This is a genomic window from Kribbella sp. NPDC003557 (genome assembly GCF_040610805.1).
GTDB lineage: Bacteria > Actinomycetota > Actinomycetes > Propionibacteriales > Kribbellaceae > Kribbella.
On the sequence record NZ_JBEXMY010000008.1, the window covers coordinates 227059 to 282320 of the forward strand.

58 protein-coding genes (2 of these 58 only partly in view) are annotated in these 55262 nt (G+C 70.4%); 39 read left to right on the forward strand and 19 right to left on the reverse strand.

Features of this window, described 5'->3' with window-relative positions; translation table 11 throughout:
- Together corA and ABZW60_RS32610 are read left to right on the forward strand one after the other, a co-directional pair.
- Positions 1–826, forward strand: partial view of a magnesium/cobalt transporter CorA gene (gene corA, locus ABZW60_RS32605; RefSeq protein ID WP_355483407.1) — the 3' portion only. It extends 338 nt beyond the left edge of the window; the window shows 826 of its 1164 coding nt (coding positions 339–1164); the start codon falls outside the window, past its left edge; it ends in the stop codon at positions 824–826.
- Positions 827–984: 158 nt separating this feature from the next.
- Entirely contained in the window at positions 985–1563 is a 579-nt protein-coding gene (locus tag ABZW60_RS32610; protein WP_355483408.1) for an HU family DNA-binding protein, read from the forward strand.
- An 87-nt stretch (positions 1564–1650) separates the two neighbouring features.
- Here the strand turns inward: ABZW60_RS32610 and ABZW60_RS32615 are convergent, their stop codons facing one another.
- Entirely contained in the window at positions 1651–1857 is a 207-nt protein-coding gene (locus ABZW60_RS32615; protein WP_355483410.1) for a hypothetical protein, read from the reverse strand.
- 1 nt (position 1858) lies between these two features.
- Complete coding sequence (cofC, locus tag ABZW60_RS32620; protein ID WP_355483412.1) at positions 1859–2530, reverse strand: 2-phospho-L-lactate guanylyltransferase; 672 nt, start codon at positions 2528–2530, stop codon at positions 1859–1861.
- Between the two features lie 16 nt (positions 2531–2546).
- On the opposite strand from cofC, the gene ABZW60_RS32625 reads away from it, so the two are divergent.
- Genes ABZW60_RS32625 through ABZW60_RS32635 form a run of 3 tightly spaced genes read left to right on the forward strand, consistent with a single transcriptional unit; the run spans position 2547 to position 5277 of the window.
- Positions 2547–3338, forward strand: coding sequence for a lysophospholipid acyltransferase family protein (locus tag ABZW60_RS32625; RefSeq protein ID WP_355483414.1), 792 nt, complete (start codon positions 2547–2549; stop codon positions 3336–3338).
- Positions 3335–4339 carry an NAD(P)H-dependent glycerol-3-phosphate dehydrogenase gene (locus tag ABZW60_RS32630; protein ID WP_355483416.1) on the forward strand — a complete coding sequence of 335 codons (1005 nt, stop codon included), beginning with the start codon at positions 3335–3337 and terminating at the stop codon, positions 4337–4339. Before ABZW60_RS32625 ends, ABZW60_RS32630 begins: the two co-directional genes overlap by 4 nt.
- Complete coding sequence (locus ABZW60_RS32635) at positions 4336–5277, forward strand: aminoglycoside phosphotransferase family protein (RefSeq protein ID WP_355483417.1); 942 nt, start codon at positions 4336–4338, stop codon at positions 5275–5277. Before ABZW60_RS32630 ends, ABZW60_RS32635 begins: the two co-directional genes overlap by 4 nt.
- Before the next feature lie 19 nt (positions 5278–5296).
- Here ABZW60_RS32635 and ABZW60_RS32640 read toward each other — a convergent pair whose 3' ends face one another.
- Positions 5297–5869 (reverse strand): XRE family transcriptional regulator, encoded by a 573-nt coding sequence (locus tag ABZW60_RS32640; protein WP_355483419.1) that lies wholly within the window; start codon positions 5867–5869, stop codon positions 5297–5299.
- A 70-nt stretch (positions 5870–5939) separates the two neighbouring features.
- Between ABZW60_RS32640 and ABZW60_RS32645 the strand changes: the two genes are divergently transcribed.
- On the forward strand, positions 5940–7478 hold the full coding sequence (locus ABZW60_RS32645) for a DHA2 family efflux MFS transporter permease subunit (protein ID WP_355483421.1): 1539 nt from the start codon (positions 5940–5942) through the stop codon (positions 7476–7478).
- Here ABZW60_RS32645 and ABZW60_RS32650 read toward each other — a convergent pair.
- A complete protein-coding gene (locus ABZW60_RS32650) occupies positions 7471–8586 on the reverse strand; it encodes an ROK family transcriptional regulator (RefSeq protein ID WP_355483423.1) in 1116 nt (371 codons plus the stop codon). The genes ABZW60_RS32645 and ABZW60_RS32650 overlap by 8 nt on opposite strands.
- A gap of 76 nt (positions 8587–8662) precedes the next feature.
- Between ABZW60_RS32650 and ABZW60_RS32655 the strand changes: the two genes are divergently transcribed.
- Together ABZW60_RS32655 and ABZW60_RS32660 are read left to right on the forward strand one after the other, a co-directional pair.
- Positions 8663–9757 carry a Gfo/Idh/MocA family oxidoreductase gene (locus tag ABZW60_RS32655; protein WP_355483425.1) on the forward strand — a complete coding sequence of 365 codons (1095 nt, stop codon included), beginning with the start codon at positions 8663–8665 and terminating at the stop codon, positions 9755–9757.
- Positions 9758–9768: 11 nt separating this feature from the next.
- Positions 9769–10776, forward strand: a complete 1008-nt coding sequence (locus ABZW60_RS32660; protein ID WP_355483427.1) for a sugar phosphate isomerase/epimerase family protein — start codon at positions 9769–9771, stop codon at positions 10774–10776.
- A gap of 104 nt (positions 10777–10880) precedes the next feature.
- Here the strand turns inward: ABZW60_RS32660 and ABZW60_RS32665 are convergent, their stop codons facing one another.
- Positions 10881–12068: an MFS transporter gene (locus ABZW60_RS32665; RefSeq protein WP_355483429.1), complete on the reverse strand. Its 1188-nt coding sequence runs from the start codon at positions 12066–12068 to the stop codon at positions 10881–10883.
- Positions 12069–12123: 55 nt separating this feature from the next.
- Between ABZW60_RS32665 and ABZW60_RS32670 the strand changes: the two genes are divergently transcribed.
- A complete protein-coding gene (locus tag ABZW60_RS32670) occupies positions 12124–12801 on the forward strand; it encodes an FCD domain-containing protein (RefSeq protein WP_355483431.1) in 678 nt (225 codons plus the stop codon).
- On the opposite strand, the gene ABZW60_RS32675 is transcribed toward ABZW60_RS32670, so the two are convergent.
- Both ABZW60_RS32675 and ABZW60_RS32680 read right to left on the reverse strand, forming a co-directional pair.
- Positions 12747–13295, reverse strand: coding sequence for a GNAT family N-acetyltransferase (locus ABZW60_RS32675; protein ID WP_355483433.1), 549 nt, complete (start codon positions 13293–13295; stop codon positions 12747–12749). The two genes, ABZW60_RS32670 and ABZW60_RS32675, sit on opposite strands and share 55 nt — an antisense overlap.
- A 13-nt stretch (positions 13296–13308) precedes the next feature.
- Positions 13309–14487: an MFS transporter gene (locus tag ABZW60_RS32680; RefSeq protein ID WP_355483435.1), complete on the reverse strand. Its 1179-nt coding sequence runs from the start codon at positions 14485–14487 to the stop codon at positions 13309–13311.
- Positions 14488–14563: 76 nt separating this feature from the next.
- Here ABZW60_RS32680 and ABZW60_RS32685 point away from each other — a divergent pair, with 76 nt between their 5' ends.
- Together ABZW60_RS32685 and ABZW60_RS32690 are read left to right on the forward strand one after the other, a co-directional pair.
- Positions 14564–15301, forward strand: coding sequence for a DeoR/GlpR family DNA-binding transcription regulator (locus ABZW60_RS32685; protein ID WP_355483436.1), 738 nt, complete (start codon positions 14564–14566; stop codon positions 15299–15301).
- The gene (locus tag ABZW60_RS32690) at positions 15298–16470 is read left to right on the forward strand and encodes an MFS transporter (RefSeq protein WP_355483438.1); all 1173 of its coding nucleotides are present in this window, start codon (positions 15298–15300) and stop codon (positions 16468–16470) included. Before ABZW60_RS32685 ends, ABZW60_RS32690 begins: the two co-directional genes overlap by 4 nt.
- On the opposite strand, the gene ABZW60_RS32695 is transcribed toward ABZW60_RS32690, so the two are convergent.
- Both ABZW60_RS32695 and ABZW60_RS32700 read right to left on the reverse strand, forming a co-directional pair.
- Positions 16454–17566, reverse strand: a complete 1113-nt coding sequence (locus tag ABZW60_RS32695; RefSeq protein WP_355483440.1) for an aminotransferase class I/II-fold pyridoxal phosphate-dependent enzyme — start codon at positions 17564–17566, stop codon at positions 16454–16456. The genes ABZW60_RS32690 and ABZW60_RS32695 overlap by 17 nt on opposite strands.
- A 74-nt stretch (positions 17567–17640) precedes the next feature.
- Positions 17641–18258 (reverse strand): TetR/AcrR family transcriptional regulator, encoded by a 618-nt coding sequence (locus ABZW60_RS32700; protein ID WP_355483441.1) that lies wholly within the window; start codon positions 18256–18258, stop codon positions 17641–17643.
- 140 nt (positions 18259–18398) lie between these two features.
- Between ABZW60_RS32700 and ABZW60_RS32705 the strand changes: the two genes are divergently transcribed.
- Both ABZW60_RS32705 and ABZW60_RS32710 read left to right on the forward strand, forming a co-directional pair.
- Positions 18399–19604 carry a cytochrome P450 gene (locus ABZW60_RS32705; RefSeq protein ID WP_355483443.1) on the forward strand — a complete coding sequence of 402 codons (1206 nt, stop codon included), beginning with the start codon at positions 18399–18401 and terminating at the stop codon, positions 19602–19604.
- A 58-nt stretch (positions 19605–19662) separates the two neighbouring features.
- Positions 19663–20793 carry a D-alanine--D-alanine ligase family protein gene (locus tag ABZW60_RS32710; protein ID WP_355483445.1) on the forward strand — a complete coding sequence of 377 codons (1131 nt, stop codon included), beginning with the start codon at positions 19663–19665 and terminating at the stop codon, positions 20791–20793.
- A gap of 13 nt (positions 20794–20806) precedes the next feature.
- Here ABZW60_RS32710 and ABZW60_RS32715 read toward each other — a convergent pair whose 3' ends face one another.
- The 4 genes from ABZW60_RS32715 to ABZW60_RS32730 form a co-directional block, all read right to left on the reverse strand.
- Positions 20807–22006 (reverse strand): DUF6596 domain-containing protein, encoded by a 1200-nt coding sequence (locus ABZW60_RS32715; RefSeq protein WP_355483447.1) that lies wholly within the window; start codon positions 22004–22006, stop codon positions 20807–20809.
- Positions 22007–22012: 6 nt separating this feature from the next.
- Complete coding sequence (locus ABZW60_RS32720; RefSeq protein ID WP_355483449.1) at positions 22013–22429, reverse strand: YciI family protein; 417 nt, start codon at positions 22427–22429, stop codon at positions 22013–22015.
- A 123-nt stretch (positions 22430–22552) separates the two neighbouring features.
- A complete protein-coding gene (locus ABZW60_RS32725; protein WP_355483451.1) occupies positions 22553–23116 on the reverse strand; it encodes a DUF3515 domain-containing protein in 564 nt (187 codons plus the stop codon).
- A 36-nt stretch (positions 23117–23152) separates the two neighbouring features.
- Entirely contained in the window at positions 23153–23386 is a 234-nt protein-coding gene (locus ABZW60_RS32730; RefSeq protein WP_198682133.1) for an Lrp/AsnC ligand binding domain-containing protein, read from the reverse strand.
- A 127-nt stretch (positions 23387–23513) separates the two neighbouring features.
- Between ABZW60_RS32730 and ABZW60_RS32735 the strand changes: the two genes are divergently transcribed.
- From ABZW60_RS32735 to ABZW60_RS32745, 3 genes are read left to right on the forward strand one after another with little or no spacing between them, the layout of a single operon-like run.
- Positions 23514–24476 (forward strand): thiamine-phosphate kinase, encoded by a 963-nt coding sequence (locus ABZW60_RS32735; protein ID WP_355483453.1) that lies wholly within the window; start codon positions 23514–23516, stop codon positions 24474–24476.
- A 1-nt stretch (position 24477) separates the two neighbouring features.
- The gene (gene thiD / locus ABZW60_RS32740; protein ID WP_355483455.1) at positions 24478–25284 is read left to right on the forward strand and encodes a bifunctional hydroxymethylpyrimidine kinase/phosphomethylpyrimidine kinase; all 807 of its coding nucleotides are present in this window, start codon (positions 24478–24480) and stop codon (positions 25282–25284) included.
- Positions 25281–25889 carry a DinB family protein gene (locus ABZW60_RS32745; RefSeq protein ID WP_355483457.1) on the forward strand — a complete coding sequence of 203 codons (609 nt, stop codon included), beginning with the start codon at positions 25281–25283 and terminating at the stop codon, positions 25887–25889. Before thiD ends, ABZW60_RS32745 begins: the two co-directional genes overlap by 4 nt.
- Here the strand turns inward: ABZW60_RS32745 and ABZW60_RS32750 are convergent.
- Positions 25886–27043 carry an ROK family transcriptional regulator gene (locus ABZW60_RS32750; protein WP_355483459.1) on the reverse strand — a complete coding sequence of 386 codons (1158 nt, stop codon included), beginning with the start codon at positions 27041–27043 and terminating at the stop codon, positions 25886–25888. The two genes, ABZW60_RS32745 and ABZW60_RS32750, sit on opposite strands and share 4 nt — an antisense overlap.
- Before the next feature lie 48 nt (positions 27044–27091).
- Here ABZW60_RS32750 and ABZW60_RS32755 point away from each other — a divergent pair, with 48 nt between their 5' ends.
- From ABZW60_RS32755 to ABZW60_RS32770, 4 genes are all read left to right on the forward strand, one after another.
- Positions 27092–27712: an HAD-IA family hydrolase gene (locus tag ABZW60_RS32755; RefSeq protein WP_355483461.1), complete on the forward strand. Its 621-nt coding sequence runs from the start codon at positions 27092–27094 to the stop codon at positions 27710–27712.
- Positions 27709–28974 (forward strand): MFS transporter, encoded by a 1266-nt coding sequence (locus tag ABZW60_RS32760; RefSeq protein ID WP_355483463.1) that lies wholly within the window; start codon positions 27709–27711, stop codon positions 28972–28974. The genes ABZW60_RS32755 and ABZW60_RS32760 overlap by 4 nt, the downstream gene beginning before the upstream one ends.
- Before the next feature lie 38 nt (positions 28975–29012).
- Positions 29013–29855 (forward strand): SMP-30/gluconolactonase/LRE family protein, encoded by an 843-nt coding sequence (locus ABZW60_RS32765; protein WP_355483465.1) that lies wholly within the window; start codon positions 29013–29015, stop codon positions 29853–29855.
- 127 nt (positions 29856–29982) lie between these two features.
- Entirely contained in the window at positions 29983–30465 is a 483-nt protein-coding gene (locus tag ABZW60_RS32770; protein WP_355483467.1) for a GNAT family N-acetyltransferase, read from the forward strand.
- A gap of 10 nt (positions 30466–30475) precedes the next feature.
- On the opposite strand, the gene ABZW60_RS32775 is transcribed toward ABZW60_RS32770, so the two are convergent.
- Both ABZW60_RS32775 and ABZW60_RS32780 read right to left on the reverse strand, forming a co-directional pair.
- Entirely contained in the window at positions 30476–32044 is a 1569-nt protein-coding gene (locus ABZW60_RS32775) for a GxGYxYP domain-containing protein (protein WP_355483468.1), read from the reverse strand.
- A gap of 87 nt (positions 32045–32131) precedes the next feature.
- Entirely contained in the window at positions 32132–32752 is a 621-nt protein-coding gene (locus ABZW60_RS32780) for an HAD-IA family hydrolase (RefSeq protein WP_355483470.1), read from the reverse strand.
- Between the two features lie 117 nt (positions 32753–32869).
- On the opposite strand from ABZW60_RS32780, the gene ABZW60_RS32785 reads away from it, so the two are divergent.
- The 5 genes from ABZW60_RS32785 (at position 32870) to rpmB (ending at position 38309) form a co-directional block, all read left to right on the forward strand.
- On the forward strand, positions 32870–34144 hold the full coding sequence (locus tag ABZW60_RS32785; protein WP_355483472.1) for an ABC transporter substrate-binding protein: 1275 nt from the start codon (positions 32870–32872) through the stop codon (positions 34142–34144).
- A 1-nt stretch (position 34145) separates the two neighbouring features.
- A complete protein-coding gene (locus tag ABZW60_RS32790) occupies positions 34146–35177 on the forward strand; it encodes a sugar ABC transporter permease (RefSeq protein ID WP_355483474.1) in 1032 nt (343 codons plus the stop codon).
- Complete coding sequence (locus tag ABZW60_RS32795) at positions 35167–35994, forward strand: carbohydrate ABC transporter permease (protein WP_355483476.1); 828 nt, start codon at positions 35167–35169, stop codon at positions 35992–35994. The genes ABZW60_RS32790 and ABZW60_RS32795 overlap by 11 nt, the downstream gene beginning before the upstream one ends.
- 31 nt (positions 35995–36025) lie before the next feature.
- Entirely contained in the window at positions 36026–38014 is a 1989-nt protein-coding gene (locus tag ABZW60_RS32800; RefSeq protein ID WP_355483477.1) for an aldo/keto reductase, read from the forward strand.
- A 73-nt stretch (positions 38015–38087) separates the two neighbouring features.
- Positions 38088–38309: a 50S ribosomal protein L28 gene (gene rpmB, locus ABZW60_RS32805; RefSeq protein WP_131463921.1), complete on the forward strand. Its 222-nt coding sequence runs from the start codon at positions 38088–38090 to the stop codon at positions 38307–38309.
- 58 nt (positions 38310–38367) lie between these two features.
- On the opposite strand, the gene ABZW60_RS32810 is transcribed toward rpmB, so the two are convergent.
- On the reverse strand, positions 38368–39372 hold the full coding sequence (locus ABZW60_RS32810; RefSeq protein ID WP_355483479.1) for an SAM-dependent methyltransferase: 1005 nt from the start codon (positions 39370–39372) through the stop codon (positions 38368–38370).
- Positions 39373–39402: 30 nt separating this feature from the next.
- Here ABZW60_RS32810 and ABZW60_RS32815 point away from each other — a divergent pair, with 30 nt between their 5' ends.
- The 9 genes from ABZW60_RS32815 to smc all read left to right on the forward strand — a co-directional run bounded on the left by ABZW60_RS32815 (position 39403) and on the right by smc (position 50990).
- Positions 39403–41016 carry a DAK2 domain-containing protein gene (locus tag ABZW60_RS32815; RefSeq protein ID WP_355483481.1) on the forward strand — a complete coding sequence of 538 codons (1614 nt, stop codon included), beginning with the start codon at positions 39403–39405 and terminating at the stop codon, positions 41014–41016.
- 8 nt (positions 41017–41024) lie between these two features.
- Positions 41025–43250 (forward strand): ATP-dependent DNA helicase RecG, encoded by a 2226-nt coding sequence (gene recG, locus ABZW60_RS32820; RefSeq protein ID WP_355483483.1) that lies wholly within the window; start codon positions 41025–41027, stop codon positions 43248–43250.
- On the forward strand, positions 43247–43807 hold the full coding sequence (gene rsmD / locus ABZW60_RS32825; protein ID WP_355483485.1) for a 16S rRNA (guanine(966)-N(2))-methyltransferase RsmD: 561 nt from the start codon (positions 43247–43249) through the stop codon (positions 43805–43807). The genes recG and rsmD overlap by 4 nt, the downstream gene beginning before the upstream one ends.
- Entirely contained in the window at positions 43800–44270 is a 471-nt protein-coding gene (coaD, locus tag ABZW60_RS32830; protein ID WP_355483487.1) for a pantetheine-phosphate adenylyltransferase, read from the forward strand. Before rsmD ends, coaD begins: the two co-directional genes overlap by 8 nt.
- A gap of 81 nt (positions 44271–44351) precedes the next feature.
- Positions 44352–44915 carry a DUF177 domain-containing protein gene (locus ABZW60_RS32835; RefSeq protein WP_355483489.1) on the forward strand — a complete coding sequence of 188 codons (564 nt, stop codon included), beginning with the start codon at positions 44352–44354 and terminating at the stop codon, positions 44913–44915.
- Between the two features lie 101 nt (positions 44916–45016).
- On the forward strand, positions 45017–45208 hold the full coding sequence (rpmF, locus tag ABZW60_RS32840; protein ID WP_130387616.1) for a 50S ribosomal protein L32: 192 nt from the start codon (positions 45017–45019) through the stop codon (positions 45206–45208).
- A gap of 13 nt (positions 45209–45221) precedes the next feature.
- Positions 45222–45950: a ribonuclease III gene (rnc, locus tag ABZW60_RS32845; RefSeq protein WP_355483491.1), complete on the forward strand. Its 729-nt coding sequence runs from the start codon at positions 45222–45224 to the stop codon at positions 45948–45950.
- Between the two features lie 12 nt (positions 45951–45962).
- Complete coding sequence (gene mutM, locus ABZW60_RS32850; protein ID WP_355483493.1) at positions 45963–46817, forward strand: bifunctional DNA-formamidopyrimidine glycosylase/DNA-(apurinic or apyrimidinic site) lyase; 855 nt, start codon at positions 45963–45965, stop codon at positions 46815–46817.
- A gap of 609 nt (positions 46818–47426) precedes the next feature.
- Positions 47427–50990 carry a chromosome segregation protein SMC gene (smc, locus tag ABZW60_RS32855; RefSeq protein WP_355483773.1) on the forward strand — a complete coding sequence of 1188 codons (3564 nt, stop codon included), beginning with the start codon at positions 47427–47429 and terminating at the stop codon, positions 50988–50990.
- Between the two features lie 233 nt (positions 50991–51223).
- Here smc and ABZW60_RS32860 read toward each other — a convergent pair whose 3' ends face one another.
- Positions 51224–51559: a nuclear transport factor 2 family protein gene (locus tag ABZW60_RS32860; protein WP_355483495.1), complete on the reverse strand. Its 336-nt coding sequence runs from the start codon at positions 51557–51559 to the stop codon at positions 51224–51226.
- A gap of 87 nt (positions 51560–51646) precedes the next feature.
- Between ABZW60_RS32860 and ABZW60_RS32865 the strand changes: the two genes are divergently transcribed.
- The 5 genes from ABZW60_RS32865 to ABZW60_RS32885 all read left to right on the forward strand — a co-directional run bounded on the left by ABZW60_RS32865 (position 51647) and on the right by ABZW60_RS32885 (position 55249).
- On the forward strand, positions 51647–52156 hold the full coding sequence (locus ABZW60_RS32865; protein WP_355483496.1) for a hypothetical protein: 510 nt from the start codon (positions 51647–51649) through the stop codon (positions 52154–52156).
- A gap of 55 nt (positions 52157–52211) precedes the next feature.
- Positions 52212–52745 carry a sigma-70 family RNA polymerase sigma factor gene (locus ABZW60_RS32870; protein WP_355483498.1) on the forward strand — a complete coding sequence of 178 codons (534 nt, stop codon included), beginning with the start codon at positions 52212–52214 and terminating at the stop codon, positions 52743–52745.
- Positions 52738–53415 (forward strand): zf-HC2 domain-containing protein, encoded by a 678-nt coding sequence (locus tag ABZW60_RS32875; RefSeq protein ID WP_355483500.1) that lies wholly within the window; start codon positions 52738–52740, stop codon positions 53413–53415. The genes ABZW60_RS32870 and ABZW60_RS32875 overlap by 8 nt, the downstream gene beginning before the upstream one ends.
- A 30-nt stretch (positions 53416–53445) precedes the next feature.
- On the forward strand, positions 53446–54537 hold the full coding sequence (locus tag ABZW60_RS32880; protein ID WP_355483502.1) for a beta-eliminating lyase-related protein: 1092 nt from the start codon (positions 53446–53448) through the stop codon (positions 54535–54537).
- Positions 54538–54685: 148 nt separating this feature from the next.
- Positions 54686–55249: a dihydrofolate reductase family protein gene (locus ABZW60_RS32885; protein ID WP_355483504.1), complete on the forward strand. Its 564-nt coding sequence runs from the start codon at positions 54686–54688 to the stop codon at positions 55247–55249.
- On the opposite strand, the gene ABZW60_RS32890 is transcribed toward ABZW60_RS32885, so the two are convergent.
- On the reverse strand, positions 55242–55262 hold the final stretch of the coding sequence (locus tag ABZW60_RS32890; RefSeq protein ID WP_355483506.1) for a M56 family metallopeptidase. 885 nt of this gene lie beyond the right edge of the window; only the last 21 of its 906 coding nucleotides appear in the window; its start codon lies off the right edge, out of view; the stop codon is at positions 55242–55244. The two genes, ABZW60_RS32885 and ABZW60_RS32890, sit on opposite strands and share 8 nt — an antisense overlap.

Here is a 55262-nt window from a genome sequence, read left to right on the forward strand (position 1 = left end):
CAACGAGGCGCATCAGCGGCCGAAGCTGGAGCGGTACGGCGACACGTTGTTCGTCGTGCTGAAGGCCGCGCGGTACCGGGACGCGACCGAGGAGGTCGAGTTCGGTGAGGTGCACGTTTTCGTCGGCCCGGACTTCGTGGTGACGGTCCGGCACGCCGAAGCGCCCAATCTGGCAGCGGTCCGGCGCCGGGTGGAGCGCGACCCCGAACTGCTCGGCCGCGGGGCCGAAGCGGTGCTGTACGCGATCATGGACAAGGTCGTCGACGGGTACGCGCCGGTGGTCGCCGGTCTGGAGAACGACATCGACGAGATCGAGACCGAGGTGTTCCGCGGCGATCCCAAGGTGTCGCGGCGTATCTACGAACTGTCCCGTGAGGTGATCGAGTTCCAGCGCGCGACCCGGCCGCTGGTCGGCATGCTCGAGCAGCTGCGCGGCGGCTTCCAGAAGTACGGCGTGGACGAGGAACTGCAACGTTCACTGCGGGACGTGGCCGACCACGTCACCGAGGTGGTGGAGAAGGTCGACGGATTCCGCGAACTGCTCCGCGACATCCTGACGGTGAACGCGACGCTGGTCGCCCAGCAGCAGAACGAGGAGATGAAGAGCCTCGCGATCGCCAGCAGCGAGCAGAACGAAGAGGTGAAGCGGATCTCTGCCTGGGCGGCGATCCTGTTCGCCCCGACGCTGATCGGCACCGTCTACGGGATGAACTTCGACAAGATGCCGGAGCTGCACTGGCAGTACGGATACCCCTTCGCGATCGGCCTGATGGCCTTGGTGTGTGGAGGTCTGCACCAGATCTTCAAGCGTCGCGGGTGGCTCTGAAACCCCTCTCCAGGCCCGAATCGGCCGAAATTGTGGCACGAATCGCCCAAAACAAGGCCGAATTGCCGCGTTGGTGTTTGTGAACGGCGTGTTGAGTCCATAACGTTCCTGTGAGATCGAGCGCTGTGCTCGACGCCTAGTGTTCACGGAGGGAAGCAGTGAACAAGAGCCAGTTGGTCGAAGCGCTCGCAGTGCACTTCGACGGAAACCGCCGCCAGGCCCAGCACGCATTGGAGTCGGTGATCGACACCGTCCAGCGCGAGCTGACCAAGAAGGGCGGCAAGGTCGCCATCACCGGTTTCGGTGCCTTCGAGGCCATCGAGCGTGGTGCGCGCATCGTGCGCAACCCGCGGACCGGTGAGACCAAGCGCGCCAAGAAGACCACGGTGCCGAAGTTCCGCGCGGGTGCGGAGCTGAAGGCCGTCGTCTCCGGTGCGAAGAAGCTGCCGAAGCTGGTCGTCCCGAAGCCGGCCGCGACCGCCACCAAGGCGGCTGCCCCGGCGAAGAAGGCCGCCCCGGCCAAGGCCGCTGCGACGAAGACCGCAGCTGCGAAGAAGACGGTCGCCAAGAAGGCTCCGGCCAAGACGGTCGCCAAGAAGGCCCCGGCCAAGACCGTTGCCAAGAAGGCCCCGGCCAAGACGGTCGCCAAGAAGGCCCCGGCCAAGACCGTTGCGAAGAAGGCGCCGGCCAAGAAGGCCCCCGCCAAGAAGACCGCGGCGAAGCGCACCGCTCGCTGATCTTCACGCAGTTCGGCATACCGCACAACCAGCGAAGGCCGGTCACCCCGTCCAGGGGCGACCGGCCTTCGCCGTGTCTGCGGACTTCTACAGGCGGGTGCCGAACTCCACCTTGGTGACAGTCGTTGCCGCGCCCGAGCCGGCGGTCTCGATCCGCACCCGTTGGCCGACGCGCAGATGCAGGACCGGGGTGTCGGCGATCGCGTGCACGGTGAACGGGAGCTCGATCCCGGTGTCGGTCAGCACGGTGCCGGAGAACGTCTCGCCGTCGTACCTGCTCACAGTCGCTTGCATGTCAGCAGGCTAGACCTTCGGTGCCCGTCGCGGCACCGAGAACCAGCGACATCACGTCCGCGGTCGCCGGGCCGACGCCGAGCTGGACGGCGTGTGCCAGATCGGCCGCGGTGTCGACGTCGCGGCGTACCGACTCGATCGCGGTCAGCTCGATCGGGACCGCGCCGGACGCCTGGTGGGCCAGGGCGGATCCGACGCCGAAGCGGGGATCCAGCGGTACGCCGGGCGCGGCGGCGAGCAACGTCGTCCCGGTGCCGGGCAGGTCGACCACGAACGAGCGCGGCGCCGTACAGGCGGCGAGAGTGGCGGTCAGCTCGGCCGGGCGCAACGCGGGCAGGTCGGCCGACAGCGCCGCGACGCCGTTGCCTGCGAACTCGGCAGCGGCCACAGTTGCTCCATGCAGCAAGGCTTCGTTGAGACCGGCGGCGGGCAGGTCCGGGACCACGCGCGCCCCGGCGGCGGTGACGTCCGCGGCGACCAGCGGGTCGTCGGTGACCACCAGGACCGTCTGCACCAGGGGAGAGGCCAGAGCGGCCGCAGTAGTGTCGACAGCGAAGGCGCGGGCCAGTTCGGGACGGTGCTGAGGGTAGGCCGGAGCGAGCCGGCTCTTCGCGATCGCCGTACGCTTCACCGGGATCACCAGGGTCCAGGGAGCGACCTGTAGGTCTGCCATCAGGCAGGATTCTCCCATGACCGACGGCGGGTACGAGCACCAGGAGGCAGCGGTGGACGCGAGGCAGGCGGATCCACGGCCGCCCCGTGGGTTCTGGTTCGGGGTGATCGTCGCGCTCGTGAAGCCCTTCATGATCGCGTTCACCAAGTGCCGGTTCACCGGCCGCGAGAACATGCCCCGGTCCGGCGGCGTGGTGTATGTGCCCAACCACATCTCGCACTTCGACCCGGTGGTGCTCGGGTACTTCATCTGGGAGTGCCGGCGGATCCCGCGGTTCCTCGGGAAGGCGTCGGTGTTCAAGATCCCGGTGCTCGGCAAGATCATCAGCGGCGCCGGGCAGATCCCGGTGTACCGGGACTCCGCGCAGGCCGCCGACGCGTTCCGGGACGCGGTCGCCGCGGTCGAACGCGGTGAGTGTGTGGGCGTTTACCCGGAAGGCACGATCACCCGCGACCCCGAGCTGTGGCCGATGACCGGCAAGACCGGCGCCGCGCGGATCGCGTTGATGACCGGCTGCCCGGTGATCCCGGTCGCGAACTGGGGAGCGCAGGAGATCCTCCGGTCCTACACCGGCAAGATCCGGTTCCGGCTGCTGCCGCGCAAGACCCTGCAGGTGCGGGCCGGGGCGCCGGTCGACCTGAGCGCCTTCGAGGGCAAGCCGCTGACCAACCAGCTGTTGCACGAGGCAACCGAGGTGATCATGGCCCGGGTGGCCGAGACGCTCGGCGAACTGCGCGGCGAGACCCCGCCCAAGGAGCTCTACGACCTGCGCAAGGCCCGCAAGGCCGACGGTGAGGAGAAGGCATGACCAAAGTCGCGGTGTTCGGCGCGGGTTCCTGGGGGACGGCGTTCGCCACGGTCCTGGCGAACGCGGGGAACCAGGTGTCGGTGTGGGCCCGGCGGGAGTCGCTGTGCGAGGTGATCAACACTCAGCACGAGAACGCCGAGTACCTGCCGGGGATCCCGTTGCCGGACGCGATCACCGCGACCCACGACCCGGCCGCGGCGGCCGACGGGGCGGAGGCCGTCGTCCTCGCGGTGCCGTCGCAGTCGTTGCGGGACAACCTCGCGGACTGGGCCGGTGTGCTGCCGAACGCCGTACCGCTGGTCAGCCTGATGAAGGGCGTCGAGCTCGGGACGACGAAGCGGATGAGCGAAGTGATCGCCGAGCTCACCGGCGCCGGGCCGGAGCGGATCGCGGTGGTGTCCGGGCCGAACCTGGCGCGCGAGATCGCCGAAGGGCAGCCGGCCGCGTCCGTGGTGGCCTGCGCGGACGAGGGGACCGCGGCGCGCTTGCAGAAGCTGTGCCATTCCCCGGCGTTCCGCCCGTACACCAACAACGACGTGGTCGGCGTCGAGCTCGGGGGCGCCTGCAAGAACGTGATCGCGCTCGCGGTCGGCATGGCCGTCGGGCTCGGGTTCGGCGACAACGCCCGGGCGTCGGTGATCACCCGCGGCCTGGCCGAGATCGCCCGGCTGGGGACGGCGCTGGGCGCGGACGAGCACACGTTCTCCGGGCTGGCCGGGCTCGGCGACCTGGTGGCGACCTGCTCGTCGCCGCTGTCGCGGAACCGGACCTTCGGCGAGAAACTCGGGCAGGGCATGAGCGTCGCGGAGATCGCCGGCGGCACCCGTCAGGTCGCCGAGGGAGTGAAGTCCTGCGCCTCGATCAGCGAACTGGCGCACCGGCACGACGTGGAGATGCCGATCGCGGAACACGTCACCAAGGTGGTCGCCGGGGAGATGACCCCGAAGGACATGCTGTTCAGCCTGGTCTCCCGCTCGGCGAAGTCGGAGCGCTGGGGATGATCCCGGAGGCGTTCGCCAACGTCACCGTCGAGCGCGAAGGCGCTACCGGCCAGGCGTGGCTCGACGAGCTGCCCGGGATCGTCGAGGACCTGCTGGATCGCTGGGAGCTCCAGCGGGACGGCGACGTACTGCACGGCCAGGTCGGCGTGGTGGTGCCCGTCGAGGGAAACGCGGTGCTCAAGGTGTCCTTCCCGCATCCGGGCAACGTGCACGAGCCGGATGCTTTCGAGGCCTGGGACGGGCGTGGGGCGGTGAAGCTGTACCGGCGCGACGACGCCCGGTACGCGATGCTGCTCGAGCGTGCGAACACCAGCACGCTCGCTGAGCACATGGGTGAGATGCTCGTCCCCGCCGACGCCGTTGACGCTGCGGCGATTGCCGGGGATCTGCTCCGTCAGTTGACGATCCCGGCGCCGGCCGGACTGCCGCGCATGTCCGAGCAGGCCGGCGCGTGGGCCGAGCAGCTGCACAAGGACGCGGCCGAACTCGACCATCGGTTGCCATCCGCGGTCGTCGACCAGGCGCTGTCGGTCGTCGAGGAGCATGGCCGCGAGCAGCCGGAGACTTTGATCCACGGTGACTTCCATGCGCGCAACATCCTGCGGGCGGACCGCGAGCCCTGGCTGGTCGTCGACCCGAAGGGGTACGTCGGCGATCCGGCGTACGACGCGGCGTTCTTCCTGCGCACCCGGGCGTACTACCTGTTCGTCGGCGGCCTCCCCCTCGACGAGCTGATGCCGTATCTGGACCAGGAGCTCGAGCGGTTCGCCGAGGCGTCGGGGATCGACGCCGAGCACATCCGCCGCTGGACGCACCTGGTCATCGTCCAGTCGGCGTTCTGGACCCGCCGGCACGGCTTCGGCCGCGCCCGGAGCGGCGACCATCTCGACGAAGTCATCACGCTCATCGACAAGATCGCCACCACCTGGGTCATCTGACCGCCGCCCATGCTGGGGGTCAGGAGTCGTCGGACTCCTTCTGGTGGCCGCGGCGGGCCTCGCGGTCGAAGATGCCGAGGATCTCGCACGGCCGGCCGCCGGTGCCGATGGCATGCGGCATCATCGTCGGGAACTCCGCGGCCTGGTTGGTCTCGATGCGGAACCGCCGGTCGCCGAGCAGCAACACGGCGGTGCCGGACAGCACCACCAGCCATTCGCGTCCCGGGTGGGCGCGCATCCGGGCCGGGTTGTCCGGCGGCGCTTCGATCAGCCGTCGCCGCATCACACTCAGGCCGGGGTAGCCCTTGAGCGGCCAGCGCATCACGCCGTGCGCCCCGTCGATCATCGGGCTGATGACGACGTCGTCGGCGGCGTTCTCCACGAGCTGATCCAGGCCGGTGTCCAGGGCGCGGGCGATGGTGACCAGTTGGTCGAGGGCCAGGCGGCGCTGACCGTTCTCGATCCGGCTCAGTGAGGACTGGCTGAGGTTGGCGCGCTTGGCGAGCTCCTCCAGCGACCAGCCCTGGGCGACGCGCAGGGCGCGGATCCGCTGGCGCACGAGGCCGTCCAGCCGACCATCTTCTTGCGTCATACGCAACACTCTATGCCTTTCATGCAAATCCGGCCTAGCGTCCAGGGAGTCCCTCTTCGGAAAGGAATCCATGAGTACCCATGAGTCGCTGAAGGTGGCGTCCGGCGGCGGCAGCGCGCCGGACGCACGGCAGCTGCGCGCGATCCTGGTCACCGTTTCCCTCGCGTTGATGGCCGTCATCGCATCGGTGTCCGGGTTGAATGTCGCGCAGACGCAGTTGGCCGTCGAGTTCGGTGCGTCGCAGACCACCGTGCTGTGGATCATCAACGCCTACACCCTCGCGCTGGCCGCGCTGTTGCTGCCGCTCGGTGCGATCGGTGACCGGCTGGGCCGCAAACCCATGCTGGCCGCGGGGCTGATCGTCTTCGCGGCCGCCGGAGTCGTCGCGGGACTCGCCCCGTCGACCGCGGTGATGATCGGCGCCCGCGTGGCGGCCGGCGTCAGCGCCGCGATGATCATGCCGATCACTCTGGCTGTCATCACGTCCACCTTCCCCGACGAGCGGCGTGGCAAGGCCATCGGCGTGTGGACCGGTGTCGCCGGGGGCGGCGGCATCCTGGGCATGTTCCTTTCGGCGCTGCTGGTCGACGTCGCGGACTGGCGCCTGCTGTTCGTGCTGCCGGTGCTCCTGGCCGCTGTCGCGCTGGTGATGACGCTGAAGGCGGTGCCCAACTCCCGTGAACGCTCCGGCCACTCCTTCGACGCCATCGGCGCGGTCATTTCCACCGTCGCGGTCACCGGTCTCATCTTCGTCCTGCAGGAAGGGCCCGAGCGCGGCTGGACCGACTCCGCGACTCTGATCAGCCTGGCCGCCGGTGCGGTCGCCGCGATCGGCTTCGTGACCTGGGAACTGCGCCGCGGGGACGCAGCCCTGCTCGACGTCCGTCTGTTCCGTGAGCGCGGTCTGGCCGGCGGCTCAGTGACCCTGCTCGTCGTCTTCGGGGTCCAAGCCGGAATCGCCGTCGTCCTCTTCCCGTTCTTCCAGGCGGTACTCGGCTGGTCCGGACTGCTCGCCACCGCGGCGATGATGCCGATGGCCGTGATGATGATGCTGAGCTCGGGCGTGGCCTCGCGAATGGCGGTCAGGATCGGCCCCCGGTCCACCATGGCCGCGGGCGTTGCCCTGGCCGCTCTCGGTCTCTCGTCGATGGCCGTCCTGGTGTCCGTCGACGGCGGTTACCTGTCGATCCTGCCCGGCCTCCTGGCCATGGGCGTCGGCATGGGGTTGTCGATGACGCCCTCGACCGAAGCCATCACCAGTTCGCTGCCGCGGGCCAAGCAGGGCGTCGCTTCGGCGCTGAACGATGTCACTCGCGAGTTCGGCACCGCGCTCGGTGTCGCGCTGCTCGGTGCGCTGCTGGCCAACGGCTATCGCAACGCCATCGACGGCAGGCTCGCCGGTCTGCCTGTCGACGCTGCGGCCACCGCACGCGAAGGCATCGCCAACGCTGTCGAGGTCGCGCCCACAACCGGGAACCATGCCCAGGACCTGATCCTCGCGGCACAGCAGTCCTTCGTCGACGGCTGGCAGTACGCCCTTTGGATCGGTGCCGCCGTCATGGCTGTGCTGCTGGTTTACGTTGCGCTGCGCGGTCCGCGGGTCAGCTGAGCGTGTGCGTGACGACGAGGGTGGCGGCGCCGAGGAGGGCTGCGTCGCGGCCGGTGTGGGAGGGGAGCACGCGGAGGTGGGTTGTGGCCAGCGGCAACGATCTGGCGTAGACGGTTTCGCGCAGGCCGGCCAGGAGGCTGTCGCCGGCCTGGGAGAGGGAGCCGCCGACCACGATCACCGACGGGTTGAGCAGGCTGACCGCGGCGGCCAGGACGGTGCCGATCTCGCGGCCTGCCTGGCGGACCGCGGTGGTGGCGGCGGTGTTGCCGGAGCGGACGAGATCGACGATGTCCTGACTCGTCCGGACCCCGAGCCGTCCGGCGAGCGCCGCCGCGGACGCGATCGCTTCCAGGCAACCGGAATTGCCGCAGCGGCAGAGCTCGGTGTGGCCGGGCGCCTGGATGTGGCCGATGTCCCCGGCCGCGCCCTGCGCCCCGCGGTGCAGCCGTCCGCCGCTGATCACGCCCGCTCCGATGCCGGTGGCAACTTTCACGAACAGCAGGTGCTCGACGTCCGGGTACGCCGTCGCGTGCTCGCCGAGCGCCATGATGTTCACGTCGTTGTCGACCAGCACCGGCCCGGGCAGCTCCCGGCTCAACCGGCCGACGACGTCGTACGAATCCCAGCCGGGCATGATCGGCGGATGGTTCGGCCGACCGGTGCTGTGCTCGACCGGTCCCGGTAGCCCGACCCCGGTGCCGGCCAGATCGTCGAGGGACCGCCCGGCCTCACGCACCAACGCCTGACCGGCCTCGGCCACCGCGTCGAGCACGACCTCGGGCCCCTCGGCGATCGCCAGGCGGCTCGTCGAGCGCCGGAGGATCGCGCCGGTCAGGTCGGTGAGCGCGACCGACAGGTGGGTCGCGCCGACGTCCGCCGCGAGTACGAGCCGCGCGGTCGGGTTGAACCGGAATCGCGCGGGCGGCCGACCGCCGGTCGAGGCCGCCTCGCCCGACGGCACCACGAGCCCTTCCGCGAGCAACGCCTCGATCCGTCCGGTCACCGTGGACCGCGCGAGGCCGCTGCGCTCGATCAGCTCGGCCCGGGTCCGCGGCTGCCCGTCGAGGAGCAGTCGCAGCACCGCGTCCGCCGTACCGATTGCGCTCATCACCCCGGACTTCCGTCGTGCTGGCCGTGGACTTTTGCTTGACAGGGTTCAAAAGGGTCCCATAGCGTCCTTCGACGTGTCCACCACTGCGCGCAAGCTCAAGGTCGGGATCGTCGGCGGCGGCTTCATGGGCCAGGTCCACGGCCGGGCCGCCCTGGTGTCGGGAGCGACGGTCGTCGGCGCGGTCGGCTCGTCGCCCGCGCGGGCCGAAGCCGCGGCCGAGGCGACCGGCGCCGAGCGTGGCTACGCGAGCCTGGACGAGCTGCTGGCGGCCGACATCGACGTGGTCCACGTCTGTACGCCGAACAACACCCACCTCGACGTGACGCTGAAGGCACTCGAGGCCGGGAAGCACGTCGTCTGCGAGAAGCCGCTGGCGACGTCGGTCCAGGACGCGGCCGGGCTGCACGCCGCCGCGCTCGAGGCCGGACTGGTCGGCGCTGTGCCGTTCGTCTACCGCTACCACCCGATGGTCCGCGAGTTGCGCACCCGGATCGCCGCGGGCGACGCCGGCGTGATCACCAGCCTGCACGGCTCGTACCTGCAGGACTGGCTGGCCGGCGCGGACGACCAGAACTGGCGCGTGGACGACACGACCGGTGGGCCGTCGCGGACGTTCGCCGACATCGGCTCGCACTGGTGTGACCTGACCGAGTTCGTCACCGGCGACCGGATCGCCGCGATCAGTGCCCAGCTGCGGACCGTCCGGGCCCGGCGCGGCGGTGTCGACGTACGGACCGAGGACCTCGCGACCGCGCAGTTCCGGACCGAGTCCGGCGTGGTCGGGACGATCGTGGTCAGCCAGGTCGCGGCCGGCCGGAAGAACCGGCTGTACCTGGAGGTGTCCGGCACCGAGTCGAGCTTCGGCTTCGACCAGGAGGACCCGGACCGGCTCTGGGTCGGCCGCCGCGCCGCATCGCAGCTGCTGACGCGGGATCCCGAGACGCTCAGCCCGCCGGCCGCGCGGGTGAACCGGCTGCCGGCCGGTCACGCGCAGGGGTACCAGGACGCGTTCGACTCGTTCGTCGCCGACAGCTATGCCGCCGTCCTGGGGGACCGCCCGGACGGCCTGCCCGATTTCGCCGCCGGAGCGCGGTCGGCCCGTGTGGTCGACGCCGTACTGCGGTCCGCCGCGGACGACAGCGCCTGGATCACCGTCGACAACTCCTAGGAGCCCTTGAGATGCCTCGTCCGATCACTCTCTTCACCGGTCAGTGGGCCGACCTGCCGTTCGAGGAGGTCTGCCAGTTCGCGTCCGAGGCCGGGTACGACGGCGTCGAGATCGCCTGCTCCGGCGACCACTTCGACGTCCAGCAGGCCGTCGACGACGACTCGTACGTCCAGGGCCGCAAGGACATCCTGGAGAAGTACAACCTGCAGGTCTTCGCGATCTCCAACCACCTGGTGGGGCAGGCGGTCTGCGACGACCCGATCGACTTCCGGCACCAGGCGATCGTGCCGTCGCGGATCTGGGGCGACGGCGACGCCGAGGGTGTGCGGCAGCGCGCCGCCGAGGACCTGAAGAACACCGCACGGGCGGCCGCCAAGCTCGGCGTGAAGACCGTCGTCGGCTTCACCGGCTCGTCGATCTGGCAGTACGTCGCGATGTTCCCGCCGGTGCCCGCGGAGCGGATCGCCGCCGGGTACCAGGACTTCGCCGACCGCTGGAACCCGATCCTCGACGTGTTCGACGAAGAGGGTGTCCGGTTCGCGCACGAGGTGCACCCGTCGGAGATCGCGTACGACTACTGGACCACCACGTTCGCGCTGGAGGCGATCGGTCACCGCGAGGCGTTCGGCCTGAACTGGGACCCGTCGCACATGGTCTGGCAGGACGTCGACCCGGTCGCGTTCCTGTGGGACTTCAAGGACCGGATCTACCACGTGGACTGCAAGGACACGAAGATGCGGGTCGGCGGCGGCCGCAACGGCCGGCTCGGCTCGCACCTGCCGTGGGCCGACCCGCGCCGTGGCTGGGACTTCTACTCCACCGGTCACGGCGACGTGAACTGGGAGGACTGCTTCCGGGTGCTGAACTCGATCGGCTACGACGGCCCGATCTCGGTCGAGTGGGAGGACGCCGGCATGGAGCGCAAGGTCGGCGCGGCGGAGGCGGTCAACGTCATCCGCGCCCTGGCCTTCGACAAGCCGGAAGCGGCCTTCGACGCGGCGTTCTCGACGGACAAGTGAGCCAGCTCGTGGTGGGCTGAGACCTGCAACGGTGACCTGGGACCTGCTATTTCAGGGCCCAGGTCGCCATTTCAGGTCTCCGGTCGCCACCTGAGGTCTCCGGGTCAGGTGGCGCGGGGGTCTCGGCCTGCCGCGAATCCCAGTAAGACCTGCGTGGCCGCCAGTGTCGCGAAGACGCTCAGCGTCGTACTCCAGCCGCCGGTCACCTGGACCAGGTAACCCGCGACGACCGGACCAGCGGCGGCGAGCGTGTAGCCGACCGCCTGCGCCATCCCGGACAGCTGCGTGGTCTCGTGGTGCCCGCGGCCGCGGAGGCTGATCAGCGAGAGCGCCGCGACGAGACCGGCGCCCTGGCCCAGCCCGCCGACGACCGCCCACACGATCGCCAGGTGCGGCGCGAACATCAGACCGAGCAGGGCGACGAGGATCGGCGTACTCGCGGTCATCAGGCCGGCCCGCTGGTTCGTCGGGTGCTTCAGCAGCAGCGGGATGGTGAGCCCGCCGATCAGGCCGAAGACCTGGAAGACGAACAGGTGCACACCGGTCGAGCGCTCGGAGACGCCGCCGGTGGTGATCTCGATGGTGGGCAGCCAGTTCACGAACAGGTAGAAGCTCGTCGACTGCAGGCCCATGAAGCCGGTCACCAGCCAGGCCATGGGCTGCCGCCACACACTCACCGGCGGAGCCTCGTCGGCCGCTGGGGCCGCCGGCATCGGCTCGGGTGACAGCGTCCGCGGCAGCCAGATCACCGCGACCAGGACGGCGAGCCCGCCCCAGACCGCCAGGGACAGCCGCCAGTCGACGGCGTCCGCGATCGGTACGGCGAAGATCGAGGCGATCGCCGCGCCGCCGGTGATGAAGGCCGTGTAGATGCCGGTCGCCCGGGAGACGTGGCCCGCGTAGTCCCGCTTGATGATGACCGGGACCAAGACGTTGCCGACCGCGATCGCGCCGCCGACCACGGCCGTGCCGATCCACAGCCCGGCGGGACCGGCGTACGGGCGGAGCGCGCTGCCGGCCGCGAGCACCAGCAGCGACACGAACACCGCCCGCTCCATCCCGAACCGCCGGGACGCGAGGTGGACCAGGGGAGAGGCGGCCGCGAACGCGAGCAGCGGCAGCGTGCCCAGCAGCCCCTGGGCGGCCTCGCCGAGGTGCAGGTCGAGTCCGATCCGGGGCAGCACCGGCCCGACCGCGGTCAGCGCCGGCCGCAGGCTCAGCGCGACCACGAAGGCGGTCGCGGTGATCAGTGACGACCGCTCGCGAGTCATCGGTCCGGTCAGCACTGCCACGACACACCTCTCGTCAGCTCTCGTGTAGATGTCCTACATTTATATACTGTACGCCATGGAGCCCTTGGTGCGGCAGGTGCCGCTCGTGCTGCAGGTGTCGGAACAGTTCCGGGCCCGGATCGAGTCCGGCGCCTGGCCGCGGGGCGCGCGGATCCCTGGGGAGCATCAACTCGCGACCGAGCTCGGCGTCAGCCGCGGCACCGTGCGCGAGGCTTTGCGCTCGCTGAGCCTGACCGGTCTGCTGGAACCGCGCGTTGGCGACGGGACCTACGTCCGGGCGACCAACGAGATCAGCGGTGTGCTGGTCCGGGACGAACTGTCGGCGTCGCTGACACACGTGCTCGACGCCCGTGCAGGCATCGAGGCGGCGGCTGCGCGGCTGGCTGCCCGGGAACCGGACCCGGCGAGCCTGGCCGCTCTGGAGGAGGTGCTGGTGGCGCGTGGTGAGGCGCTCGCGGCCGGTGACCTGGACGCGTTCGTGGCCGTCGACACCGACTTCCACCGCCGGGTCGTCGTCGCGAGCGGGAACCCGTTACTGCTGCGGTTGTACGACGCGCTCGCCGAAGTCATGACCGCGTCGATCCACCAGACCGCGACGATCCCCGAGGACCATCGGCTCGGTGACGCGCACGTCGACGTGCTGGACGCGATCCGCGACGGTGATCCCGAGCGGGCGAGTCAGGCGTCGTACGCGTTGATCGAGACCGTCAAGCGGACCGGGTCCGGCCAGTAGTAGCGGAAGCAGGCGGGCTGTCCGTTGAGGCGGCGCGGCTCGCCGCCGGGCGGCGGGACGTCCTTCCGGTCACCGCGGATGCCGCCGCGCGCCTCGTAGAAGGCCTGCGCGGCGGTGTTCTGCTCGAGCACCCAGAGGTAGAGGCCGGTGTCGTGGACGTGCTCCGCCGTGAGCGCGAGCAGCCGAGTACCGATCCCTTGCCGCTTGCGTGGCGCCCGAACATGCAGATTGTCGACCAGCGCTCCGTACTTCGGATCCGCGTCGAACACCACGTGCGCGAGCCCGATCAGCTGCCCGACGTACTCCGCCACGGTCGTCCGCATCCCCTCCCGCGCCGCGAGCCGCCGGGCCCACAGCTCACCGAGGTACTCCGGCGATTCCTCGTCGAGAAACGCATCCGCATACGCGCCCCGGTAATGCCGCCGCCAGCTGTCCCCGTGCAACTCCGCAACCGCCGCCGCGTCCTCAGCCCCAGCCACCCGAAAAGTCGTCACCCCATGATTCGTATCACCGGGGAAGCACGCCGCCCGGCGCTGTCCGCGTGCTGGTTGCCAGCACCCGCGCGAAGACCGCCAGGCAGGCCGCCAGTGCGGTGACGACGATGAACGAGATGGTCAGGTTGCTGGCCTGGGCGATGCCGCCGATGATCGACGGCGCGACCAGACCCGACGCATAGGTGATGGTGGCGACGCCGGCGATCGCCTGGCTCGCGTTGTCCCCGGTGCGGCCGGCGGCCGCGAAGGCGAGCGGTACGACGACGGCGATCCCGATGCCGATCAGGCCGAAGCCGGCCATTGCGACGATCGCGTTCGGCGCGACGACCACCAGCAGCCCGCCGAGCGTCGCGACCACGCCGCTCCAGCGCACCGTACGGACGGCGCCGAACCGGTCGACCACCGCGTCGCCGGTGATCCGCGCGATCGCCATCGTCAGCGCGAACCCGGTCGTCGCCGCGGCCGCGACACCGGCCGAGCTGTCCAGGATGTCGCGCAGGTACACCGCCGACCAGTCCAGGCTCGCCCCCTCGGCGAACACGGCGCAGAACCCGACCGCACCGATCAGCAGCGCCGACTTCGGCGGCAGCGCGAACCTCGCCGGCGGCTCCTCGTCCTCCTCGGGATGGATGTTCAGCACGAACTGGCACACCACCGCACCGACGACGGTGAGGACGACGGCGGCGACCACGTGATGCACCTGGGCGCTGAGGTTCGCATGCGCCGCGACCGTGCCGACCGCGGAGCCGATCAGGGCGCCCGCACTCCACAGGCCGTGCAGCCCGGACATGATCGACTTCTTCAGCCGGTGCTCCACCTCGACGCCGAGCGCGTTCATCGCGACGTCGGCCATCCCCGCCGTACCGCCGTAGATCAGCAGGGCGGCGCAGAGCGTCAGCAGGCCCGGGGCGAACGACGGCAGGATCAGCGACAGCGTCCAGAGCGCGAGCAGCCCGCGGAGCGCGGTCCGGGTCCCGAACCGGTGGCTGACCCGGGCGGCGAGCGGCATCATCAGCGCCGCGCCGAGGGCCGGGAACGCGAGCGCCAGCCCGAGCTGGCCGGCGGACACCCCCGCGTGCTCCTGGATCCAGGGGACCCGGGTCGCGAACGACCCGGTCACCGCTCCGTGCACGCAGAAGACGGCGGCCACGGCGTACCGCGACCGCCGGACGAGTGTGGTGTCATCAGTCACAAGCAAACACGCTATCTGTTTGAACGATCAGGCGGATGGTAGTTTTTTGCGCATGAGAAGTGCGGAACGGCACCAAATGATCGTAGAGCGACTGCAGTCCGTCGACCGAGTATCGGTCCAGGAGCTGGTCGAGGCGACCGAGGCCTCCGACATGACGGTACGCCGCGATCTCGACTTCCTGGCCGCGCAAGGCGTCCTGAAGCGGGTCCACGGCGGCGCCGTGTCCGCGATGCCGTCCGGTCTCGAGCCGCCGCACTCGCTGCGTGCCCAGGCCGCCGTCGCCGCCAAGCAGGCGATCGCCCGGGCCGCCGTCGAGCACCTCCGCGACGGCGAGACCATCGTGCTCGACAGCGGGACGACGGCCCTCGAGACCGCGAAGCTGCTGCACGACCGCGCGCTGACCGTGATGCCGCTCTCGCTGCACGTCGCGCACGAACTCGCCGACGCGCCGCGGATCCGCCTGCTGATGCCGGGCGGCGAGGCGCGCAAGGGTGAGCTGTCGCTGGTCGGTCCGCTGACCGTCGCCTCGCTGCGTGCGCTGCGGTTCGACGCCGCCGTGCTGAGCCCGTGCGCCTTCAGCCTCGACGCCGGGATGACGGCGTTCGACCTGGGCGACGCCGAGGTCAAGCAGGAGGCCCTGAAGGTCGCGAACCGCACCATCGTGCTCGCCGACGGCGCCAAGTGGGACCGCGCCGCGCTCGCCTACGTCTGCGCCGCCGACCGCCCCGACCTGATCATCACCGACGACTCCGCACCCGAGGACCAACGAACCTTGCTGACCCAACGCGGCACCCTCGTAGAGGTGGCCTCTTGACCGCCACCGACGTCCAGCTCCCGGCCGCGCCGCCCAGGGCCGCTCGGATTGCCACCTGGCTGTATTTCGGCCTCAACGGCTTCGCCGTGGGCATGTGGGTCGTGCACATCCCGAGCATCGAGCACGCGACCGGGATCACCCACAGCACCCTCGGGCTGCTCCTGCTCGTCCTCGGCGGCGCCGCGTTCATCGGCATGCAGGTCGCCGGTCCGCTCGTCGACAAGCTCGGCCAGCGCCGGCTCGTCCCGGCCGCGGGCATCCTGCTCGGTATCGCGCTCGCCGGTCCCGGGCTGGCCACCAACTGGTGGACGCTGGGTCTCGCGCTGATCCTCGTCGGCTTCGGCAACGGCTCGATCGACGTCGGCATGAACGCGCAGGCCGTCGTGGTCGAGCGGGGCTACCCGCGCCCGATCATGGCCGCCTTCCACGCGATGTGGTCGATCGGCGGCGCGATCGCGGCCGTCATCGGAGCCGCCACGCTGCGCGCCGGCGTACCGACCGAGGTCACCCTCGGCCTGGCCGGCCTGGTCTGCATCGTGCTCTCGCTGGCCGCCAGCCGCTTCTTGCTGGAGGCAACCGTCTCCGACGAGGACGCGGACGACGCGCAGCCGCGGGAGAAGCCGCCGGCGAAGCTGGTCTGGGCACTCGGCGGGCTCGCGTTCGGCCTGATGCTGTCCGAAGGTGTTGCCAACGACTGGGCCGCACTGCACTTCCGCGACATCCTCGACACCTCGGTCAGTACGGCGGCCTACGCGTACGGCGCGTTCGCGGTCGCGATGACCGTCGGGCGGTTCCTCACCGACCGGGTCGCCGCCGTCGTCGGCCCGGCCGCGATCGTGCGCTGGGGCGCCGCGATGGCCGCGGCCGGCCTGACGCTGGTGATTGTCGTGCCGTGGGTGCCCGTCGCGCTCGTCGGCTGGGCGGTGTTCGGCCTCGGCCTCGCCGGCGGCGTACCGCAGCTGTTCACCGCCGCCGGCAACCTCGACCCGCGCTCGTCCGGCGCCCTGATGGCCCGCGTCGTCGGCCTCGGGTACGTCGGCCTGCTCGCCGGGCCCGCGCTGATCGGCGGCCTGGCGCACTGGATGCCGCTGAACATCGCGTTCATCCTGCCGGTCGTGCTGTGCGTGCTGACGTTCTTCGGCGGCCCGGTGCTCAACTCGAAGCGCTGAGGGCCTGCCGCAGATCGGCCCACAGGTCGTCGGGGTGCTCGATACCGACGGACAGCCGGATCAGGTCCTCGGGGATCGTCGGCACCTCGATCGGCCAGCGGCGGCGGCGCTCGAGCATCGACTCGACGCCGCCGAGGCTGGTCGCGTGCACCCAGAGCTCGGTGCTCTCGCACAGCTTCTGGGCGCCGGCCGCGTCGCCGCCGAGCTCGAAGGCGAGGATCGCGCCGAACCCTGACATCTGCGCGGCGGCGCGGTCGTGCCCGGGGTCGTCCGGCAGGCCGGGGTAGCGGACCCGGCTGACCCGCGGGTGCTCGCGCAGCCGCTCGGCCAGGAACCCGGCGTTCGACTGGGCCCGCTCCAGGCGGAGCGCGAGAGTGCGCAGGCCGCGGAGCGCCAGCCAGGCCTCCATCGGCCCCGGGATCGCGCCGAGGCTGCGGCGGCGCAGCTCGATCGCCGACCACAGGTCCTCGTCGGCGGTGACGACGGCGCCGAGCACGACGTCGGAGTGACCGGCGATGAACTTCGTCGCCGAGTGCATCACGACGTCCGCGCCGAGCCGCAGCGGCTGCTGGAGCAGGGGGGTGGCGAACGTGTTGTCGACGACCACGGTCGCGCCGGCGGCACGACCGGCGGCGGCGAGCGCCGGGATGTCGGCGACCTCCATCGCGGGATTGGTCGGCGACTCGATCCACAGCAGGTCCGCGCCGTCGACCGCCTGGAGGGCGGCGTCGGTGTCGGCGATACCGACCCTGTCGACCTTCAGGCGGCCGGTGGCTGCCTGCTGATCGAGCAGCGCGAGGACGCCGGAGTACGCGTGCTGCGGCGCGACCACCCGGCCGCCGACCGGGACGAGGTCGATGACGGCCGCCACGGCCGCCATGCCGGACGCGAACGTCAGCCCGCGGCCGCCTTCGAGCTTGCCGAGGGTCTCCTCGAGCGCGGTCCAGGCGTCGTTCCCGAACCGGCCGTACCCGCGGTCCCCGCCCGCGACGTACGTCGAGCTGAACACCGGGGACACGCCGAGCGGCGCGTTCGGCACCCGCTCGGGCCGGCCCGCGTGGACGACGACGGTGGACGGATCGAGGTCAGGAGTCATGCCCGAATTGTCCCTGGCCACCCGGCTGCGCCGGAGCGCGGGGGAGCCCGGGGCGGCTCACGGCACGGCGGAGCTCAGAGGACGGCGGAGTTCGGTACGCCGGGCAGCGGAACGCCGCCGGTGCGCAGCAGGCGCATCGCCTGCCGGGCCATCGTCTTCGCGTCGACCGCACCCGGGTTGTCGACCCAGACCCGGACGACGCTCTCGATGATGTTCATCGCGATCCCCGCCGACAGCGCGGCGACGAACTCGGCGCGGCGCGGGTCGTCGCCGGGTAACCGGCGGTAGAGGACGTCGGCGAGGTCGTTGCGGAAGCGCCAGATCAGCTCGTTGAGATGAGCGCTCACCGAACCGTTCTGCTCGGCGAGGTCGAAGACTGCGCGCACCCGGTCCGGGTTCGTCTCGAGCTGCTCGAGAACCCGCTCGATGACCGCCCGCAGCCCGTCCGTCAGCTCCATCGAGGGCTGCTCGTGGAACCAGCTGACCGCCTCGGCGAGGCAGTCGTCGACGAACTCGAGGACCAGCCCCTCCTTGGTCGGGAAGTACCGGTACAGGGTGCTCGGACCGACCTCGGCCGCCGCCGCGATCTGCTCGACCGTCGTCCGGCCGAACCCGTGGTCGCTGAACAGCTCGAACGCCTTGTCCGCGATCAGCCGGCGGGTCCGCTCCCGCTTCACCTCGCGCAGTCCCATCCAGCACCTCCGCGGGCTGTGTTCGATTCGTACCCGCCCCACCGGCCCGGTCAGGCTACCGCCTCCGACCCGCCGAAGGGGCATTCCAATCCGGAAGCGTCAGCCATATGGTAGTCACTACCAAATTCGAGGGAGAAGCCATGACCGAGAACTTCCCCGTCGGCAGACCGTCCGGCTGCCCGTTCGACCCGGCGCGCGAGTACGCCGGGTACCGCCGTGCCGAGGAGCTCGCGAAAGTGGCCACGCCCGCCGGTGTCGACGCCTACGTCATCAGCCGGTACGACGACGTCCGCAGGCTGCTCCGGGACAGCCGGCTGAGCTCGCGGCCGGCGCCGTCGGATCACGTCGTCCCGGACGCGGACCTGGACCGGGAAGTGGAATCGGGCTCGATCCTGCAGGTGGACGGCGCGGCGCACAAACGCCTGCGCCGGCTGCTGGCGACCGAGTTCGCGGTGCGGCGGATGGAGGCGATGCGGCCGCGGATCGCCGCGATGATCGACGAGCGGATCGACGCGATGCTGGCCGCCGGCGGGCCGGTCGACCTGGTGCGCGAGTTCGCGCTGCCGATCCCGTCCCTGGTGATCTGCGAACTGCTCGGCGTCCCGTACGAGGACCGCGACGAGTTCCAGGAGCGCAGCGCGTTGCTCGTTCGCGTCGACGGCTGGACCGACGAGATCGGGCGGGCCAGTGACGAGCTGAACCAGTACATCGTCGGGCTGGTGCTGGCGAAGCAGGCCAAGCGCGAGGACGATCTGCTGTCGCGGCTGATCACCCGCGGCGAGGAGTCCGGCAGCCCGCTGAGCCTGGAGGAGCTGGTCACCGTCGGGGTCACGCTGCTGATCGCCGGGCACGAGACCACCGCGAACATGATCGCGCTCAGCACGCTCGCGCTGCTGCGGAACCCTGATCAGCTCGCCAAGCTGCGGTCCGATCCGGCGCTGGCGCCCGCTGCCGTCGAGGAGCTGCTGCGCTACCTGTCCGTCGTGCATTTCGGGCTGTTCCGGCAGGTGACCGACGAGCTGCCGGTCGGATCGTCGACGATCGAGGCCGGCGGGTTCCTGATCGCGGCGCTGTCGTCGGCGAACCGCGACGAGACGGTGTTCCCGGACCCCGACCGGCTGGACGTGGAGCGGGAGGCCGCGGCGCATGTCGCCTTCGGATTCGGGCCGCACCAGTGCCTCGGCCAGCAGCTGGCGCGGGTCGAGTTGCAGGAGGTCTTCACCCGGCTGTTCGCGCGCATCCCGACACTGCGACTCGCTGTGCCGTTCGAGGAGATCGACTACAGAAACAACACGCTCGTGTACGGAGTGACAGCGTTGCCAGTCACCTGGGACGCGCCGATCTGAACATCTCTTAACCGAACCCCGGTCGGAACCTGATCGCCGGGCCGCTACAGTCGAGCCGGTGAGTGAGTACTCAGAAGGTCAGCGCAAGCCCCGGGTCGCCGTCGTCTTCGGCGGCCGGTCGAGCGAGCACGCCATCTCGTGCGTGACCGCGGCGAACGTCCTGCAGGTCATCGACCGGGACAAGTACGACGTGGTCCCGGTCGGGATCAGTTCCAGCGGGCACTGGGTGCTGGAGAGCGGAGATCCCGAGCGGCTGTCGATCACCGACGGCAAGCTCCCGGAGGTCGACGTGACCGCGCTGCCGGTGCTGTTCGGCGCCAACCGTGAACTCGTGGTGAGCGAACCCGGCCAGGTGCCGAGCACGCTCGGCGCGGTCGACGTGGTCTTCCCGCTGCTGCACGGACCGTGGGGTGAGGACGGCACCATCCAGGGCCTGCTCGAGATGTCGGACATCCGGTACGTCGGCTCCGGCGTCCTGGCCAGCGCGGTCGGGATGGACAAGCACTACATGAAGGTGGTCTTCCAGGGCGCCGGGCTCGAGGTCACGCCGTACGTCGTGATCCGTGACCGGGACTGGATCCGGGACCCGGCCGCGTGCCGCGAGGCGGTCGACGCGCTCGGCTACCCGGTGTTCGTGAAGCCGTGCCGGGGCGGGTCGAGCCTCGGGATCAGCAAGGTGAACGGCCCGGACGAGCTCGACGAGGCGATCGCGGTGGCCCGGGCGCACGACCCGAAGGTGATCGTCGAGGCGTCGGCGAAGAGCCCGCGGGAGATCGAGGTCGGGGTGCTGGGCGGTCTCGCCGGCCGCGACCCGGAGGCCAGTGTCTGCGGCGAGATCGCGGTCTCGGGCGGCGGGCACGACTTCTACGACTTCGAGACCAAGTACCTGCCGGAGGGCGAGGAGTACACGGCGCTCTCGGTGCCGGCCGACCTGCCGGTCGAGATCGCGAACGAGATCCGCGCGAAGGCGCTGATCGCGTTCGACGCGATCGAGGGTGAGGGGCTGGCCCGGGTGGACTTCTTCCTGGACGCCGACAACCGGGTGATCATCAACGAGATCAACACCATGCCCGGCTTCACGCCGACCAGCATGTTCCCGCGGCTGTGGGCAGCCTCCGGCAAGGACTACGCGACCCTCGTCGAACACCTCCTCACCCTGGCCATGACCCGCCCGACCGGCCTGCGCTGACCCAGCAGCGCTTCTAGAGCTTGGCGGCGCGGGCGCGGAGGTAGCGCTGCTGGGGGACGCTCGTCGTCCGGCTCGCCGCCTCCTCGTACGCCGTGCGTGCGCCGGGCGCGTCACCTGACATCTCCAGCAGATGTGCCCGGACCGCCGACAGCCGGTGGTCGCCCGCGATCCGCTGGTCGTGCTCGATCGAGCCGAGCAACGCGAGCCCCGCGTCCGGCCCGCGCGCCATCGCGACCGCGACCACGTGGTTGAGCGCCACCATCGGATTGTCGGTGAGCCCCAGCAACACCTCGTACAACGCGACGATCTGCGGCCAGTCCGTCTCCTCGGCGGTCGGCGACTCGTCGTGCACCGCCGCGATCGCCGCCTGCAACTGGTACGGCCCGACAGGCCCCCGCGGCAGCGTGGCCGTGATCAGCGCGACGCCCTCGCGTATCAGCTCCGGGATCCACAGCGACCGGTCCTGCTCCGCCATCGGCACCAGCTCGCCGAGCGGGCCGGTCCGCGCCGGCCGACGGGCATCGGTGAGCAACAGCAACGCCAGCAACCCGGCGACCTCGGCGTCGTCCGGCAGCAACCGGTGCAGCATCCGCGCCAGCCGGATCCCTTCGGCCGCCAACTCGACCCGCTGCAGGCTGGGCCCCGTCGTGCTCGTGTAGCCCTCGTTGAAGATCAGGTACACGACCTTGAGGACCGCGCCCAGCCGCTCGTCCCGGTCGGCCGGCATCGTGAACCGCGCGCCGCTGTCCTGCACCGTCGTCTTCGCCCGGGTGATCCGCCGTGTCATGGTTGCCTCCGGCACCAGGAACGCCCGGGCGATCTCCGCCGTCGTCAGACCGCCGACCGCCCGCAACGTCAACGCGATCTGCGACGCCGGCGACAACGACGGATGACAGCACAGGAACAACAGCACCAAAGTGTCGTCCGTGTCCCCGACGGGGTCACCCTGCGGCGCCCAGGCGGCGACCCGGTCCTCCCGCCGCTGACGGGCCTGCTCCCGCCGGAGCAGATCCGTCAGCCGGCGCGAGGCGACCGTGATCAACCATCCGCGCGGACTGTCGGGCACCCCGTCCACCGGCCACTGCTGCGCCGCCGCGAGCACTGCCTCCTGCACCGCATCCTCAGCCGTGTCGAAATGCCCGAACCGCCGGACCAGCGCCCCGAGAACCTGCGGCGCCAGCCCCCGCAACAGCTCGTCGGGAGCGCCACTCATGTCCGGTCACTCCACCAGCTCGTCGCGGCCCTCGACGATCGGCCGGATGTCCGCATACGCCGTGGCGCGGACGAACTCGGGCGCCGGGGTGTCCCCGAGCCGGGAGGCGATCTCGGTCGCCCGGTCGAACGACTCGCACTCGACGATCCAGTAGCCCGCGAGGACCTCCTGGGTCTCGGCATACGGCCCGTCGGTCACCACCGACTGCCCGTCCTTCGACCCGATCCGCCGGGTCAGCACGGGCGCCGCCAGCCCGCGCGTCTCGACCAGCTCGCCCGACTCGACGAGGTCGTTGGTGAACTTCTCCATGAACGCCCCCATCGCCGCGAAGTCCTCCGGCCGCCAGGCCGGCTTCCCGGTGTCCTTCCCCGCCATACCGTCGTAGTCCTGCTGTGACGCATACGTCAGGATCATGTACTTCATCAGCTTCTCCCGTCGTCCGAGCACCCACCACCGGGCACTTCCACCCGAGACGTCGCCCCCGCGCGCCGCAACCGGACACGAACCAGCAGACGAATTTCGATCTCGCCAGGGAGTATGCCGCTGTCAGGTGCAGGGCGTGACGAGTTTGTCGAACTTGTGGACGGCGTCGGAGACGTCGGTGAGTGCGTTCGCCTCGGGGGAGTACTTGGACGGGACGGCGACCTCGAAGTAGATGGTGCGGCCGATCGTGGTGAAGATGAAGCCGTTCTCGACCTGTTTGGCGAACCAGCCGACGCCGTTGACCTCGAAGCACTGGGACTGGGCCTCGGCCATGCCGGCGGGTGGGCTGACGCCGCAGGTCATTTCGATCGGCGGGTCGCCGTACGCCGCGGTCAGCGGGCTTTTCGGGGAGGTCTCGCGACGCTCGGCGTCCAGGACCTTCGCCGGGAGGGCCTTGACCAGGTCAGCGCAGGCCGCGGCGACCTCCGGCGCGGGGGAGGGGACGGGTACCGGCGTCGCCCCCGGACTGCACGCGGCGATCAGCAACAGACCGAGACCCGCACACACGACCCGTGCGGCGTGAGCGGGGGAGACACCCGAGCGGGCGAGCCGGGCCGCTCCAGCCCGTGCCGCACCCGGTCGGGGTGCGTGGGGCCGGCGCGGGTCGGTGGGCTGGTGGTTCGGCATGTCGAGACGGTGGCGGGTCCCCGAGGTGATGGTGGGTCAGATGTGGACGACGGGGCAGGTCAGCGTGCGGGTGATGCCGGGAACGTTCTGGACCCGGGCAACCACCAGTTTGCCCAGTTCGTCGACGTTGCGGGCTTCCGCGCGGACGATCACGTCGTACGGACCGGTGACGTCCTCGGCCAGGGTGACGCCCTGGACCTCGGCGATCTGTGCGGCGACGTCGGCCGCCCGGCCGACCTCGGTCTGGATCAGGATGTAGGCCTGGACCACCACGTCGTTCTCCACTCAGTCGTCCTCAGCTGGCTCCAGCCACAGTACTGCCAGGTGGCTGGGCGTACTCGTTGCCCGGTCACGGTACCGCCTAGACTCCGGTCAGCGATATGGGAGGTCTGCTGACGTGACAGAGACGTTGGGGAGCACGGGTGAGTTCGGCCTGATCGCGGCCGTCACCAAGGGGCTGTCCAAGAGTGAGGACGTCCTGGTCGGTCCTGGCGACGACGCGGCCGTGATGGCGGTGCCGGACGGCCGCATGGTGATCACGACGGACCTGCTGGTCGAGGGCCGGCACTTCCGCCAGGACTGGTCGTCGGCCTACGACGTGGGCCGCAAGGCCGCCGCGCAGAACCTGGCCGACGTGGTGGCGATGGGTGCCCGCCCGACCGCGCTGGTGGTCGGTTTCGGCGGCCCCGCCGACCTGCCGACCGCCTGGGCCCTGGAGTTGAACCAGGGCCTGGTCGACGAGTGCGAGCTGGTCGGGGCGAGCATCATCGGCGGCGACACGGTCCAGTCCGACAAGATCGTGGTCTCGGTGACCGCTTTCGGCTCGCTGGACGGCCGTGCGCCGGTGCTGCGGTCCGGTGCGCGTCCGGGCGACGAGGTCGCGTACGCCGGCCGGCTGGGCTGGGCCGAGGCGGGCTGGGCGGTGCTCGCGCGCGGGTTCCGCTCGCCGCGGGCCGTCGTCGAGGCACACCGGCGCCCGCAACCGCCGTACGCCGAGGGGCCGCGGGCCGCGCTCGCCGGCGCCTCCTCGCTGTGCGACGTGAGCGACGGGCTGCTGTCGGACCTCGGTCACATCGCGACGGCGAGCCAGGTGATCATCGACGTGCACACCAAGGCGCTCTCGGTGCCCGAGCCGCTGCAGGCGGTGGCCGCGGCGACCGGTGTGGACGCGCTGCGGTTCGTGCTGACCGGCGGCGAGGACCACGCCCTGGTCGGCACCTTCGAACCGGCCGACGTGCCCGAGGGCTGGACCGTGATCGGCTCGGTTGCTGAGGGCAACGAGGAGCGCCCGCCCGGGACCGTGACCGTCGACGGCGCGCCGTATGCTGCGGAGACAGGACACGCCCATTTCAGGAGTTGAGATGCCGCCCCCCAGAGTGCTGACGATCGCCGGTTCCGACTCCGGTGGCGGTGCCGGCATCCAGGCGGACCTGAAGGCGATGCTCGCCAACGGCGTGCACGGCATGAGTGTGCTGACCGCGATCACCGCGCAGAACAGCCTCGGCGTCCAGGGCGCCTGGGAGCTGCCGGAGGAGCAGGTGCGCGCGCAGTTCCGCAGCGTGGTGGACGACATCGGCGTCGACGCGGTGAAGACCGGCATGCTGGCGTCGGAGTCGATGGTCCGCGTCGTCGCGTCGCTGCTGCGGACGCTGCCGCCGGAGGTGCCGGTCGTCGTCGATCCGGTGTCGGTGTCCAAGCACGGTGACGCGCTGCTCGCGGCCGACGCGATGGAGGCCGTGCGCACGGAGATCGTCCCGCTCGCCACGGTCCTCACGCCGAACCTGACCGAGCTCGGACCGGTCTCCGGCATCGACCTGGAGACCGTCGAGGACCGGGAGCTCGCCGCGAAGGCGCTGCTCGAGGCGGGAGCGTCCTGGGTGCTGGTGAAGGGCGGCCACGACGTCGGTACGGCGTCCGTCGACGTCCTGCACGGTCCGGGTGTGCGGCGCGCGTACAGCGCTGTCCGGGCCGACAACAGGCACACGCACGGCACGGGCTGCACGCTGGCCAGCACCATCGCGTCGTACCTTGCTCGTGGGTACGACGTGCCGAGTGCCGTGGGCGCGGCGAAGGAGTATGTGACCGGTGCGATCGCGGCCGGGTTCGCGCTCGGCGGCGGCATCGGCCCGGTCGATCACGCGTGGAGATTCCGAGGGAGTGCCAGTTGAGCAAGCAGCAGCCCCCTGTCGACGGGTACTGCGAGCAGTGCGGTTTCAACTACGACACGGGTGACCTGCAGGGCACGGTGACCCTGCTCATCCGGCAGTCGGCGGACTGCAGCATGGCACTGACCAAGGCCGCGGCCGGGCCGGACCCGGATGTGGTGCGGCTGCGCCCCGAGCCCGAGGTGTGGTCCGCGATCGAGTACGCGTGCCACGTGCGCGACGTCCTCGAGGTGCAGCGGCACCGGATCGCGCAGTGCCTGGCCGAGGACCGCCCGGTGTACGCGCCGATGGACCGCACCGGCCGGGTGAAGCAAGAGAAGTACGAGAACCAGGACCCGATGGAGGTCGCCGCCGCCCTGGTCCGCTTCGCCAAGGACTTCGGCGCCGCGGCCCGCGTCCTCCGCCCGCAAGAGCTGGGCAAGCTCGGCCTCTACAACTACCCGGTCCGCGCACCCCGCACGCTCGGCTGGATCATCCGCCACACCGCCCACGAGATCCAGCACCACCGCCACGACATCGTCGAGATCCTGGCCAAGGTCGAACCCCCGATCGTCCCCAAGCCGCGCGTGGAAGAGCCCGAGGAAGAAGTAGTCGAGGTCGCCGACTAACGCTGGGCGACCCAGGCTGCGACGGCCGGTTCGCTGGTGAGTTGGTCGAGGGCCAGGGCGGCCGCGCCGCGGAGGGGGCCGTCCGGCTGGTGGGTGGCGGGTAGCACTGGTGGGGGAGCGGTGCGGTGGAACGTCATCAGGCCGCCCTGGTATGCCTCGGCGAACGTGTCCTCGGCTGCGGCGCGCAGGGGGATCGCCAGGCCTCCGATGGTGACTACGTCGGGGTCGTGGGCGTTGACGAGACCTGCGATGCCGTAGCCGAGCGCTGTGACCACCCTGGTCACGGCAGCGCGCGCGGCGCGGTCCGTTCGCCGGAGGACCTCTTCCGTGTAGGCAACGGGGTCGTCCGGCGTCGGCTGCTTGAGGTGGCGTGCCAGGGCGCGTCCGTCGATCTCCAGGTCCCAGCAGCCGCGCGCGCCGCACGGACAGGGGCGAGAGCGGTCTCCGAAGGGCATGTGGCCGTACTCACCGCCGGCACCCGACGCGCCCTGTGCCGGTACGCCGTCGATCAGCAGCGTCCCGCCGATACCGACCTCGATGATCAGGTGCACCGCCGTACCCGCTCCGGCTGCAGCGCCAGTACGAGCTTCCGCAACGCCGCTGAGTGTTGCGTCGTTGCCGGCGAGTAGGGGCACGCCTGTGCCTTCAGTGACCTGTGTGAGGTCCAGCTCCGCCCACTCCAGAGTCGGGGCCTGCATCAGGTGGTTGTCGCGCACCGTGCCCGGTACGGCGAGGCTGACCATCTGCAGCCGAGACCCGTACCGCTGCTTCGCCTGCTGCACCTCACGCCGCAGGTTCTTCATCACGACCTGTGCACGCCGACTGCGATGACGGTTGAACTGCGGGTCCTGCAGCGATCCGTCGAGCGCTACGACAGCACTGCGCCAACTGCTCTGCCGAAGGTCCAGCGCCAGCACCACAGGGCCTTGAGGATGCGGCTGCAGCACCGTTGTCGGCCGGCCACGTCCCTGACTCGGGGCGGGTACCTCGGTGAGCAGGTGTACGTCGCGTAGCCGGGCCGTCACCTCGGTCGCCGACCCGGTGCTCAGCCGCAACGCCCGTGCGACCGCGGCCCGGGTGATGCCGGGCTGACGCGTGAGCTGGGTCAGGACGTCCGCAGCCGTCTGCCACTGCCCCCGGCGCACTGGAGTCATCGGTGTCCTTCCCGTTATGCTCGGAGGACGAGTTTAATGGGAGGGGTCATGGAGATCCGGGACATCCGCGCCGTCCTGTTCGACATGGACGGCACTCTGGTCGATTCCGACGCGGTCGTCGACCGGAGCTGGAGCCGTTGGGCGACCGAGTTCGGCCTGGTACCGGCCGAGGTGCTCGCGGTCGCGCACGGCAACCCGGCGATGGCGACCGTGGCGCACTTCCTGCCCGACGCGTCGGCCGCCGAGCGGACCGCGGCGTGGGCCCGGGTGTTCGATCTCGAGGTCAACGACGTCGACGGCGTGGTGGCGAAGCCGGGTGCGATCGAGCTCCTCGGCACGCTCGAGCGGATCGGCCTGCCGTGGGCGGTCTACACCAGTGCGCCGGACCAGCTCGCCAAGGTCCGGCTGAGCGCGGCCGGGATCGCGCCGTCGGTCCTCGTCACGGTCGACGACGTCACTCGCGGCAAGCCGGACCCCGAGGGGTACCTGCGGGCGGCCGAGCTGCTCGGCGTACCCGTGGCCCGCTGCCTGGTGGTCGAGGACACGGTGGTCGGGTTGTCGGCCGGGCAGGCCTCGGGCGCGCTGACGGCCGGTCTGAAGGGCATCGCGGCGGACATCGAGCTGCCGGACCTGCACCGCCTCGACGCGCTGTTCAAAGGTCTGGAATGAGCGCGCAGGCTCCGGTGCAGGCTGGGGCGCGCGCCGACGAGGTGCGGATCGGTGTCGCGCTGTCGGCGATGGGATTCGTGCTGGCCGGGCTCGGCGCGTGCGTGGCGATCCTCGCGCGGGACCTCGACGAGCCGACCAGCCGGCTGGCGTTGCTGTCCTCCGGGTTCGCGGTCGGGCTGCTGCTGGTGGCGGTGGTCGGCCCGCGGATGCTCCGGCGGTGGCAGATGCCGACGGTGCTCGGGCTCGGCTCGGTCGTGTGCGCGCTGGGCGCGGTGCTCATCGCGGTCGCCCCGGCGTACGGCGTCGCGATCGGCGGCGGTCTGCTGGTCGGTCTCGGTGGGGCGCTGCTCGTCCTGGTTGCTCCACTGATGCTCAACGGTCCTGCCGCTGCCGCTCGGCTGAGCCGGGTCAACGCGGTCGCCAGCGGGACCGGGATCCTGGCGCCGCTGGCGATCGGCACCCTGGACGGTCTGGGCCCCAGCGGGCGGCTGGCAATGCTCGCCGCCGCGCCACCACTCCTCGCACTCGCGATCCTCACCCGCCCCAAGGGCGTACGAGGCCCGAGACACGACGCTGAGCCGTCCGCCAGGAGCACGGGCCGACAGGTCGCGGACACGCGGCTCGACGCCGGGGACCGCGGCGAGGAGCCGGCGCTGCCGGTGCTGATCGACTCCGCTCCTGCCGTCGGGCTCGGCCGGAAGTGGCGGCGGGTAGGCCGGCGGGTTGTGGTCGACGTGGGCGTGGGCTGGTTGCGGGTCGTGCTCGCCGTGGCCGTGGAGTTCTGTTTCGTGGTCTGGGCGGTGGCTCGGCTGGTGGCTGCCGGCCTGCCGACGGCGACGGCGGCGCTGCTGGGCAGTGCGTTCCCGATCGGCATGGCGGTCGGCCGGGCGATCGGCCCGATCCGGTGGCGTGGCTGGTCGCCGGTGTTCCCGTCCGGCCTGCTCGCGGCGTGCGGCACCTTGCTGGTGAGCATGGTCGACGTACCGGCCGTGGTCGCCCTCGGCCTGGTCGTCGCGGGTCTCGGCGTCGCCCCGCTCTACCCGGTGACGCTCGCCGCCCTCGTCGCCACTCCCGGTCTCAGCTCGGCCCGCCTCGCCGCGGTCGGTGCGATGGCCTCCGGTACGGCGATCCTGGTCGCGCCGGCGCTGCTCGCCGTCCTCGCCCGGGTCGTCGACCTGCGGACGGCGTACCTGGTGACGCTGCCGCTCATCGGCGTACTTCTTCTGCTGAGCCGTCGATCTGACCGGGCCGCGTTCGTGTAGGGGGTGAACGAGCCCGAACCGACGAACGAGGTGGCGTGATGCCTGAACTGAAGCTCCTGCTGGACGGCCTGGCCTTTCCCGAGTCCGCGCGCTGGCACGACGGCCGGCTGTGGTTCTGCCACTGGATCGAGCAGCAGATCGTCGCGGTCGACGCGGCCGGTAAGGCGGAGTTCTTCGAGGCGCCGGTCGAGCGCCTGATGGGCTGGTCGATCGACTGGCTGCCGGACGGCCGGATGCTGGTCACCGGCGACAAACTGCGCTGCTACGAGCCCGACGGGTCGATCACCGTGCTCTCCGAACAGGGCGCGAACGAGATCGTGGTGGATGCCCGGGGCAACATCTATCTGAACGGTGCGGACTTCGACTTCGCCGGTGGCGAGCCGCCGGTGCCCGGCTGGATCAAGCTGGTCACACCGGACGGCCAGGTGCGCCAGGTCGCCGGTGACATCGACTTCCCGAACGGCATGGTGCTGACGCCGGACGGCCGGACGCTGGTGATCGCGGAGTCGTTCGCCGGGCGGCTGACCGCGTTCGACGTCGACCCGGACGGCGGGCTGTCGAACCGCCGCGTGTACGCCGAGAACCTCGGGCCGGACGGCATCGTGCTCGACGCCGAGGGCGCGATCTGGTCCCAGACCGGCGATGAGGGCGTGGTCCGCGTCGCCGCGGGCGGCGAGATCCTCGAGCGCATCGACCTACCGGAGAACCGGGCGCCGTTCTCGCTCACCCTCGCGGACTTCGACGGCCCGACGCTGTGCGTGCTGACCGCGGAGTGGCGGATGAACGAGAGCATCGCCGACAACCTCGGCCGGCTGACGAGCGGGCTGCGGACCGGCCAGGTGCACACGATTCCGGTCGCCGTACCGCCGGTTGCTCGCTAGCATCACGGGCATGGAGTGCTTCGCGGCCGGGCGTACCCGGCGCTGATCCCGGCCTGTCGCTGCCTGCGCGCGTGCGACGGGCCGGTCGCGCCCTGCCCGTCCACTTCACTCGTGAGAGGCACACTCCATGCACATCCGTTCGTACGTCGACAGCGATCTGGCCCGGCTCGTCGACCTCACCATCGACACGTTCGGGCCGTTCTACGAGGAGTCGTTCCGGCCGCTGGTCGGTGACCTGATCTTCACCCGCCAGCACGGCGACTGGCGCGGCGACTACCGCAAGCAGCTGCCCGGGTTGCACGATCCGGCGTCGCGCAAGTACGTCGCGGTCGCGGACGTCGACGGCGTGCCGGCCGGGTACGTCGCCTGGCATCTCGACACCGATCGCCGGCAGGCAACGGTCGAGCTGCTGGCGGTCGCCCGGGAACACCGGCGCTCGAACCTCGCGACCGCGCTGTGCGAGCACGCGTTCGCGGCGATGCGCGCCGGGGGAGCGCAGTACGTCGAGATCGGCACCGGCGGCGACGACTTCCACGCCCCGGCCCGGGCCTTCTACGAAAGCCTCGGCTGCGTGAAGCTCCCGGTCGCGGTGTACTTCCGGGAGCTCTGACGCCTCTGAGCTAAGGCTTGGCGTGCGTGCCGACCATCCGGACCAGGGTGTCCGGCGGGACGACCTTCACGTGGGGTGCGAGGCCGTCGACGACCGAGAGCACGTTGTCGACGGACTTGCTCCAGGCGTGCCACACGACGATCGAGTAGCCGGCGGTCGAGAACGGGTTGCGGGTCGCCGCGTTCAGCTCGGCGGTGACCGACGCCTCGTCGGCGCCGTCGAGCCCATCCCAGAGCATCGTCCGCGCGGCGATCACCGGCTTGCCCTCGGACCAGACCACCTTGCCCTTGAGGCCGTCGTACCGCGAGTACTCGAGGTAGATCAGGCCGTCGATCTCCGGCCGCTTCAGGTACGACGACCACAGCCGGGTGTTCTCGAACGCGTCGAAATCGATGATCTGGGCAACGGACAGGTCGGCGCGGCCCATCGCCCGCGCGAGCGACGCGGTGTGCTTGTCCAGCGCGCCGGCCGGGTAGCGGCTCGGGTACATGTACCCGCCGCCGGACGGGCCGACGACCCAGCGGTCCTTCACCGACTGGTCGTAGAACCAGCGCATCACCGACGGCGCCAGGTCGATCAGCGACGGCGAGATGCCCCAGCCCAGATCCACCTCACCCCGCCGCGGACTGCCGAACCATCGCGGATCGGTCGGGAAGTCCCCGAGCGCCCACTGGATGTTGTCCCCGTCGGTGATCACGAAGCTCACGTAGTGCGCGGCAGGATCCGGCGCCTGCTCGAGGGTGCGGCCGCGTTGGGTCAGCCGGTCCTCGTGGATGCCCGACAGGACCGACAGGTTGCGGGCGTGGTCGGCGGGCAGGGCCTTCACGCCGGCGCTGGAGTTCGGGCCGATGAAGCCGTCCTCGCCGGCCGAGGCGTCGCCCCAGCCGATCACCGTGCCGTCGTCGTCCAGCGCCTCGACCACGGTGGCGCGGAACTCCGAGTTGCCGTCGAAGAAGGCGAGCGCCCCCGCCATCGTGGCGTAGTCCCGCAGCCGCTCCGGGATGTCCGCGCGCTGCTCGACCACGACGTCGTGCCGCAGCCGGGGCCAGTACGTCTCGAACACCCAGCGGTCGTCCTTGTCCCGCACGTCCAGGACCTTGCGCAATCCGTTCCGGATCGCGAGTGCCTCCAGGCTCTCCTCGACCGCCACGGCGCCCGTCACGCCGGCGAGCGTGGTCGCGACGTTGACCGACGGGGTGCCCGCACGGAAGAGAACATATCCGCGGACGCCGGACCGGCCGACGGTTGTCCACAGGTCGCCGGTGCGCGCGCGGACGCCGTACCGCGACACCAGGTCGTCGAGCCAGTGCTGGTACCCGAGCCCCGGAAGGTTCAGGTACAGCGACTCGCCGCCGCGGCGCGCCAGCAGGCCCTGCAGCGTGGTCGCCAGGGTCCGCTCAGGCAGGCTCAGCGAGCTCTCGGTGAGAACGTTCAGCACCCGCGGCCGCCGGCCCTTCGGGTACGCCGACGGCGCGGGTGCCGAGGCGCCGAAGGCGAGTGACGGCGAGACCGTGGCGGCGAGTCCCAGGCCGGCGGTGAGACCCAGGGCGTGGCGGCGGGAAAGTCGGCGATCGGACATGTGGTGCCTCCAGGGAGCGGCTGGTGGACTGTCCTACGTTGTCAACAGGGGGCGACGATGCCACAGCCCCCACGCCGTCACAAGACCTCAGGCCGGAATCGGCAGGCCGTGCCGCCGAAGCAGGTCCGCCAGGGCCGGTACGCCGGCCGACAGGTCGTAGTACTCCGCCCGCAGCCCGACGCTCAGCGCACCGGCCACGTTGTCTTCGTTGTCGTCGATGAACAGCACGGACGGGGCCGGCGCCCGGAGAGCGCCGAGGATCGCCCGGAAGTACGCCGGATCCGGCTTCGCCAGGCCGAGATCGCACGAGTAGAACGTCTGGTCGAACCACGCGCCGTACCCGCGCTCGTCCTGCATGATCGTCCGCCGGTACGCCTGCTGGTTGGTCGCGAGGTGACACCCGACGCCGGCCGCGCGCAGCGACTGGATCAGCGAGATCACCCCGGGCTCCGCCTCGAACCAGCTCCACGGCTCGAGGGCGTCGTCGAGCGTCGCCGGCGAGTTCCAGCGCCGCAGGACGTCGGCCACGGCGTCGCGGAAATCGCCCTTCCCGACCAGTGCCGGCTTCTCGGCCAGCATCAGGTCCGCGACGAACGCCTCGCCGTCGGCGGGGACGAGCGCGGTCAGTCGCGTCCACCAGTCCCGGGACGGGCGCTGGACGACCCCATCGGCATCGAAAAGGACGGCGGAGACGGCGGGTGAGCTCATGGTGTCATCTTGTCATCGGACCTTGACCGGTTCAGTCGGTATGCGCTTACCTAATGGCTACGTAAACATATGTGGACACCTTCCGGCGAAATCCAACAGAAAGCGCCAGGTGAGGCTATGACCCTGAGCAGAAGGCACTTCCTCGCGGCCGGCTCCGCCATAGCCGCCGCGAGTCTCACCGGCTGCGGATCCCGCAGCTCACTGGGCGGATCGCACGAGCTCAGCATGTGGACGTGGGTCGGGTCCGTCAACGACGACCTGATCGGGCAGGCGGAGCAGGCGATCCCGGGGTTCGACGCCATGAAGCTGGCGATGACCCGGATCGGCTCGAACTACAAGACCAAGGTGCTGACCGCGCTGGCCGGCAAGTCCCTCGTCCCCGACATCGTCGCGATCAACGACGACGTCGCCACCTACTTCCCGAACTCCGACCAGTTCCACGACCTGTTCGAGCTCGGCGCGAAGGACCTCGAGAAGGACTTCCTGCCCTGGAAGTGGAAGCTCGGGATCACTCCGCAGAACAAGATGATGGCGTACCCGATGGACACCGGGCCGACCGCGCTGTTCTACCGCAGCGACGTCTTCACCAAGGCCGGTATCGACATCGACCCGGCCGCGGTCGCGGAGCTCGCGCCCGACTGGGACACCTACATCGCGCTCGGCAAGAAGCTCAAGCAGGCCGTGCCGGGCTCGGCCATCACCGACAACATCAGCGGGATCTTCGACTACCGGATGGCGCAGCAGCCCAAGCGCTACTGGTCCCCGGACGGGCAGTACCTCGGCGATCAGGACCACGTCCGGCAGGCATTCGACCTGGCCGTCCGGGTCGTCGAGGAAGGCCTCTCGGCGAACGCGCAGAACTCGACCGACAAGAACGCGGTCGTCACCAACGGCAAGCTCGTCGCGTACAACGCGGCCGTCTGGTGGGCCCAGCTCGGGCCGAAGAACGCGGCGCCGAAGACCAAGGGACTCTGGCGGGTGACGGCGGCTCCTGGTGGCGCCGGCAACCGCGGCGGGTCCTTCCTGGCGATCACGAAGTACTGCAAGAACCCCGAGGCCGCGTTCGCGTTCATCAGCTGGCTGGAGTCGGCGAAGAACCAGGCGCAGGCGTTCCTCGACCCGGTGCTGTTCCCGTCGACACCGGCCAGCTACACCGACCCCAAGCTCGCGGCGCCCGACCCGTTCTTCGGCGGCCAGCAGATCGTCGACGTGTTCGCCGAGTCCGCGAAGAAGTACCCGGGCGCGTTCTTCTCGCCGTACGACAGCATCATCGGGACGCCGATCGGCAAGGAACTGGTCAACGTCGAAGCCTCCGGCAAGGACCCCGACGTCGCCTGGGCCGACGCCCAGCGCCAGATCGAGCGCGAACTCACCCGGGCGGGGGCGATCTGAGATGGCCGTGACGAGCAAGACGATCCCAGCCGCCGTCACCCCGGCCGCGACCGCGACCGAGAAGCCGCCGAACAAGTACCGGCAGGCCTTCCCGCAGTACGCCGCTGTCTCGCCCTTCTTCATCCTGTTCGCGATCTTCGGCGCGTTCCCGGTGCTGTTCTCGATCTGGATCTCGTTCCACTCCTGGGACGGCATCGGCGACATGAAGTGGGTCGGGCTGGAGCAGTACCACTACCTGCTCAGCGACGCCACGTTCTGGAAGACGATCGGCAACACGCTGATCATCTGGGTGCTGTCGACGGTGCCGATGCTGTTGCTCGCGCTGGTGATCGCCAACGCGCTGCACAACGCCACCCGGCTGCGCACCTTCTACCGGATCGCGTACTTCATCCCGAACGTCACCTCGGTGGTCGCGATCACCCTGGTGTTCGGGTCGATCTTCAGCAACAACTTCGGCCTGCTGAACGCGTTCCTGCAGTCGATCGGGCTCGGCCAGGTCGAATGGCTGACCCAGCCGTGGGGCATCAAGATCGCGATCGCCACCATCGTCACCTGGCGCTGGGTCGGCTACAACGCGATCATCTACCTGGCCGGCCTGCAGGCGATCTCCGCCGACGTGTACGAGGCCGCCAAGGTCGACGGCGCCAGCCCGCGGCAGACGTTCTGGCGGATCACCGTGCCGATGATGCGGCCGGTCATCCTGTTCACCGCCGTCACCTCGACGATCGGCGGCCTGCAGATCTTCACCGAGTCGCGGGTGCTGTTCGGCGACACCAACAACATCGGCGGCCCCGGCGACGCCGGCCTGACGATCGTGTCGTACCTGTACCAGAGCGCGTTCATCAACAACCAGTTCGGGTACGGCGCCGCGATCGGCTGGGCGCTGTTCGTCCTGATCGTGCTGTTCAGCATCATCAACTGGCGGCTGATCGGCGGCACCGACGAGGAACGCCTGACCCGACGCGCCGCTCGGCGGGTGGAACGCAGGATCGCAGCCCAGAATGCCAAGAGGGAGGCCGCAGATGTCCATTGAGCGCGTGCGCACCGCCGTCGGTCACATCGTGCTGATGCTCGGCGTGCTGGTCTCGCTGTTCCCGTTCTACTGGATGGTGGTGATGGCCTCCAACACCACCCCGGACATCTTCAGCTATCCGCCGAAACTCCTGATCGGCTCGCACCTGTTCGAGAACATGGGCAAGGTGCTCGACAACATCGACTTCTTCGGCTCGATGCTGCTCACGCTGATCGCGTCGCTCGGCGTCACCGTGCTGGTGCTGTTCTTCGACTCGCTGGCCGCGTTCGCGTTCGCGAAGTACCAGTTCCCCGGCCGGAACCTGCTGTTCGGGATCCTGCTCGCGACCTTCATGATCCCGACCCAGCTGTCGCTGGTGCCGCAGTTCGTGACGCTCGCCGAGTTCGGCTGGATCGGGTCGCTGAAGGCCCTCATCATCCCGGGCGCGGCCAACGCGTTCGGGATCTTCTGGATGCGCCAGTACGCCAAGGGCGCCATCCCCGACGAACTCATCTCGGCCGCCAAGGTCGACGGCGCCGGATTCTTCCGGCAGTACCTCACCGTCGGCCTGCCGGTGCTCCGGCCCGGTCTGGCCTTCCTCGGGATCTTCACCTTCATCAACGTCTGGAACGACTACCTCTGGCCGCTGATCGTGATGACCGACCCGAACCGCCTCACCCTGCAGGTCGCCCTCGACCAGCTCAACGGCATCTACGGCACCGACTACTCAATGGTGATGGCCGGTGCGCTGATGAGCGTCATCCCCCTGATCGGCGTGTTCCTGATCGGCGCCCGCTCCTTCATCGCCGACCTGGCCGCGGGGGCCATGAAATTCTGACCTCGAAACCACAACCACCACGGGATCTCTTTTGACTGACCACAAGCTCCGCTGGGGCATCATCGGCACCGGCAACATCGCGTCCCGGTTCGCCAGCCAGGTACCGACGTCGGCGACCAACGAGGTCGTCGCCGTCGGCAGCCGGTCACTGGACTCGGCGAACGCCTTCGCCGACAAGTGGGACATCGCCGGCCGGCACGGCTCGTACGACGACCTGCTCGCCGACGAGACCGTCGAGGCGGTCTACATCGCCACCCCGCACCCGACGCACGTCGAGTGGGCGATCAAGGCCGCCGAGGCCGGCAAACACGTGCTGTGCGAGAAGCCGCTCGCGATCAACCGGGCCTGGGCCGAGGCGATGATCGAGGCCGCGGTCCGCAACGACGTCTTCCTGATGGAGGCGTACATGTACCGGTGCCTGCCGCAGACCAAGCTGGTCACCCAGCTGGTCCGCGACGGCGAGATCGGCACCGCCCACCAGGTCCAGGCCACGTTCGCGTTCGCCGCCGGGTTCCGGCCGGAGAGCCGGATCTTCGCCGACGACCTGGCCGGCGGCGGCATCCTCGACGTCGGCGGGTACCCGGTGTCGTACGCCCGCCTGATCGCCGGCGCCGCGACCGGGCAGCCGTACGCCGAACCGGCCGCGGTGAACGCGGTGGGCCACGTCGGCGAGACCGGCGCCGACGAATGGACCGTGGCGACGCTGTTCTTCGACGGCGGCGTCACCGCGCAGATCAGCACCGGCGTCCGGCTCGCCGACCAGAACCAGGTGCGGATCTTCGGCAGCGAGGGCTACCTCGTCGTCGAGGACCCGTGGTTCGGCGGCGACGGCAAGCCGGCCCACGTCACCCTGCACCGGGTGGGGGAGGAGCCGCGGGAGATCGCCGCGGAGCCGGCCCTGATCTACACGGCCGAGGCCGAGGCGGTCCAGGCGGCGATCGCGGCCGGCGCGCAGGAGGCGCCGGAGATGAGCTGGGCGGACACGCTCGGCAACCTCACCGTCCAGGACCAGTGGCGGGCCGCGATCGGGCAGCAGTACGCGAGCGAGCGGGACGACGCGATCATCCCGACCGCGACCGGCCGGCCGCTCACCCGCCGCGACGACGCCCCGATGACGTACGGCAAGGTGCCGGGCGTCGACAAGCAGGTCTCCCGGCTCGTCATGGGCGTCGACAACCAGCAGACGCTGACGCATGCCGCGGTGATCTTCGACGACTTCGTCGAGCGCGGCGGGACGACGTTCGACACGGCGTACATCTACGGCGGCGGCCGCGGCGAGAAGCTGCTCGGGCAGTGGATGACGTCGCGTGGCAACCGGGACGACGTCGTGGTCATCGGCAAGGGTGCGCACACACCGCACTGCGATCCCGAGTCGATCACCCGGCAGCTGCACGAGAGCCTCGAGCGGCTGCAGACCGACCACGTCGACCTGTACTTCATGCACCGCGACAACGAGGACATCCCGGTGTCGGAGTTCGTCGACGTGCTCGACGAGCACTTCAAGGCCGGCCGGATCAAGGCCTTCGGCGGCTCGAACTGGTCCACCGAGCGCTTCGACGAGGCCAATGCCTACGCCGAGGCGCACAGCAAGCAGCCGTTCACACTGCTGAGCAACCACCTCAGCCTCGCGCGGGCGTACGACGTACCGTGGGCCGGCTGCCGGCACGTCAGCGACGACGCGTCGCAGAAGTGGCTGCGGGAGCGGCAGGTCGCGCTCTTCCCGTGGTCGAGCCAGGCACGCGGGTTCTTCACCGGACGGGCCAAGCCGGAGGACACCTCGGACGCCGAGCTCGTCCGCTGCTTCTACTCCGACGACAACTTCCGCCGGCTGGACCGTGCGCGGGAGCTCGCGGCGGCCAAGGGCGTCGAGCCGACGGCGATCGCACTGGCCTGGCTGCTGCACCAGCCGTACCCGGTGTTCCCGCTGATCGGGCCCCGGCACGTGAGCGAGACCCGGACCTCGACGCCGGGGTTGTCGGTCACCCTGACCGACGACGAAGTGGCCTACCTCACTGCCTAGCGGCCGAATTGGTGGGGCGCTCACACCCATGTAACATGATCTGTCGGAGTAACGACCCTGAACACGGAGAATCATGTCTAAGAAGTGCGATGTCTGCGGCAAGCAGCCGACGTTCGGCAACAGCGTTGCCCGTCTGGGTAAGGGCGCGATGATCCGCCGGGTCAAGGCTCGCACGCCGCGGCGGTTCAACCCCAACATTCAGCCGGTCAAGGCGCTCATCAAGGGCACCCCGACCCGCATGAAGGTTTGCACGTCCTGCATCAAGGCCGGCAAGGTCCAGCGCGTCGTCGGCTGATTTCAGCTTTCACTCCGTGTAGGGCCTTCCGATAGGCGCCCGGGTCTCACCCGGGCGCCTATTCGTGTGTCCGCGCGACAACCGTGATCTCGTTGCGGTTGTGGTGCAGCTGGCGGGCGTGGAGTACGTCGTACCGCTCGCGGAGGACGTCCAGGCCGCGACGGGCGCCGTCGAGCGGGTTCCGGCCGCCGCCCTTCAGCGTGACGATCGCCAGACCGCGGCGGCGCAGGTGCGCGGCCGCGTCGAGCATCATCCGGGCGCTCGTCACCTGGTCCATCCGCATGTCGTTCACCACCACGTCGAAACGCACCCGGTTCGCCGCGAAGAACCGGCCCGCCGTCGTCGCCTCGTGATGGATCCGGCGGTCGCCGCGCAGCCGCGGGTCGAGCGAACCCGGGTCGACCGACCACACCTCCTGCCCGTGCAGCCGCAGGATCCGCGTCCAGCCGCCCGGCGAGGCGCCGAGGTCGACGGCCTTCCCGTGCCTCGGCAGCTCCAGGCCGAAGGTCGCGATCGCCTCCTCCAGCTTGAACTCCGACCGCGACACCCGCTCGTCACCCCGCGCCAGCCGCATCCGCCCACCCGGCCAGTCCGACAGGCTGTCCGCCAGCCGGTTGAGGCCGATCAGGATCGCCTTCCGGCCGACGAAGCACGAGACGACCCACTCCTGACCCGAGCGCGTGACAGCCACCCCGCGACCGGTCAGCGCTTCCTCCAGGCGGTGGTAGTACGACCCGCCGGTGCCGGCGTCGTCGGTCCAGGCCTGCACGGCGAGCGCCTTCGGGTACTCCGGCAGCTCACCCAGCACCACCTCGGCCAGCTCGTACTCCGGCGGCAGTTCCTCGAAGCTCGCGATCTCCACGGTCAGATGCCGGACGAACATGATCCGTCCCGCGTCACATGCCGCGGCCAGCTCCCGCACCGCGGGGCCGTCCACCCGCCCGAGCTCCGCGCCGACCCGCTGGATCCGCACGTCCCGGCCGAACTCGCCCCGGATCTCGCGCACGGCCAGCTCGTAACTGTCGGCCGCGGCCGAGAACAACACACTCCTACCACCGCTCACCCGGGAACCCTACGCGTTAGCCTTCCGGGCGTGGAGGAATTGACCGTTGACGTGCTCCGGGCCTGGGCCCGGACCGCACTGGCCGACCTGGCCCGGGCCCGGACCGGGATCGACGAGCTGAACGTGTACCCGGTGCCGGACGGGGACACCGGCACCAACCTCTACCTGACCTGGGAGGCCGCCTGCGACGCGCTGCCCAAGGGCGACCTGACCTTCACCGAGGCGATCCAGGCCTTCGGCCGCGGCGCGCTCCTCGGCGCCCGCGGCAACTCCGGCGTGATCACCTCCCAGCTGATCCGGGCCTGCGGCCTGCGCCTCGACGAGAACCTCCCGCACGACCGCGAGAGCGGCGTCCTGGCCGACCCCCGGATGAGCGAGGCCGCCGCGTTCGCCGACGCGCTCAAGTACGCCGCCGACGCCGCGTACGGCGCGGTCGCACAACCCGTCGAAGGCACCATGCTCACCGTCGCCCGCGCCGCCGCCACCGGCGCGATGACGGCCGCGAACGACGGCAAGACCCTCGCCGACGTCTGCCTCGCCGCGGTCGCCTCCGCCCGGCAGGCGCTGAGCCGGACGACCGAGCAACTCGACGTACTGCGGCGTGCGGGCGTCGTCGACGCCGGGGGAGCGGGGCTCGTCGTCATCCTGGGCGCGATGGAATCGGTGCTCACCGGGCAGCACGTCCGCGTCGACGTCCCCGCCCGGGTCGAGCCGCAGGGCGAGAGCGCCGAGAGCCAGGACGGGCCCGCGTACGAGGTGATGTACCTGCTCGACGCGGCCGACGACAAGATCGGCGACTTCCGGCAGAGCCTGGCCGCGCTCGGCGACTCGGTCGTCGTGGTCGGCGGCGACGGGCTCTGGAACGTCCACGTGCACACCGACGACGTCGGCGCCGCGATCGAGCTCGGTATCGACATCGGCCGCCCGCACCGGATCCGTGTCACCCACTTCGACGACCAGACCCATCATCACGAGCCGGCGCCGGGCCGCGCGGTGATCGCGGTGGTCGCCGGCGACGGACTGGCGGAGCTGTTCAGCGGATCCGGGGCCCGGATCATCCGTGGCGGCCCCGGCCGGCGCTGCTCCACCGGCGAGCTGCTGCAGGCGATCGAGCAGTCGCAGGCACCCGAGATCGTGATCCTGCCCAACGACCACGACTCGATCGCGGTCGCCGAGGCCGCCGCGACCGCCGCCCGGCAGGACGGCATCCGGGTCGCCGTGATCCCGACCCGCGCCCAGGTCCAGGGCCTCGCGGCGATCGCCGTGCACGACCCGGACCGCAGCTTCGACGACGACGTCGTCCACCTGTCGGCCGCCGCCGGGCAGACCCGGCACGGCGCCGTCACGATCGCGGTCAAGGACGCCTGGACGATGGCCGGGCGGTGCCGGATCGGCGACGCGCTCGGCGTCGTCGACGGCGACTTCGCGCTGATCACCGACGACCTCGAGGCCGCCGCGCTGGGCGTCGTCGACCGGCTGCTCGGCGGCGGTGGCGAGCTGCTCACCGTCGTCACCGGCCGGGACGCGGACCCCGCGCTGGCGGAGGCTGTCGAGCGACATGTCCGTCGGCACCGCAAAGATGTCGACGTGATGGTGTACGACGGAGGACAGGACAGGTATCCGCTCCTGATCGGGGTCGAATGACAACGGATATGGACCGCAAGCTCCGCGACTTCCTCGGCGCGAAGACGGCCAAGACGTTCGCCGAGGTGCTCGAGATCGAGACCGTCGGCGAGCTGCTGCAGCATTACCCCCGGCGGTACCTGAAGAAGGGCGAGCTGACCCCGTTCGACGAGCTGGAGGTCGGCGACCAGGCCACCGTCAACGGCCGGGTCAAGAAGGTCACCGCCCGGGCGCTGGACAGCAAGATCGAGATCAAACCCGACCAGGTGCACCGGTTCCGCAAGCAGCGGACCATCACCAAGGTCGTCGTCACCGACGGCCGCAACGACCTGGAGATCGCGTTCTTCAACCAGCCGTGGCTGCTGACCAAGCTCACGCCCGGCACCGCGGCGCTGTTCTGGGGCGAGGTGACGAAGTTCCGCGACATCCTGCAGCTGAAGGGCCCCGGCACCGAGATCCTCGACGAGGACGACCTCACCGAGGCCGAGATCGAGCGCCGGGCCCGACCCTTCCGCCCGCTCTACCCGGCGACCGCGAAGTTGCCGACCGCAACGATCGAGCGGTCGGTGAAGATCGTCCTGGACAGCCTCGACGACCGCGTCGACGACCCGGTCCCGGACCTGATCCTGCGCAACGAGAAGCTGCTCGGACTCCGTGAGGCGCTGCAGAAGGTGCATCTGCCGGACACCGAGAAGGACATCCACGACGCGCAGCAGCGGTTCCGGTTCGAGGAAGCGCTGGTGATGCAGACCATCCTGGCCCAGCGCCGCGCGGTGACCGACGCGCTGAACGCCGTACCGCGGCCGCGGGTCACCGGCCGGTTGCTGGACGAGTTCGACCAGCGGCTGCCGTTCCAGCTGACCGAGGGACAGGCTGAGGTGGGGGAGGAGATCTTCGCCGACCTCGCCCGGCCGCACCCGATGCACCGGCTGTTGCAGGGTGAGGTCGGCTCCGGCAAGACCGTGGTCGCGCTGCGGGCGATGCTGTCCGTGGTCGACAACGGCGGCCAGGCCGCGCTGCTCGCGCCGACCGAGGTGCTCGCCGTCCAGCACCACAAGACGCTCACCAAGATGCTCGGCGACCTGGCCGAGCAGGGCATGCTCGGCGGCGCGGAGAACGCCACCAAGGTCGGCCTGCTGACCGGCTCGCTGAACGCCGCGGGCCGCCGGACGGCGATGCTCGACGCGGCCAGTGGCGCCGCCGGGATCGTGGTCGGCACGCACGCGCTGCTCGAGGACAAGGTCCAGTTCGCGGACCTCGGGCTCGTCGTGGTCGACGAGCAGCACCGGTTCGGCGTCGAGCAGCGGGCCGCGCTGAGCGCGAAGTCGGGGGACAACACCCCGCACGTGCTGGTGATGACCGCGACGCCGATCCCGCGGACCGTCGCGATGACCGTGTTCGGCGACCTCGCGGTCTCCACCCTCACCCAGCTCCCGGCCGGCCGGTCGCCGATCCAGTCGTCGGTGGTCCCGGCCAAGGAGCGGCCCGACTGGCTGCAGCGGGCCTGGGCCCGGGTCCGCGAGGAGGTCGCCAAGGGCCACCAGGCGTACGTCGTGTGCCCGCGCATCGGCGACGACGTCAAGAACGCGACCGACGAGGAAGGCGAGCTGGTCGCGGGGGACGAGGAAGGCAAGAAGCAGGCCAGACCGCCGATCTCGGTGCTGCAGGTGTCCGAGGCGCTGGCCGAGATCCTCCACGACCTGCGTGTCGAGATCCTGCACGGCCGGCTTCCCGCCGACGAGAAGGACGCGGTCATGTCCCGGTTCGCGGCCGGGGAGATCGACGTCCTGATCGCGACCACAGTGATCGAGGTCGGCGTCGACGTGCCGAACGCCTCGACGATGGTGATCATGGACGCCGACCGGTTCGGCATCTCGCAGCTGCACCAGCTGCGCGGCCGGGTCGGGCGCGGCAAGGTGCCCGGGCTGTGCCTGCTGGTCACCGACCTGTGGGCCGGCTCGAAGTCGTACGGGCGGCTGGACGCGGTCGCGTCGACGACCGACGGGTTCGAGCTGTCGCGGATCGACCTGGAGACCCGCCGCGAGGGCGACGTGCTCGGCGTCGCGCAGTCCGGCCGCCGGTCGAGCCTGAAGCTGCTGAGCGTGCTCCGGGACGAGGACATCATCCTCGCGGCCCGGCACGTGGCGAACTCCATCGTCTCGGTCGACGCCGACCTGGCCGAGTACCCGGCGCTACGGTCCGTGGTCCGCAGCGCGCTGGAGTCGGAGACCACCGAGTACCTGGAGAAGACGTGACACGGATCATCGGCGGCGCGGCCGGCGGGCGGCGGATCGGCGTACCGCCCGGGAGCGGGACGCGGCCGACCGCGGACCGGGTCCGGGAGGCGCTGTTCTCGTCGCTGGAGTCGGAGTTCGGCAGCTTCCACGGGCTCGCGGTGCTCGACCTGTACGCCGGATCGGGCGCGATCGGGCTGGAGGCGCTGTCCCGCGGGGCCGCGAAGACCGTGCTGGTCGAGTCGGACCGGCGGGCGGCCGACGTGATCGCGGCCAACATCAAGGTCGTCGGCCTGCCCGGGGCGACGCTGCTGACGCGGCCCGTCGAGAAGGTGACGGCGGGTGACCCTCCGGCGGCGTTCGACCTGGTGTTCGCGGACCCGCCGTACAAGCTGGAGACCGTCGAGTTGCAGGACGTGCTGACCGACCTGGCTGCGAACGGATGGCTCGCCGACGACGCGGTCGTGGTCGTCGAACGCGGGAAACGAGAGCCGTGGGACTGGCCCGAGGGGTTCGCCGCGCTGCGGGACCGCAAGTACGGCGAGGCCCGGCTTTGGTACGGTCACCGGCATGGTTAAGGCGGTCTTTCCAGGGACCTTCGACCCGCCCACTGTCGGGCATCTCGACATCGTCACGCGGGCCGCGGCCGCCTTCGGCGAGCTGATCGTCGCGACCGGCGTGAACCAGTCCAAGAACCGGCTGTTCGACCCGCAGGAGCGCATCGACATGCTCACCGAGCTGGTCGACCCGTTCCCGAACGTCCGGGTCGGTAGCTTCGAAGGCCTGGTCGTCGACTACTGCCGGGCCGAGGGCGCCGGCGTGATCGTGAAAGGTCTGCGTTCGGCCGCCGACTACGACTACGAGCTGCAGATGGCGCAGCTCAACCGGCGGATGACCGGGGTGGACACGTTGTTCTTCCCGACCGCGCCGGAGCACGCCTTCATCTCCTCCAGCTGGGTCAAGGAGATCGCCCGCCTCGGCGGCGACGTCAGCACGTTCGTGACGCCGGCCGTTCACGCACGGTTACTGAACACGCTCTAGGATGCCCCCGGATTGGGCGCGAAGCCGCGGAGTTGGTAGTCTTGACAACCGGTCTCGACGAGACCGAGTTCATGCCTGCCCATGCCTGAAAGGTTTGCCCTGAGCGTCTTGGACCCGCGGTCCCCCCTCGTGATCGACACGCACGAGCTGACACGCCGCGCCGGGTCCCAACGCGAAGTCACCTTCACGGCGCCGGCGCCGGCAGATCTCGGAATCGACGTGATCGGCGTCCCCGAAGGCGATCCGATCCAGTTCGATCTACGGCTGGAATCGGTGGTCGAAGGGGTGCTCGTCACCGGAACGGCCCGCGGCCGCCTGGTCGGGGAGTGCGCGCGGTGCCTGGTCGATATCGAGGACGAGTTCCTCGCTGACGTCCAGGAGCTGTACGTCTATCCGGAGAGCGACGCCGAGCCGGACGAGGCCAGCCGGATGGAGGGCGATCTGATCGACCTCGAGCCGGTGCTGAGGGACCAGGTGGTGCTCGCACTGCCGTTCCAGCCGTTGTGTACGGACGACTGTCCGGGTCTGTGCCCCGAGTGCGGGGTTCGCCTGGCGGACGAGCCCGGCCACGAACACGAGGAACGGACCGACCCGCGCTGGGCCGCCCTCGGCAACCTGCGCGAGCAGGACCAGCAGGACAACTGAACAGCTCCACCGCAGTACCAGCACCACGAGCAGTACCGAAAACGTCAGACTGAGCCGGCCGGGTCCACCAAGGCCTCCGGCCGAACCGAGGAGTCATAACCGTGGCCGTTCCGAAGCGGAAGATGTCGCGCAGCAACACCCGCAGCCGCCGGGCGCAGTGGAAGACCACTGCTCCGTCGCTGGTGACCTGCGTGAACCCCGCCTGCCGCGCGAAGCACCTGCAGCACACCGTCTGCCCGAACTGCGGCCAGTACGGCGCGAAGGGCGAGCGTCGCCAGGTCGTCGAGAGCTAAACGGCACCACCCAGTGAACTCTGCCAACGAAACGGGGCTCTACGCCGAGCTGAACCAGCGGCTCGGCGTATCGCTGGCTGACGAACTACTGGAGCACGCCTTCACCCACCGCTCGTACGCGTACGAGAACGGTGGGCTGCCGACGAACGAGCGGCTGGAGTTCCTCGGGGACTCCGTGCTCGGCGTCATCGTCACGGAGTCGCTGTTCCGGAACCACCCGGACCTGTCCGAGGGCCGACTGGCCAAGCTACGGGCCGCGGTGGTCAACATGCGTGCGCTCGCGGGTGTCGCCCGCGAGCTCAAGCTGGGCAAGTACCTGCGGCTCGGCCGCGGCGAAGAAGCCACCGGCGGCCGGGACAAGTCGTCGATCCTTGCCGACTGCGTCGAGGCGCTGATCGGCGCCGTCTACCTGGACCGCGGCTTCGAGGTCGCGGGCGGGGTGGTCCACCGGCTGTTCGACGACCTGATGGAGTCGTCGGCCCGGCTCGGCGCCGGCCTGGACTGGAAGACCTCGCTGCAGGAACTGGTCGCCCAGCTCGGCGTCGGCGTGCCGGAGTACGTGATCGCGGAGTCCGGACCGGACCACGCGAAGACGTTCGAGGCCCGCGTCCGGATCGGCTCCGACACGTACGGTCACGGCATCGGCCGGAGCAAGAAGGAAGCCGAGCAGCAGGCCGCCGAGACCGCCTGGAAGGCTCTGCGCGCCGCGCATCCCGACAGCGTGGATCCTTCGCAGGCCTAGCCGCCGACCCCAGTGCCCGAGCTTCCCGAGGTAGAAGTCGTACGGCGCGGTCTGGCCGGTTTCCTCACCGGCCGGACCGTCGAGACCGTCGAGGTGCTGCACCCGCGCCCGGTCCGGCGTCACGCCGCCGGTCCGGAGGACTTCGTGTCGCGGCTCAAGGGGCAGGTCTTCGCCGAACCCGCCCGCCGGGGCAAGTACCTGTGGCTGCCGTTGACGTCCGGTGATGCGGTACTCACCCATCTCGGAATGAGCGGGCAGTTCCGCGTCCAGCCGGTCGGTGCACCCGACGAACCCCATCTGCGGGTCCGGTTCCGGTTCGCCGACGGCGGCGGAGAGGTCCGTTTTGTGGACCAGCGGATGTTCGGTGGTCTGTCCTATTCCGAGGACGGCGCCGAGCTGCCCGCCGAGATCGCCCATATCGCCCGGGACCCGTTCGATCCTCTGTTCGATCCGGAGGCGGTGACCGCGAAGATCCGTCGCCGCCGGACCGGTCTGAAGCGGGCGCTGCTGGACCAGACCGCGGTCAGCGGGATCGGCAACATCTACGCCGACGAGGCCTTGTGGCGGGCCAAGCTGCACTACGCGCGGGCGACCGAAACGCTGAAACCCTCGCAGATCAAGGGAATTCTCGAGCAGGCGCATGCGGTGATGGCCGAGGCGCTGACCGTTGGTGGCACCAGCTTCGACGCGCTGTACGTCAACGTGAACGGGGAGTCCGGGTACTTCGAGCGCGGCCTGAACGTCTACGGGCAGGAGGGATCGCCGTGCCCGCGGGACGGCCGGCCGATCCGTCGCGAACCGTTCATGAACCGTTCGTCGTACCGGTGCCCGAAATGTCAGCCCGTCCCGCGCCATGTTCGCTGGTGAGCGAGGTATCGTTAATAAACGTGGCCCAGGTTGACCGGTCGGCGTCGGCGGTGTCACCCTGAAAGACGGCACAACTTTTCAGCGCTCCGTCTTGGACCTCGACCTGGAGCGCATCGGCCAGAACCCTTCCGGAGGACAGCACAATGGCCAAGGCTCTTCTAGGGCATCTTGGAGGCACTGACCCGCGCATGCTCGAGCAGGTTCGCTTGCTCAACCGGCGTGTCGCAGATCTGGAGGCGCACGTGATGCGTCTGCAGGCAGAGAACGACCACCTGGTGGCCCAGATCCACGAGGGTCGGCTGCTCACCGTCGACGAGGCGCTGCGCACTCCCGCCTCGGTCTGACGCGGCAGAGGTACATCTTTACCGTCACTACACTCTGTACGGCGGTGGCCCCCGTCCGGGCCTCCGCCGGTTGTCTGTTCACCGAATGTTGTGCTCCCAGATCTTCCGCCGGCCGTCTCCCACCGGCCTGGCCTCCGCCGGATTCCGCGGATCTCTTTGTAGACTGCGAAGCGGAACAACTTCCCCCGGGTAGCGGCAGCGTGACGAACAGCTACGACGGTTCCTTCGGTACCGTCTGTCCTTTCACGGGTTGGAGACCTTCGCCTTGTACCTGAAGAGCATGACGCTCCGGGGCTTCAAGTCGTTCGCGTCCGCGACGACGATGAACTTCGAACCAGGCATCACCTGCATCGTCGGGCCGAACGGCTCGGGCAAGTCCAACGTCGTCGACGCGCTGGCCTGGGTGATGGGGGAGCAGGGCGCCAAGTCGCTGCGCGGCGGCAAGATGGAGGACGTCATCTTCGCCGGCACCTCCGGCCGCGCCCCGCTCGGCCGCGCCGAGGTGGTGCTCACCATCGACAACACCGACGGCGCGCTGCCGATCGAGTACGCCGAGGTGACGATCAGCCGGACGATGTTCCGCAACGGCGGGTCCGACTACCAGATCAACGGCCAGAACTGCCGCCTGCTCGACGTCCAGGAACTGCTCAGCGACTCCGGTATCGGCCGCGAGATGCACGTCATCGTCGGCCAGGGCCAGCTGGACTCGATCCTGCGCGCCACGCCGGAGGGCCGCCGCGGGTTCGTCGAGGAGGCCGCCGGCGTCCTGAAGCACCGCAAGCGCAAGGAGAAGGCGATCCGGAAGCTGGAGGCCACCGAGGGCAACCTGCACCGGCTCGGGGACCTGATCCAGGAGATCCGCCGTCAGCTGAAGCCGCTCGGGCGCCAGGCGGAGGTGGCGCGCCGGGCGGTGACGATCCAGGCGGAGGTCCGCGACGGCCGCGCCCGGCTGCTCGCCGACGACATCGTCCAGGCGCAGTCCGCGCTCGAGGCCGAGCTGCGCGACGAGGCCCGGCTGACCGAGCGCCGCACCGAGACCGAGGCGAAGCTGCGCGAGGCCCGCGAGCTGGAGGCCGAGCTCGAGGACGCGTTGCGCGAGGACGCGCCGGCGCTGCAGGCCGCGCAGGACACCTGGTACCAGCTGTCCGGCTTCGGCGAGAAGATCAAGGGCACGGCGCGGATCGCGGCGGACCGGATCCGCTCGCTGAACGACGAGGCCGAGGACGGGCCGCGCTCGGGCCGTGACCCCGAGGAGCTCGAGCTGGAGGCCGCCCGGGTCCGCGAGACCGAGGCCCAGATCGAGGCCGAGGTCGAGGCGCACTCCGAGCTGCTCGCCGAGTCCGTCGAGCGCCGCCAGCAGCTGGAAGCCCAGGAGGCCGAGGAGGAGCGCCGGATCTCGGCGCTGATCCGGGCCGCCGCCGACCGCCGCGAGGGCCTCGCCCGGCTGACCGGTCAGGTGAACGCGCTGAAGAGCCGCGCGGCCGCCGCCGAGTCCGAGATCGGCCGGCTGGCCACCAACATGCGCGAGGCCGAGGCCCGGGCCGCGAAGGCCCAGCACGACTTCACCGCGCTGGAGACCCAGGTCGCCGGGCTGGACGCGGGCGAGAAGGGCCTCGACGAGGAGTACGAGGGCGCACAGGCCGTCCTCGACGAGATGGACGAGCGGCTGGCCAAGCTGCGGGCCGAGGAGCGCGACGCCGAGCGTGAGCGCACCGGTCTCGCGGCGCGGAAGGAAGCCCTCGAGCTCGGCCTGAACCGCAAGGACGGGGCCGGCGCGCTGCTGGCCGCCTCCGAGCAGGTCAACGGCCTGATGGGGTCGGTCGCCGCGCTGCTGAGCGTCCGCTCCGGGTACGAGACCGCGATCGCGGCGGCGCTCGGCGAGGCCGCGGACGCGGTTGCCGTGACTCACACCGACGCGGCGCTGCACGCCGTCGGGCACCTCAAGGAGCACGACCTCGGCCGCGCCGGGCTGCTTCTCGGCGACGCCCCGGCCGACGACTACACGCTGTGGCCGGCCCTGCCGTACGGGGCGTCGTACGCCGTGGACGTGGTCGAGTGCCCGGAGACGCTGCGGCCGGCGCTGCGGCGGCTGCTGCGCAAGGTCGCGGTCGTCGACGACGTACCCGCGGCGCGGTCCCTGGTCCGGAACCTGCCCGACGTCACGTGTACGACGCGCGCGGGGGACGTCCTCGGGGCGCACTTCGCGTACGGCGGGTCGGACGCGGCGCCCAGTCTCATCGAGGTGCAGTCCGCGGTCGACGAGGCGGCGGAGAAGCTGACCGAGGCGACGGCGCGGAGCGAGCGGCTGCGGTTCGAGCTGCAGGCCCTGGAGGACGAGCGGGCCCGGCAGAAGGAGTCCGTCGAGATCACGCTGGCCCGGCTGCACGAGTCGGACGCGTCGATGGCGGCAGTCGCCGAGCAGCTCGGGCACTTCGGCTCGCTGGCGAAGGCGTCCCGCGGCGAGGCGGAGCGGATGGCCGAGGCGATCGCCGCGGCCGAGGAGGAGCGCGACCGGAACCTGTCCGGTCTGGCCGAGCTCGAAGAGCGGTTGACGGACGCGGAGGCGTTCGACGACGAAGGCGACGAGCCGGACACGTCGCAGCGCGACCGGCTGGCCGAGGAGGCCAAGGCGGGGCGCGCGGCCGAGATGGAGGCGCGGCTGGCGCTGCGGACCACCGAGGAGCGGGCCCGGGCACTGTCCGGGCGCGCGGACTCGCTGGAGCGCGCGGCCCGGCAGGAGCGCGAGGCACGTGCTCGGGCGATCGCCCGCGCGGCGCGGCGGGCGCGGCAGGCGGAGGCGGCGCAAGCCGTACACCTGGCAGCCGGTCACGTGCTGGCGCGGCTGGAGCAGTCGCTGCAGCTGGCGGCGGCCGAGCGCGCGACGATCCAGGCGCAGCGCGCCGACCGGGAGCAGGCGCTCGCGCAGGCCCGGTCCGCCACCCGGAACCTGAGCTCCGAGCTGGAGCAGCTGACCAACACCGTGCACCGCGACGCGCTGGCGCGGGCCGAGCAGAAGATGCGGCTCGAGGCGCTGTACGAGAAGGCGCTCGGCGAGATCGGTATCGAGGTGGACGCGCTGGTCGCCGAATACGGCCCGGACAAGCTGGTGCCGCCGCTGCCCAAGGCCGGCGAAGAGGACACGCTCGAGCTGGAGGGCGAGCCGTTCGACCGGACCAAGGTCGAGAAGCGGCTCAAGCAGGCCGAGCGGGCGCTGAACCAGCTCGGCAAGATCAACCCGCTCGCGCTCGAGGAGTTCGAGGCGATGGAGGAGCGGCACCGGTTCCTCTCCGAGCAGCTCGAGGACCTGAAGAAGTCCCGGCGCGACCTGATGGACATCGTCAAGGAGGTCGACGAGCGGGTCGAGCAGGTCTTCACCGAGGCCTACCGCGATGTCGAGACCGCGTTCGAGCACGTCTTCAGCCGGTTGTTCCCGGGCGGTGAGGGCCGGCTCGTGCTGACCGACCCCGACGACATGCTCGCCACCGGCATCGACGTCGAGGCCCGCCCGCCGGGCAAGAAGGTCAAGCGGCTGTCGCTGCTGTCCGGCGGCGAGCGGTCGTTGGTCGCGGTCGCGTTCCTGGTCGCGCTGTTCAAGGCCCGCCCGTCGCCGTTCTACATCCTCGACGAGGTCGAGGCCGCCCTGGACGACACCAACCTCGGCCGCCTGCTGGAGATCTACGAGGAACTCCGCGAGAACAGCCAGCTCCTCGTCATCACCCACCAGAAGCGCACCATGGAGGTCGCCGACGCCCTCTACGGCGTCACCATGCGCGGCGACGGCGTCTCCGCCGTCATCTCCCAACGAATCCGCGAACCAGAACCCGTCTAGGAACAAGGACGAGCCCCCGCGTGCTCCGCGGGCGCTCACTTCGTCGCTGCGCTCCTCAGCGCACGCTCCCACCCCCCCGCTCAGCGCGGTGCATCTGTTTCCGGCTGGCGCCGGGGTGCTGCGGCTGCCGCCGGCGGTCTGCGAGCTGCCGCTCGCGTGCGACTGCCTTGTTGCGCTGGTTCTCTCGGCGGGACGCTGAATGACCTGCTGACTGTCCGGGCGGCCCGGGGATCTCAGGCTGTGATCGTCATTGACGCGAGCAGGTCGCCTTGGAGTTCGAAGGTGAAGTGGGACGGTCCGTTGAAGCCGTCGCCGCCTACCTGGGTGAGGATGGTGAGGGGGTTGCCGGGGGTGGTGACCCGGGTGTCGGTGAACGTGGCGCGTTTGCCGATCAGTTCGTTGTCGCTCCAGGAGCGGATCCGGTCGTGGCCGCGGAACTCGCGGCCCCAGTCGTCGACGTAGCCGTCCGCGGCGAAGGCTGCCACGAACGCGTCGTTGTCCAGGGCGTCGATCGCGTCGAGGGCGCGCCGGACCGCTGCGGGGATCTCTGCGGGGGTCTCTGGGCTCATGGTGGCGACGATAGTCCTCCCGGTTGAACCGATGCCCGGATCCGCACGTATGGCGGGTGACGGATCGGGTGACCGAGGAGGATTCCGATGAAGCGACTGGGCAGTGTGATCGCAGCCTTGGTGCTCGGGCTGGCCGGGCTGACGGCCTGCGGTGGTGACGACTCGGGCTACGGCTCGGCACCCGCGGGCACCGCGTCGAAGGCGCCGGCCGCGGCCAAGCTGGCCACCGCGGACGTCGGCGACTACGGCAAGATCGTTGTCGACGGCAATGGGCGGACCGTGTACGTGTTCGACAAGGACACCTCCGGTACGTCGAACTGCTCGGGCGACTGCCTCGCCAAGTGGCCGGTCGTGGCCGCGGGTGCGGGGACGCCGCAGCTCGACGGCATCGACGCGTCGCTGGTCAGCACCATCACCCGCTCCGACGGCAGCAAGCAGTTGGCCATCAAGGGCCTGCCGCTCTACCTGTTCGCCAGCGACTCCCAGCCCGGCGAGGCCAAAGGACAGGCCGTCGGCGGTGTCTGGTGGGTGGTCGGCGCGGACGGCCAGAAGATCACCACCAAGCCGGGCGCTTCCGGCAATGGCTACGGTTACTGATCCGACTGGTGCCGTTGTGGTGTGGGCGCCGACCGATCCCGGTATCGTGCGGTCGGTGGGTGACAACCCAGGGCCGCACGACGCCGAGACCCTGATCCGCGCGCTGTACGCCGAGCACGGCCGCAGCCTGCTCGCGTACGCAACCCGTCTGACCGGTGACCGTGCCGCGGCCGAGGACGTCGTCCAGGAGACGCTGCTGCGGGCCTGGAAGCACGCGGACGACCTGACCGGCGGCAGAGGATCGGTGCGGGGCTGGCTACTGACAGTCGCGCGCAACCTGGTCACCGACCGGGCCCGGGCGCGCGCGGTGCGTCCGGCCGAGGTGGCGGACGTGGTGGACAGGCCACCGGTCGAAGGCGACCACTCCGAGTCCGTGGTGAACACCATGGTGGTGCTGGAGGCCCTCGACAAGGTGTCGCCCGAGCACCGCGAAGTCCTCGTCCAGCTGTACTACCGCGGCCGGTCCGTCGCCGAGGCCGCCAAGGAACTGGGGATTCCGCCGGGTACGGTGAAATCGCGTTCGTACTACGCCCTCCGAGCTCTGCGCGCGGTGATGGCAGGGAAAGCAGCGGAGGTGTCCCATGAGTGAGCACGACCGTACGCAGCTGGGCGCCTACGCGCTCGGCGCGCTGGAGCCGGCGGAGGCCGCGGCCGTCGACGAGCATCTGGCGACCTGTGCGGAGTGCCGCGCGGAGCTGGCCGAGCTGGCGGAGCTCAAGGACTTCCTGGGCGAGGTGCCGCCGGAGGCGTTCCTGGAGGGACCACCTGAGGGTGGCGACCTGCTGCTGCAGCGCACGCTGCGCGAGGTCCGGGAGCCTGAGGTGCAGGCGCCCCCGAAGCGGCGCTCCCGCTGGTTGCTGATCGCGGCGGCCGTGGTCGTGGTGGCCGGTGCGCTCGGCGGCGGCGTCGTACTCGGCCGGTCGACCGCACCGGACGACGATCGGCCTGTCGCGGGTTCCAGGCAGGTCACGACCTCGGACACGACCACAGGCGCCACGATGGCTGCCACGGTGGAGCCCCGCGCGGGCTGGAGCTGGGTGCGGGTGCAGGTGACCGGCCTGAAGGCCGGTGACGAGTGCGTGATGGTCGTCACCGACAAGGACGGTGAGGCCTGGATCGCAGGCAGCTGGCTGGTGTCGGAGAAAGCTGCCAAGGGCGGAAGCACGTTCGGCGGCGGTGTGCTGGTGCCGCCCGACCAGGTGCGTTCGGTGGAAATCAGGACGGTGCAAGGAAGGCACGTGGTAACAGCCACCATCTAACCCGGTTGCGGGACACGAGAGGATGGAGCTGTGGCTACTACCTCCGAGGACCTGCGAGAGCGCCGGAAGAACGCAGCGGACGGCTGTGAGCGCTGGCTGTCGCATCGGCGTGTGCCGGCACCGGACCGGTTGCGGCAGCTCGCGGAGGTCGCCACAGACGACGAGGTCGATGGCTACGGCAACGGTGGTGAGGTAGCCGCGCTGGAGCGCGAGGTGGCGGAGCTGCTCGGCAAGCCGGCCGCCGTGTTCATGCCCACCGGAATCATGGCCCAGCAGAGCGTTCTGCGCGTGTACGCCGACCGCGCGGGCACCAGCCGGGTAGCGGTGCACGGACTCGCCCATCTGCTCGTCCACGAGCTGAATGCGCTGGAAGAGGTGCACCACCTGCGCATCGAGCGGCTGACGTCGGAGCCACGTCAGCCGCGGCCGGACGAGCTGGCCGCGATTCCGGGCAAGCTGGCCGCGGTCACGCTGGAGCTGCCGCTGCGGGACGCAGGGTTCGTGCTGCCGACGTGGGACGAGCTGGTCGTGTTCTCGGAGTCCTGTGCGCAGCGCGGCGTACCGCTGCACCTGGACGGAGCCCGGTTGTGGGAGAGCACGCCGTATCTCGAGCACAGCCTCGCCGACATCGCCGGGCTGGCGTCGACCGTCTACGTGTCGTTCTACAAGGTGCTGGGCGGCATCAGTGGGGCAGCGCTCGCCGGCCCCGAGGACGTGATCGCCGAGGTACGGCGGTGGCAGCGCCGGCTGGGCGGCAACCTGTACTCGCTGTTCCCGTACGCCGTCTCCGCGCGCCACGGGTTGCGGACGGTGCTGCCGCTGATGGACGACCTGTACCAGCGGGCCGTCGAGGTCGCGATGGCCTTGCAGAGCGAGGGTTTCCGGGTCTTCCCGGAGCCGCCGCACACCAACTCGTTCCGCGTCTACGCGCCGCGGTCGGCCGAGTCGATCGAGCATGCCGCCGTGGAGCGGATGGAGCGGACGCGCGAGGCGTTGTGCGGCGCGTGGCAGCCGGCCGACGTCCCCGGGTGGTCGTGGGTCGAGCTGGTGATGACGCCGGCCTCGCTGGACTGGCAGGTCGACAAGATCGCCAAGGCGTTCGGGGAACTTCTGGTGCGCTGAGCGCGTCAGGCTTGGTGTTGGTTGTGGGGATTCGGGGAGAGAAGTGCTGACATTCGTCGTCACCATGGTCGTTCTGCTGGTTCTGTCGGGCCTCGTGCTGCTGGCCGTGGCCCGGGGTGAGGGGAAACATTTCGGGTAGCCTCCGGTCATGAGGCGGCTGATCTTCCAGGAGTACGTGACGCTCGACGGCTATGCCGCGGGGCCGGACGGTGGACTGGAGTTCTTCGACGCCATCGGTGCGCCACCCGACACCGACAACCTCGAGTTGCTCGACAGCGTCGACACGATGCTGCTGGGCGCCGAGACGTACCGGTTGTTCGCCGGGTTCTGGCCGACCGAGGCGTCGGCCGGCGAGCCGATCGCCGAGAAACTCAACGCGCTGCGGCTGGTGGTGGTCTCGACGACACTGCAGAGCGCGCCGTGGGGCGACTACGAGCCCGGACTGGTGGTCCGGGACCTGGACGCCGTGCGTGCGCTCAAGGCGGAGCAGACCGGCATGGACATCATCCTCTGGGGCAGCATCACGCTGTTCCAGTCGTTGCTGCGGGCCGGACTGGTCGACGAGGTGCAACTGCGGATCTGTCCGGTGCTGCTGGGTGCGGGCAAGAGCGCGTTCCCGGCCGGTGGCGGTTCACCGGTGGCGCTGGAGCTGATCGAGGCGCGTCCGTGGGGCCTGGGCGGCGTGCTCGTGCGGTACCGGCCGGCTAGCTGACCGCCTCGACGAT

Coding starts and splice junctions, on each gene's coding strand:
- ABZW60_RS32835 (WP_355483489.1), top strand. CDS start 44,352: ATGCCTGAAAGGTTTGCCCTGAGCGTCTTGGACCCGCGGTCCCCCCTC.
- ABZW60_RS32775 (WP_355483468.1), bottom strand. CDS start 32,044: ATGTCCGATCGCCGACTTTCCCGCCGCCACGCCCTGGGTCTCACCGCC.
- ABZW60_RS32630 (WP_355483416.1), top strand. CDS start 3,335: ATGACCAAAGTCGCGGTGTTCGGCGCGGGTTCCTGGGGGACGGCGTTC.
- ABZW60_RS32875 (WP_355483500.1), top strand. CDS start 52,738: ATGAGTGAGCACGACCGTACGCAGCTGGGCGCCTACGCGCTCGGCGCG.
- ABZW60_RS32635 (WP_355483417.1), top strand. CDS start 4,336: ATGATCCCGGAGGCGTTCGCCAACGTCACCGTCGAGCGCGAAGGCGCT.
- recG (WP_355483483.1), top strand. CDS start 41,025: ATGGACCGCAAGCTCCGCGACTTCCTCGGCGCGAAGACGGCCAAGACG.
- ABZW60_RS32705 (WP_355483443.1), top strand. CDS start 18,399: ATGACCGAGAACTTCCCCGTCGGCAGACCGTCCGGCTGCCCGTTCGAC.
- ABZW60_RS32640 (WP_355483419.1), bottom strand. CDS start 5,869: ATGACGCAAGAAGATGGTCGGCTGGACGGCCTCGTGCGCCAGCGGATC.
- coaD (WP_355483487.1), top strand. CDS start 43,800: ATGGTTAAGGCGGTCTTTCCAGGGACCTTCGACCCGCCCACTGTCGGG.
- cofC (WP_355483412.1), bottom strand. CDS start 2,530: ATGGCAGACCTACAGGTCGCTCCCTGGACCCTGGTGATCCCGGTGAAG.
- ABZW60_RS32725 (WP_355483451.1), bottom strand. CDS start 23,116: ATGCCGAACCACCAGCCCACCGACCCGCGCCGGCCCCACGCACCCCGA.
- ABZW60_RS32860 (WP_355483495.1), bottom strand. CDS start 51,559: ATGAGCCCAGAGACCCCCGCAGAGATCCCCGCAGCGGTCCGGCGCGCC.
- ABZW60_RS32790 (WP_355483474.1), top strand. CDS start 34,146: ATGGCCGTGACGAGCAAGACGATCCCAGCCGCCGTCACCCCGGCCGCG.
- ABZW60_RS32770 (WP_355483467.1), top strand. CDS start 29,983: ATGCACATCCGTTCGTACGTCGACAGCGATCTGGCCCGGCTCGTCGAC.
- ABZW60_RS32670 (WP_355483431.1), top strand. CDS start 12,124: ATGGAGCCCTTGGTGCGGCAGGTGCCGCTCGTGCTGCAGGTGTCGGAA.
- ABZW60_RS32765 (WP_355483465.1), top strand. CDS start 29,013: ATGCCTGAACTGAAGCTCCTGCTGGACGGCCTGGCCTTTCCCGAGTCC.
- ABZW60_RS32755 (WP_355483461.1), top strand. CDS start 27,092: ATGGAGATCCGGGACATCCGCGCCGTCCTGTTCGACATGGACGGCACT.
- ABZW60_RS32625 (WP_355483414.1), top strand. CDS start 2,547: ATGACCGACGGCGGGTACGAGCACCAGGAGGCAGCGGTGGACGCGAGG.
- thiD (WP_355483455.1), top strand. CDS start 24,478: ATGCCGCCCCCCAGAGTGCTGACGATCGCCGGTTCCGACTCCGGTGGC.
- ABZW60_RS32615 (WP_355483410.1), bottom strand. CDS start 1,857: ATGCAAGCGACTGTGAGCAGGTACGACGGCGAGACGTTCTCCGGCACC.
- ABZW60_RS32785 (WP_355483472.1), top strand. CDS start 32,870: ATGACCCTGAGCAGAAGGCACTTCCTCGCGGCCGGCTCCGCCATAGCC.
- ABZW60_RS32885 (WP_355483504.1), top strand. CDS start 54,686: ATGAGGCGGCTGATCTTCCAGGAGTACGTGACGCTCGACGGCTATGCC.
- ABZW60_RS32750 (WP_355483459.1), bottom strand. CDS start 27,043: ATGACTCCAGTGCGCCGGGGGCAGTGGCAGACGGCTGCGGACGTCCTG.
- rpmB (WP_131463921.1), top strand. CDS start 38,088: ATGTCTAAGAAGTGCGATGTCTGCGGCAAGCAGCCGACGTTCGGCAAC.
- ABZW60_RS32795 (WP_355483476.1), top strand. CDS start 35,167: ATGTCCATTGAGCGCGTGCGCACCGCCGTCGGTCACATCGTGCTGATG.
- ABZW60_RS32700 (WP_355483441.1), bottom strand. CDS start 18,258: ATGGGACTGCGCGAGGTGAAGCGGGAGCGGACCCGCCGGCTGATCGCG.
- ABZW60_RS32780 (WP_355483470.1), bottom strand. CDS start 32,752: ATGAGCTCACCCGCCGTCTCCGCCGTCCTTTTCGATGCCGATGGGGTC.
- ABZW60_RS32695 (WP_355483440.1), bottom strand. CDS start 17,566: ATGACTCCTGACCTCGATCCGTCCACCGTCGTCGTCCACGCGGGCCGG.
- ABZW60_RS32685 (WP_355483436.1), top strand. CDS start 14,564: ATGATCGTAGAGCGACTGCAGTCCGTCGACCGAGTATCGGTCCAGGAG.
- ABZW60_RS32650 (WP_355483423.1), bottom strand. CDS start 8,586: ATGAGCGCAATCGGTACGGCGGACGCGGTGCTGCGACTGCTCCTCGAC.
- ABZW60_RS32760 (WP_355483463.1), top strand. CDS start 27,709: ATGAGCGCGCAGGCTCCGGTGCAGGCTGGGGCGCGCGCCGACGAGGTG.
- ABZW60_RS32645 (WP_355483421.1), top strand. CDS start 5,940: ATGAGTACCCATGAGTCGCTGAAGGTGGCGTCCGGCGGCGGCAGCGCG.
- ABZW60_RS32865 (WP_355483496.1), top strand. CDS start 51,647: ATGAAGCGACTGGGCAGTGTGATCGCAGCCTTGGTGCTCGGGCTGGCC.
- ABZW60_RS32715 (WP_355483447.1), bottom strand. CDS start 22,006: ATGAGTGGCGCTCCCGACGAGCTGTTGCGGGGGCTGGCGCCGCAGGTT.
- ABZW60_RS32720 (WP_355483449.1), bottom strand. CDS start 22,429: ATGAAGTACATGATCCTGACGTATGCGTCACAGCAGGACTACGACGGT.
- ABZW60_RS32660 (WP_355483427.1), top strand. CDS start 9,769: ATGCCTCGTCCGATCACTCTCTTCACCGGTCAGTGGGCCGACCTGCCG.